The following is a 57,671-nucleotide window of genomic DNA, read 5'->3' on the forward strand; positions in this document are numbered from 1 at the left end:
TTTTACTTTGTAAAAGAAAAATGAGTAATCAAGATTCCGTCGAATCTTGATTACTCATTAATGTTAGTCTGTTTCATTACCATTGGCATTGGCCTTAGGGGCTATCATCACTCCAACAGATGCGGTGGCAGTATCCTCAATTACCAGTAAAGTTTTAGTTCCAGAGGATGCAATGAATACACTAGAAAATGAATCGTTATTTAACGATGCTTCTGGTATCGTAGCTTTTAATTTAGCAATTGCCGCATTGGTAACTGGGAAATTTTCAGTTACTGATGGAATAAATAACTTCTTATACGTATTCATTGGTGGAATCCTTTTAGGATTAGTTTTGGGATACATTATTGTCGCTATCAGGATCATGTTGATCAATATGCGTGTTGATACGCCTTCTGTGATTGTTCCTTATACGTTATTAACACCATTTATTGTTTATTTATTGGCTGAAATGATCGGAGTATCAGGGATTTTGGCAGTTGTTGCCACAGGACTTATTCATGGGATGCAACAGGATCGTTTACGTTTGACGACTTCAAGATTGCAGATCGTCATGGGGACTACATGGTCGATCATAGCCAGTATATTGAACGGGATCGTTTTTGTATTATTAGGTGCATCACTTCCAGAGGTTATTATTCATTTAAATGAACGTGATACAGGTTCGATCGGCATTTTAGTAGGATTAGGAATCTTTTTGTATGTAATTATGACTGTGATGAGATTCTTGTGGACACAATTGGGCTTTGCTGAGATCAGAGCTTGGAGTTCGCGTGATAAGATTTTGAACAGTGCTATCATGGCATTAAGTGGTGTTCATGGTACCATTACTTTAGCAATGGCTTTCTCATTGCCACTTACATTGTCAGGGCACGCTTTTACCTATCGAAACGATATTATTTTCGTTGCTGCAGTGGTTATTCTGACTAGTTTGATCGTACCAACTTTGGTATTGCCGTTCTTATTACCTAAAAAAGTACCTAATATTACTGAGAATGAACTGTCAAAGGCTAAGTCCGAAATGGTTCGCAGCGCTGTTCAAATGATTCAAAGAGATTTTAATGATTCTCCTGAATGTGGTGAGGTCATTCGTACTCTAGAAGGACAGCGTACTTATGCAGGACGTTGGAATCTTGATCGTGAAAAACTCGATGAGATATTCCATAAAACCTTTGACATTGAACGATCAATATTAGATAAAATGTTAGCCGATGGCGAAGTAACTGATCAGGAATATGGCATGTATATGCGTGTCGCTGAGCATATGCTGGTTCATAATCAGAAGCGATATGGCAAGAAAGCTATTTTGATGCTTAAATTTGTTTTCGTGGCAAAATTATCATTGAGTAAAAAGGCGCGCAAACGTCGTGGTGATCTTAGAAAAATTAGACGTGATTATCGAAAACAAAACCATACGAGAGAACAAGCTATAATGCAGAATCGCCAGATGTGGGGCCGTATCAAAGAAATAGAAGTAGAACCGTATAAGGAAGTAAGTTCTTATTTAAGCCTGCAAATGACAGATGATAATGAAGTAGAAACTGGTATCGTTCGTCGTGCGTATGACCAAACACATCGTCGTTTATCCGGTACTAGAGATATGGAAAATTCTCAAAATGAGTTATTGATCCAGGCTTTTCAACATGAGCATAATTTTATTCAAGCACAAGTTGCTTCAAATAAGTACAGTCGTGAAGTTGGTAATGAACTGTATCAGCAAATTTCCACTGACCAATTGGTTTGTTTCCAAACCTTCACCGAATAGTAAAGAGGGCGGTGAAATTAATGGATGATAAGAAAAAGAAGTTATTCGATGCAGCGCATGTTTTATTTTTGGAACGGGGATTTAAAGATACCGGAATCTCAGATATTTCAGGATTGGCCGATGTGGCGGTAGGGTCATTTTATTTGTATTTCCAATCTAAAGAAGATGTCTTTTCCCAAGTTTATAATCGTGAAAATGAAGAGATCAAACGATTGATTTTGGAAAAGGTAAGTTTAGATGATGATCCCGTTAAATTAATTCATGAAGTAATCAATCGAATTTTTAAATTATCTACTAATAACGCAATCTTAAAAGACTGGTTTTTAAATCAAAAAAATATTTCTTCCCAAAACGAGATGGCCGTTCAGGATAGCTTGATTTATTCGATATTGAGTAAATTGATCGATCGCTGGGTTCTTCAAGATAAAATAAATTCTGATATGACTAAAGTTAGAATTATCGGATTATTTGATGCCTTGATAGTAATCAACTCTCATAAAAAAGAAATTGAGACTGAAGATTTTGATCAGGTTTTGGATGATATGATTACCGGAGTGTTGAGAGTTGTATTAAAATAGCTTTTGCGAGGATATTGGTCTGGAACGTCCCAAGTCACAGAATCGTAGATGCCATACAACGGCATTTTACTGCTAGCCAGCATCCTCACTCAGACTTGTTTGATTTCGAAAATAATAGTTAATAAAGAATTTAAAAGTTTATACATAAATGATTATCAAATAGGAGCTATATCACATTTCATTTTGCAATGTGATATAGCTCCTATTTTTGTGTAGATACATTTATAAATCCCTAATATTGAGTTGTAGGTTACATTACTCATAAACGAAAGCAAAATTAATATTTAGACTCTTGTGTAACTCGACTATTAACGAATACTCCCATTTTTCCTAGAAGTAAACCGACAAAGAAACCAAGTAACGTCGGTGTGATCCAACCAAGTCCTAGACTAGCAAATGGTACATATTGATGATAGACACCTATTAAATATTTTACAAAAGTTAAATTAGTGACAACTGCAGGTGATGAATTTAACATATCAAGTACTGCGGGTACAACTGTGAAAGCAATAGTCATTTTATAAACAACGCCAGCATATGGTTTGGCATGGACTGTCAATGAAACTAAGATCAAGGCAAGTGATAGTGGATAAAGTAACATTAATACTGGTAATGACCAAGTGATAATCGTATCTAGTCCAGCGTTAGCAACAACAAATGATACAAAACATGTAACACGTAACCAAGCTAAATAGCTGACTTTAGGGAATAGTTTATGAAAATCTTGTGCAAACGATGCAACAAGTCCCATAGCGGTTGTGAAGACACCTAGAGTAACTAATACACCAAGTAGTGCGGCACCAAAGTTGCCAAAGTATAAATTAACGATAGATGATAATGCGTCACCACCATTAGCTGATAACTTCATTTTATTTAAACTGAAAGCACCTAATAAAACTAAACCAAAATAGATTAAAACTTCGAGTACGATGCTTAAGGTACCAGCTTTGGCAGTAACTTTTGATAATTCCTTATCACGATAACCCAGACTTCGTACAGCATGAACAAAAGTTACACTTAAAGCTAATAAAGCAACAGCATCAACTGTGTTGTAGCCTTCTAACATCCCACTGACGGTAGCTGTAGTTTGGTAGGCTGTGGTAGGCATGTGATTCAATCCGCCCATGGGATTTAAGAATGCGACTAAGAATACAACTGCTAATAATACCAAGAAAATAGTATTTAAATATTTACCGACATATTTCAATAGACGGCTTTGATGCAGTGTTAATAGATAAGCAACTCCAAAGAATAACGCTGTGAAAACTAACATACTGAAACGGTCAAATTGTGCAGGTACAAATGGTTTGATTGCCATCTCGTAAGCAGTAGCGGCAGTACGTGGGGTTCCAAAAAATGGTCCAATGGTTAAATGAACTAGTACTAAAAATAGTGCAGCATAATGTCTTCCAACTGGTTTAGCTAAGTCATATAAGCCGTCACTTTTAGTAACGACAACAGCCAAGATAGCTAATAAGGGAAAAAGTGAACCTGAAACAGCAAAGCCAATTGCGGCAGAAAACCAATTGTTGCCGGCCATTTGTCCTAAGTGGACTGGAAAAATTAAATTACCTGATCCAAAAAACATTCCAAAAATAAGAGAACTAACTACCAATAATTGAAAGAACTTATTCTTTTTTGATTTCTTTTCTTCTAAATCGTTTTGCATAACAAACCCTCCTAATGTTATAAAGCCTAATCTGCGTAATGCCACTAATATCAGAATCCAAAACAACCACCTCTTTAAAATTTATAAGAAAAAAAGAGCCCTTCTCCAACTAAGGAAAAGGGCTCAAGTAGAACGGTACCACCTTTTTTGAGTAGTAAAAAAACTACTCACTTTAAATAACGGACAAACTTATCCGCTAGCCAGATATTGGTGGCAACCACGATGATCTACATTATCGACATCGAACTCAGAAATGATTTTCAAAATTCTCTTAACGGTCACTTCACACTAACCATGACTCACTGGGCGTAGTTGAGATTTCTACTTTTTTCTTCAACGTTTATTTTTGTTTATGGCTCATATTATATTCACAAGAAAATTAGATTTCAAGAGTTTTACTTAATTTATTTCTAATTTATTTTCTTGGAATCTCCTTGAAGATTTGCTTCTTCTACTTTATAATGATTTCAATTTCGTAAAATATCTAAAAAAATATTTTTTTAAAGTTGCTGATATCAAGGGATTCGGTAACGCTTGCAAAAAATGACTGCTCCAGAAGGTTGTAATCATCACAATTTAATGTTAGGGTGTTTTTACAAAATTAATTTTTTTCTAATCAACGGAGGGAACAATATTATGACAGAAACAAAGAAAGTAGTTTTAGCTTATTCAGGAGGTTTAGATACATCAGTTGCTATTCCTTGGCTTAAGAACAAAGGATACGATGTTATTGCTTGCTGTATTAATGTAGGAGAGGGTAAAGACCCCGAATTTATTAAGAATAAAGCGATTCAGGTGGGTGCGATTGATGCTTTCTCAATCGACGCCCTAGATGAATTTGCCGATGAATATGCTTTGGTAGCATTACAAGGACATACTCTATATGAAGGAACATATCCTTTGCTCTCCGCTCTATCCCGACCTCTGATTAGTAAAAAATTAGTAGAAATTGCACATCAAGAAGGTGCTGACACTATTGCTCACGGTTGTACCGGTAAGGGTAACGACCAAGTTCGTTTTGAACTAGCAATCCACGCCTTAGCTCCAGAACTAGATGTTCTTGGACCAGTTCGTGACTGGCATTGGTCACGTGAAGAAGAAATTGATTACGCTAAGAAAAATAATATTCCTATTCCTATAAATTTGGACTCACCATACTCAATTGACGCAAATATTTGGGGTCGTGCTAACGAATGTGGAGTTCTTGAGGATCCATGGGCAGAAGCTCCAGAAGATGCTTTTGGCATCACAACACCAATTGCTGAAACTCCAGATACACCAACAAGCATTCAAATCACCTTTGAAAAAGGTGTTCCAGTTGCCTTAGATGGTATAGAAATGAAATTTGCTGACATTATCAAAGAAATCAATAAAGTCGGTGGTGAAAACGGTGTCGGAAGAATCGATCATATTGAAAATAGATTAGTTGGTATCAAGTCTCGTGAAGTGTACGAAGCACCTGCAGCTATGATTTTGATCAAGGCTCATAAAGAACTTGAAGATTTAACTCTAGAACGTGACTTAGGTCATTTCAAACCAGTTATCGAAAAAGAATTGAGCGAGATCATCTACAACGGTCTTTGGTTCTCACCATTGATGAAAACACTCCTTGCATTCTTAGATGAGAGTCAAAAGTATGTCAACGGTGTTATCAAATTACAACTATTCAAAGGTAATATCTGGATCCAAGGACGTAAGTCAGAGAATTCACTATATGACCTTGATCTTGCTACATATACATCATCGGATTCATTTGACCAAAAAGCTGCTGAAGGATTCATCAAGTTATGGGGACTTCCAACAGAAGTAGCCGCACAAGTAGCTGCAAAAAATGCTGATAAGAATAAAGATGAGGTAAAATAATGGGTACTAAAAAACTCTGGGGTGGACGTTTCCAGGCTCAAGCTGAATCTTGGGTCGATGAATTTGGTGCTTCCATTGGATTCGATCAGCTAATGGCTGATGAGGATCTTGAGGGTTCTTTAGCACACGTTAAAATGCTTAAGAAAACGAAGATTTTAAACGAATCCGATAGTGATCAAATTATCGCTGGACTTGAAAACCTTCAAAAGGAATTGCATGAAGGAAAGCTTAACTTTACAGTTGAAAATGAAGATATTCATATGAATCTTGAAAGTATTTTGACTGATGAAATTGGACCAGTTGCTGGAAAACTTCACACCGGCCGATCACGTAATGATCAAGTTGCAACTGATTTTCACTTATACGTAAAGAACCGTTTACCTAAAATTATTGAAGAAATTCAAACAATTCAGGGTAGTTTAGTTGATTTAGCAGATAAAAATGTTGAAACAGTTATGCCTGGATATACACATTTACAACATGCCCAGCCAATTTCTTATGGCCACTATTTGATGGCCTATTATTCAATGTTTAAACGTGATGTGGAGCGTTTTGAATTCAATATGAAACATGCAGATATTTCACCATTGGGTGCTGCTGCTTTGGCAGGTACTACTTTTCCCATTGATCGTCAATTTACAGCTGATGAATTAGGATTTAGCAGTATTTATACTAATTCCTTAGATGCTGTATCTGACCGTGATTTTGCTCTGGAATTTTTAAGTAATGCTTCGATCTTGATGATGCATTTGTCACGCTTTTGTGAAGAGATCAGTATGTGGGTCAGTTATGAATTTAAATATCTTGAGTTGAGTGATCAGTATACAACTGGAAGTTCAATCATGCCTCAGAAGAAAAATCCTGATATGGCCGAACTTATCCGTGGTAAGAGTGGGCGTGTATATGGTCATCTTTTAGGATTGCTTTCAACAATGAAATCATTGCCACTCGCATATAATAAAGATCTACAAGAAGACAAAGAAGGTACTTTTGATACTGTCAAAACTCTTTTGCCGGCCTTGAAAGTCTTTAATGGAATGATATCTACTATGAAGGTCAATAAAGATAAAATGTATCATGCAACTATTAATGATTTTTCTAACGCAACAGAATTGGCCGATTATTTAGCTACCAAGGGTATCCCTTTTAGAGAAGCTCATGGAATAGTTGGCCAATTGGTTCTTAAAGGTCTTGAAGAGCATCGAAACTTGCAAGACATTACGATGGATGAATTCAAGAAAATTTCTCCATTGATCGAAGAAGATGTCTATCCGGTCCTGCAGCCGGAAATTGCTGTAGCAAGAAGAAATTCATATGGCGGAACAGGTTTTGAACAAGTAAAGAAACAAATTCAACAGGCCAAACTAGAGTTGGCAGAAAAATAAAAGAGAGTTGACAAAATGTGTTCAACTTTCGGGCACTAAGACAAATAGACACCGTAATCCGGTTTTGGATTACAGTGCCTATTTTTTTAAATTAATTTATTATTCACAAGTGTATTAACTGAATCTAAAATAATTTCTTCATTGTCTGAAATCGGTGACCAATTCAAAACCTTTTTGGCTTTTTCGTTACTTATATTGCGATTAGTTTCCAGTAATAATTTTCCTTCTTTAGCAGTTTGATTAAAGTGTGATCCAAGTTTTACTACCCAGTCTGGAAGAATTTTCAATGATATCTTTTCAGCCAATTCAGGACGATTTTTAGCGACTAGAGAGGCAATTTCAGGTAATGAAATTTTTCCGTCATCCGATGCGATGAAACGCTGCTTATTTGCTTTTGGTTCAGTCATTGCTCGAATGTGTAATTCTGCAACGTCACGAACGTCCACCACATTTAAATAAATATTTGGCACTCGTTTCATACTGCCATCGATAACATTTTTAATAATATCGAAACTACCTGATACGTGTGAATCTAATGATGGTCCTAACATGGCAACAGGATTAATAGTAGTAAATTCAAGTTTGTTTTCTGGTGAATTGATTATTTTCCAGGCACTTTGTTCGGCAATTAACTTTGACTTTTCATATAGTGATATACCAGACTGGTCAATCTTGGTCCAATCGGTTTCAGTCGTTGGAATAGATGAGGGCTTGCGACTGAAACCGATAGCTCCAAAGTTACCAGTCATAACAACACGTTTTACATTCATTTTCTGTGCCATTTTTATAATTCTAGTTATACCTGTGACGGCTGGTCTAATCGCATCAATTTCATTTTTAGGAATATCAAAAAATACTGGGGATGCGACACTCAACACATAGTCTACCCCCGTCATGGCCTTATCCCAGCCGTCATCACTTGCTAAATCCGCTTCGTAAAACTTAAGTTTATCAAAATTTGAAATTCCATTCTGTTTCAATGTATTTATGACATGTTCCTTTTTCTTGAGAGATCTAACCGTTGTCCTGACTTGATAATTGTTTTTCATTAGTTTTAGAAGAATATGCATCCCTAAAAAACCGGTACCACCCGTAACCAAAACAGTTTTTGTCATTTTATTTCCTCCATTGCTTAATTCATTTTTAATCATTATTATGATAATAAACCCTAAACTATGGTTTAGTGCAAACGCTAGGAGAGAAAATGTTAAAAACATATTCAATTAAAGAAGTAGCCCAAAAATTCGATCTTTCTATTTCTACAATCAGATATTATGACAAAAGAGGATTGTTGCCTTTTGTTGCTAAGAATAAATCCGGATATCGCGTGTTTACTGAGACGGATTTGAATTTGATCAAAACAGTAGTATGTTTAAAAAATACTGGCATGGCAATCAAGAATATTCAAAAATATATTCAATTGGTAATGCAAGGGCCAGATTCGATTGAACAACGTAAACAACTGTTAGAATTACACAAACAACAAGTTATTCAAAAGCAAAAACTGTTGTCTGAAAATCTCCAAGAGATTAATTTCAAAATAAATAAATATAATTCCAAAAATGCCAAAGAGGTGATAAAAACAGAATTAGCATATGTCTTGGCAGAAAAAAAAGAATTAAAATTATAAATAAACTAAAATTAGTTGTAGATACTGATAAATCATGATTATTTTTGTTGACATCTGTAAACACAAAGAATAATATGTATTTAAGGATTACAAATGTAAACGAAGAAATGAGGAAAGTATTATGACAAAATTATTAGTTTTAATTGTTGGTTTAGCAATTATCGGATTTATAGTTTGGTGGTTTTTCGGAAAGCATGAAGTTGCTGAGGTATCAGCTGAAGTTTCTAATAACAATCAAAGTATTGATGTTGAGGTGAACGGTGGGTATTCGCCTGAAACAGTTGTCTTAAAAAAGGGTGTACCGGCTACACTTAATTTCACTAGAAAAGATAAATCCAGTTGTTTAGATCGTGTGGTTTTCTCTGATTTTGGTATTAATAAAGCTTTACCAATAAATGAAGAAGAAAAAATTGAGATCGATACAAGTAAGGCTGGAGAATATCAATGGGCCTGTGGGATGGACATGTTTCATGGCAAATTGATCATCAAATAGTGGGGGGATCATAAAATGTCAATTACAAAACGTTTTTGGATATCATTAATATTTTCACTGCCAATGTTGGCTAATATGATTTTGATGCCATTTGGTTGGATGTTACCAGGCGGAAATTGGACACAATTAATTCTAACGACTGTTATCATGATTATTTCTGCTAGACCATTTTGGCAGAGTGCCTGGGCTTCATTTACGAAGCATCATTCCAATATGGATACCCTCGTTGCTATAGGTACTGTTACAGCATATGTATACAGTATTTATGCTATGGCTACCAGTCAGGCCGTCTTTTTTGAAAGTGCAGCCTTTGTAACCACTTTTGTTCTGTTGGGACAGGTTTTTGAGGAAAAAATGAGAAATAATGCCTCAAATGCTGTTGAAAAATTAGTTGATCTTCAGGCTAAAGATGCTGAAGTTATGCGTGATGGGAAGCTTGTTAATATTCCTTTATCAGAAGTTATCGTTGGAGATATTGTCAGAGTAAAACCTGGTCAAAAAGTTGCTGTTGACGGTGTAATTACAGAGGGAACATCAACTATTGATGAATCAATGGTTACGGGTGAAAGCATGCCAGTTTCTAAAAAATCTGGAGATAAGGTTATTGGTTCAACAATCAATAGTAACGGAACTTTTATGTTTAGAGCTGAAAAAGTCGGTGATGACACGATGCTTTCGCAGATCGTTGAACTTGTAAAGAAGGCTCAAAATAGTCATGCTCCAATTCAAAATCTAACCGATAAGGTTTCAGATATTTTCGTTCCAACAGTTTTGATCATAGCCATCTTTACGTTTATTTTTTGGTACGTTTTCTTAGGTGCAAGTGTTGCTAGTTCATTAATCTTTGCTGTAGCTGTAGTTGTTATTGCTTGCCCATGTGCTTTAGGATTGGCTACTCCAACTGCTTTAATGGTTGGAACTGGTCGTTCTGCCAAGATGGGTATTTTGATCAAGAACGGTGAAGTACTCGAAGCGGTTAATGATGTTAAGACAGTTGTCTTTGATAAAACAGGTACAATCACAGTTGGTAAACCTGAAGTTACTGATGTTGTTGGTGATAAAAGAACTGTTCTTAGTGTTGCTACAGGATTGGAACAATCTTCAGAACATCCCTTGGCTTCAGCCATTGTGAAGAGAGCCGAAAATGAAGCAATTTCTATTCCTAAGGTTAGCCAATTCAAGGCCATCGAGGGTAAAGGAGTTTCAGCATTAATAAATGATAAAAAGTCATTTGTTGGTAATGATAAGTTACTTGAGGATGTTCAAATTGACGCGAAGTTAAAACAACAAGTAATTGATCTACAAGAAGAGGCTAAGACAGTCGTGTTTGTTGGAGTTGAGAATAAGGTCATTGGTTTAATTGCTATCCAAGATGCGCCTAAGGAAACTTCTAAGGAAGCTATTGAAGATCTTAAGGCACGTGGATTGAAGACCGTTATGTTAACTGGTGATAATCAGCGTGTAGCTGAGGCAATTGCATCACAAGTTGGTATTGACTCGGTTATTGCTGACGTATTGCCAAGTGATAAAGCAGACCATGTTAAGGCTTTACAACAAGATGGAAAAGTTGCCTTTGTCGGTGATGGTATCAATGATGCTCCGGCATTAACGGTTGCTGATGTTGGAATAGCAATGGGGTCAGGTACCGATATTGCAATTGAATCTGGAGGAATCGTATTAGTTAAAAACGATTTAAGAGATGTCGATCGCGCGTTAGCCCTGAGCAAGAAAACATTTAATCGGATCAAGTTGAATTTATTTTGGGCTTTTGTTTATAATATTTTGGGTATTCCAGTCGCTGCAGGTATTTTTTACGGTATTGGTCTAACTCTAAGTCCAGAATTAGCTGGTTTAGCAATGGCATTCAGTTCATTGTCCGTTGTAACTAGTTCAATGCTCTTAAATAAAGCTAAAATTACTAGTAAAGCTAAATTTGCATGATTTTAAAGAAAAATACGATATCTATATACAAGTTGTAAATGTATATAGATATCGTATTTTTTGTGTTAAATGAAATTAAAGATGTTAATCTAAATCATAGTTACATAAATGTTTAATCAGATAATTTATTAAATAAAAAGGAAATTTTTATTTATATTGAATAATTTACTCAAGCTGAACTATTATAGAAACTAAGAGGGGATAGTGGATGACATGAGATTTCAACAATTAAAACGTAACTCAAATGCTGTTTTAAGGAAAAAATTGTATAAATCGGGTAAAAATTGGGTAATTAAATCCAGTTTGGGCTTTGCCGGAGGATTAATACTCTTCGGGGCAACTCAAGTCGTTAGTGTATCGGCTGATACCACTTCTGACCAACAGATAACAACTCAAAATGCAGATACCAGTGGTGATACTTCACAGACAGGGAAAGTTGATACTACTTCTGATACGAATAATAATCAGCAGATCACAGGCAAAGATTCAAATAACGGTATGATAAATAATAATCAGTCGAATAGTACTACTGGGATTAATAATCAATCAAACAATAACGTTCCACAGCCCGTTGTACAATATAATGCACAACCGGGGACTCCTGTTGCACATAGCGCGCAAGCTCCAGTTTCAGCACCAGTTCAACAGTCTACTAGTCAATTACAACAGTCCACCAGTGCAGCTACAGATCCATCCACCATACCAGTAGATGCACAACAATTAGGAACTAGTTATTTCTATACTGACGACAATAAGGTTATGCATATTACTGCTGGTGAATTTACACAAGATGAATACGATGCACTTGAAGCAAAACAACTTGCAGTGAATTCAAATGGGTCAACGATTTTTAAAGATCCAGGTAGTGGAAGGGCGTTTAATACAATTTCCTTTGACGGAAAAGTTATAGCACACGGTAGCATTAACCATTTCTTCCAAGGCTCACAGGCTACATCAATTGAGAATATTGAAAATTTTGATACATCAGATGTGACCGACTTCAGTAATTTTTTGAATGGTAGTCAAATTCAGTCTTTTGATCTTGATAAATTGGATACTAGTAAAGCTATATATATGAACAATATGTTTTCAAACTGTAATAATTTGACATCTTTAAATACGAAAAATAGTGATGGTACAATATTTGATACGTCAAATGTTACAGATTTTTCGTCTATGTTTTATGGTGATCCTAAATTAAGTTCTTTAGATGTCTCTGGACTAAATACGCAAAATGGTGTTAATTTTTCAGCGATGTTTGGAAATGATTCAACTCTAAAAAAATTGGACGTATCTAGTTTTGACACGAGAAAAGCTACTACTATGCAGCTTATGTTTGGATGGCTTAATAACAGCAATAACGGTCTTGCAGATATCATTGGCCTAGAAAATTTTGATACATCAAATGTTACTGATATGAGCTACATGTTTAGCGGTGATGATTTTAATACTGAGGGATTAAAATCATTTAATACTTCAAAAGTACAAAATATGAGTAATATGTTTCTTAGATCAAATTTAAAAGGGAAACTTGATTTATCAAACTTTGTAGGTGACAGTCTAACTTCGATGCAATCTATGTTTATGAATGCGTCCGGACTAACTGAAATCGATCTAAGCAACTTAAACACTCCCAAATTAATAGATGTTCATACAATAAATCCTAATGGAAGTTTTTCTGATACTAATGCACTTATAAGATCATTTAATGGCTGTAAAAATCTAGTAAAGGTTGATCTTTCAAAATTTAATAGTAATAACGTTAAAGATTATTCTTCTCTTTTTAACAATTGTCCTAAGTTAACAACCATCATTTGGCCAAATGAATCAACCGATTCAGCTACTATATTTAATAGTATGTTCAGTAACGATTCTAGTTTAACTTCAGATAGTTTGAAGTTTTTGGATCAATTTAATGTATCTAAAGTGACCGATTTTAATTCTATGTTTTCTGGTTGTAGTGGTATAACAACCCTTGATTCCATAAAGTCATGGAATCCTACTTCAGCTTCAATTTTGACAGAGATGTTTGAGAATGATGCATCACTAACTTCGTTAGATTTATCTAATTGGAATGTTAACAGCGCCATTAACTTTAGTGATATGCTTTCGAGATGTTCCTCATTAGTTAGCCTGAAGTTACCAGTATTTAACGAACCAAAAAATTCTTCTATAAATATGGAAGAAATGATTGCTTATGATGATAAATTAGGCACATTGGACTTTTCGAAATTTAATATTCCAAGTAGTGCAAATAAATATAAAATGCTTTATGGAACTAATCATTTGGTTAAATTAGTTCTCAATAAGGGAAATAATCTAGACAATACTAGACTAGGGCTTTCTGATGAGTATTTTGGATGGAATAACGTTGGTACAGGTACTGATGATAATCCTCAAAGTAATTTAGGCATTCATAATGGAACCGATATGATGACAACCTATAGTAATAATAATGGACCTTCTGACACTTGGGTTGTCGAGGAACGTAAACTTATTAATTATCAGGTTAAGTACGTTGATTACGATACAGGCAAAGATATTGATACATCATATGATTTGAGCAGTCAGATAGGTGAGGGACTGCCTTTGAATATTGAAACTCTGGGTGAACGTGGCATATCGGTAATAGGATACGATTCAGGCACTTATTATTACGGAGACGATGATACAGAATACTCTTATAATAATGATTTGTCGGTTACAGTTCCAATGTATGGTACACCTGAAGCTAATAATCTTGTGTATACAGTAAAGGTTAAAAAATCAAATATTACGATTAAAATTAGTGATGTTGCAAACCCAATAATTTTACCAGTAGGAGATCCTACTCCAATTTCGGCCAATAAAGATTTCGAAAGTTTGAATAGTACAAAACAGTTGGATCCTGACAAAACAATGATCGATCTTAGTTTGGATGAATTAAATGGTTCTGAAACTGAGATATTTAAAGCGATTAATGGTGAGGATTTCTCTGGACCGTTTCCAGCTACAGTAAAAGACTTGGTTACTCAAATTCTTTTAGTTGATAACGTATTGGCAAATGGATTAGTGGTGTATCCAGATTCAATAACCATTGATCCCGTATACATCACTAACTCTGATCCAAATAATGGCAATAATTCTGGTGGAACTACAAACGACCGGGTTGTTACAACCATCAATCAAACGAGTGCTACTTTTGCTGACAGGCCAGTGGTTCAATTATATGATTTTGATGGAAAAGCCATTGAAGGTAGGACACTTGGAATTAATACTGATTGGGAAAATGATCAGAAAATGACCTTAGATGGTCAGACTTATTATCGAGTATCAACAGACGAGTGGGTCAAAGATAGCGATGTATACATTTATGTTGGGTATTTATCAAAAGTAAGGACTTATAAAGAAAATAGGGTTCAATTGAAAAATGCTCATTTGGATGATGCTAGAGTGCTTGATCCATCAACTGATTGGAAAACGGATCGCTATGCGATTTTGAATGGTCAAAAATATTATCGCATTTCGACCAATGAATTTGTGTCAGCAGATGGGGTTTATGAATATCAAGACTCTGACAAAGTTATTCATTCAAAGCGTGCCACTCCGATTTATGATGAACGTGATAATAACGTTACACGTAAGTTGAAGTCTAATATGGATTACAAGACTGATAAAAAAGTCAAAATGAATAAAGAAACATATTATCGAGTATCAACCAATGAATTTGTTAAAGAGTCAGATGTTAATTAGATTTTGACGACTCCATTTTTATAATAGTAACTATTAAAATATCCTCTATTTTTACAGATTAGATAAAAATTCTGTATAAATAGAGGATATTTATTTTGTTGGTGGGAAATTTTAGATTTAGATAAAGTTCGTCAATATTTGTAATGTACTTTAAATTTTTCACTTTTTTTTGTTTAATGATTTAAATTTGAAGTAGTATAGGAATTAAGAGGGGATGGCAGATGATATGAGATTTCAACAATTAAAATGTAATCAAAATATTATTTTAAGAAAAAGGTTATATAAGTCCGGTAAAAATTGGATGATTAAATCTAGTCTGAGTTTTGCTGGTGGATTGATCCTTTTTGGAGCAACTCAAGTCTTAACTGTGTCGGCCGATACAGTTCCTAGTGTTCAAACTACGCAAGATGTAGACAGTAGTGGTTCCAATCAATCAAATACTGCTCAATCAAATACGAACACAATTGGAAATTCTAGTAATAATAAGTATTCTACAAATAGTGAGCAAAAAAATACTGTGACTGTTAATAATCAGTCTAATAATAATTTAACCAATAATAATATGAATGATTCTGAATCGCAGAGGACTGTACAATATAGTGCACAACCTTCAGAACCAGTAGCCCAAGCTAATGCGCAGGATCCAACACAGAGAAATCAAGTGCAACAAACATCCAACGCGACTGCTACGACTACAGATCCGTCTACTATTCCAACTGGAGCACAAAAATTAGGCAGTTGCTATTACTACGTTGATGACAATGAAGTTATGCACTTTACTGCTGGTGAATTTACACAGGCTCAATATGATGCAATCCCCAAAGATGACAATGGCCCTGTTTTTAAGGGGATAAATTATAAACCATACAATAAAGTTTCCTTTGATGGTAAGGTCATAGCACATGGTAGCATTGCAAAATTTTTCCAATTTACACAGATAACTTCTATTGATAATTTGGATAACTTTGATACTTCAGACGTAACTGATTTTAGTGATTTTTTAAATTCCAGTAAAATACAATCATTTGATTTAGGAAAAATTGATACTAGTAAGGCTACCTCAATGTCTAATATGTTCGCAAGTTGTAGTGATTTGACGAGCATAAATACTAGAAAGAGCGATGGTACGATATTTGATACTTCTAAGGTAACCAATTTCTCGGGTATGTTTGCTAATGATAATTCTTTAAAGTCCTTAGATATTTCTGGATTAGACACCCAAAATGCTGTTGATCTTGAAAGAATGTTTATGGGGGACGCAAATATTAAATATCTAGATGTTTCTAGTTTTGATACCTCCAAAGATACTAATATGGATTCCATGTTTGAGTGGCTCGGTCAAGCAGTAGATGGTATTGTAAATATCAATGGATTAGAAAAATTCAATACGTCTAACGTAACCGATATGTCCTTTATGTTTGCAGGGGTTAATTTTAATGCGGCGGAATTAAAGGGATTTAATACGTCAAAAGTAAAAAGTATGAATAGTATGTTTTGGAAATCTACTTTACAAGGCAAATTAGATTTGTCTAATTTTACAGGAGATAGCTTGGTATCTATGTCAGAAATGTTCTTGGATGCAAAGGGACTAACAGAAATTGATTTGAGTAACCTGAATACTCCAAATTTAATCGACAGTCAGGGTCTGGACGAGGAATTGTCGCTCTGGGGAGCCTTTGAAGGCTGCGAAAATTTAGTTAAAGTTGATCTTTCAAAGTTTAATAGTAAAAACGTCAATAATTATATGAACCTTTTTAAAGACTGTTCAAAGTTGACCACAATCATTTGGCCAAATGAATCAACAGATTCAGCTACCAAGTTTAATAGTATGTTCAGTAACGATTCTAGTTTAACTTCAGATAGTTTGGAGTTTTTGAATCAATTTAATGCATCTAAAGTGACCGACTTTAGTTCTATGTTTTATGGTTGTAGTGCTATAACAAATCTTCATTCCATAGAATCATGGAATGTTAATTCAGCTTCAAATTTAGCGCAAATGTTTGATGAAGATAAATCACTAACGGATTTAGATTTATCCAGCTGGAATCTTAATAATGCAAATGATTTCAGTTGGCTATTTGATGCTTGTATCTCTTTATCCAGTTTGAAATTGCCAGAATTTGATGATCCTAAAGATTCTAATAATTTTAATATGTCTAATATGTTTACCGGTGACGATAAATTGAATTTACTAGATTTTTCAAAATTCAATGTTCCAATTGGCACCGATAAAGAAAATATGCTTACCGGAGTTAAGCATTTATATAAATTAATTCTCAATAATAAAGTAAATTTGGATGATTCCAATCTAAGTTATTATGATATTTATAAGGGTTGGTATAATGTCGGTAATGGTACTGACGAAGATCCTGAAGGAAATCTGATATTACATGATGGTAACGAGATGATGAAAACATATAGTAATGACAATGGACCTGATGAAACATGGGTTATTGCCGAACGTAAATTTGTTAATTATCAAGTTAAATATGTTGATTATGATACCGGTAAAGTTTTGGATAAGTCTTATAATATCAGCGATGAAACTCGTGAAGGATGGCCCTTAACAATTCAGACTTTAAAGGAACGTAATATTTCTGTGCCAGGTTATGATATGGATACATATTATTATGGACCTGATGATACGGCATATTCTTATGATAATGGAGAAGATCTAACGGTTATAATTCCTATGTACGGAACCGACGCTGCCAATAATCTGATATATACGGTAAAAGTCAAAGCATCTAACCTTATTATTAAAGTTAGTGATATTGTAAATCCAATAATTTTGCCAGTAGGAGATCCTAATCCAGTTTCAGCCAATAAGAATTTCGAAAGTTTGAATAGCACAAAACAGTTAAATCCTGACAAAACAAAGATCGATCTTAATATGGGTGTTAATAATGGTGATGTCAATAGTTCTGAAACTACGCTATTTAAAATGATTTATGGTAAAGATTTCTCTGGACCGTTTCCAGCTACAGTAAAAGACTTGGTTACTCAAATTCTTTCGGCCGCCAATGTATTGAGAAATGGAATAGTTATACGTGCATGTTCATTAACCATTGATCCCGTATACATTACTAACCCTGATCCAAATAATGGCAATAATTCTGGTGGGACTACAAACGACCGGGTTGTTACAGCCATCAATCAAACAAGTGCTACTTTTGCTGACAGACCAGCAGTTCAATTATATGATTTTGATGGAAAAGCCATTGAAGGTAGGATGCTTGGAATTAATACTGATTGGAAAAATGATCAGAAAATGACCTTAGATGGTCAGACTTATTATCGAGTATCAACAGACGAATGGGTCAAAGATAATGATGTATACATTTATGTTGGGTATTTAGCAAAAGTAAGGACTTATAAAGAAAATAAAGTTCAATTGAAAAATGCTCATTTGGATGATGCCAGAGTACTTGATCCATCAACTGATTGGAAAACGGATCGCTATGCGATTTTGAATGGACAAAACTATTACCGTGTCTCAACTAATGAGTTTGTACCTTTTGATAAAGTTTATGAATATCAAGACTCTGACAAAGTTATACATTCAAAGCGTGCCACTCCGATTTATGATGAACGTGGAAATGATGTTCTAAATACTTTGATTCCAAATTCGGATTATAAAACTGATAAGTCCGTTAATATAAATAAAGAAACATATTATCGAGTATCGACTGATGAATTTGTTAAAAAATCAGATATTATTTAAATTATTCATATGTGATTTATAGAAAATAAGAAAGTTGGACAAAACATGGTTAACTTTCGACCATAAAGACAAATAGACACCGTAATCCGATTTTGGATCACAGTGTCTATTTGATTTCAAATTTATAATGATTCAACAGCTTTCCAAGTCCAAGTGCTGGTGTAGGTTCCAGCAATAGTTGAATGATTATTTTTAAAATCTAGTTGAATATTATTTTTAATAGTATCTGTTAAATTTGTAGTTGTAAGCCATTCTTCACTGCTTGCAGCCTGAGTTTCACCAATTAATAATTCCTTTGCTTCAATAGGTTGGTTGTTCCAATAAAATTTGTGATCTAAGGTTCTTTCTGATTCAAGATCATGAGTAAAATTATCAACTGAAAGGATTACTTTCAGAGGGGACTGATTTTTTGATCTGAAATCATGAACTTGTAAAGAACCACTAATATCTGGTTTTATTTTTCGTGTGCTTTTATCAGAGGTCGATTCAGTACCAAAGTCGATTGAATGTGGTGCTATTAATTGATAGGAACCTTCTTGATGTTGAAAGAAGAATGTATCACTGTCGCTATTATTATCGTAATCAGTAATAGTCAAAACGACTTTATGTAAGTTTAAATCATTGAATTTATTGATCGATAATGCTGGTAACTCCCAGAAATAAATAGTTCCAGGAGACTTATTTTCGAAATCTTGAAATAAGATTTCTTCATTTTCATCATCCACTTTGTAAGTAACGCTTTTAATTTTTTGACTATCCTTATCAGACCAGGTTCCAGTTAAGGATAAATTATTTGTTGTAGGATTGAAAGGATTTGTTTTAGATGATTCAGGACTCAAAATATCTATCGTTGGAACAATTGATGGTGGGGCAGTAATGTTAATAACGGTTTGAGCAACTTCGGATAGATTTCCGTCGCTATCTTTAACCCAGACCCGTAAATAATGTAATCCATCCGTCAAATCGGCAATAGAAATACTATCAGACCATTCTTGAGGTTTACCATTTTTTGAACTTTGTTCTGATTGACTTAGTTTTTTAATGAGTTTTCCTTGGTGAGTGTCATCAGTATCGATATTATAGTAAAGTTCAGCTCTTGTACTATCGAAATCATACCAAGTTCCAGTAACCCGATAATTTTGAGCACCATTTTGAATAATATCAGGCATAACTTCGGTTCCTTTTTGATCAAGTTCAATTGCTGGAGCAAATTTTGCTCCGATGATATCTATTTGTGATGCATAATGCATTATAACTGATTTTTCGACATCTAGTGTTTGAACCTTAGTGTGCATTGCAAAACCTGAATCCCAAGCACGTTCATTTTCACGAACGCCACCAAGTCTAGAGCCAGCATTAAGATTTAAACCGGCATCCCCGAGGTCATTCATGTCAGAAAAACTATTTTTTAAACCTTTAGGAACATCGGGTGAAATATAAGTTCCATGTGATACATCACCCTCTCCAACATACCATGGGAATCTTGAACCTCCTCCTAGTCCAAGCAAACCATTACTGTAACCTTTATGCTGGTCATGTGCCTTAGAAATTGATCGCCCGGCCCAGCTTGAAGGACCATTAGGTAAATTGGTGAATAAGTTATATCTGGATACGGTTATTCCAGATTGTAAATAAACACCACGATTATTTCCCAATGCTCTAATAGGAACAAAGTCACCAGCTTTCTTTCCATTATCATCTCTGATCTCTGCGAAATCCTTTGTTAAAGTAAAGTCTTTGAAAGCAAATCCCATAAATCTTGAGATCGGTTTAGAACCAGTATTTTTATAATTTATTTCTGTAATAACACGACCATTTTTTTCAAATCGTTGAACGATCTTTACTTCAACTTCATATAATGTGTGATTGCGTTTTACCTGTTGAAAGAAGACCATTCGCTGCTCTTCAAAACCGGTTTTAGGATCAATTCGATAGAAAAACATTGGAGCCTCAACCATACTGTATTTTTTTTCTAATACTCCAGGCCCAGCCACAGATGGACGATTTAGTCGATCAGAGGGAACCTCTAAATCATAAATATCAGTGGTAACGAAATCACCTTTTGCTCCAAATGAACCATCTAGAGAGTGTGCGTCACCGTATGTATTTCCATAAATATGATTACCTGCTTCAGTGGGACCATTATTAATGTCGCCACCTCTTGGAACAGTGATTACTAAAGAATTTGGTGCCGTTAAACTATCGACACGTCCGATAGCATGACTATTGTGGGTATCCTTAGCAAAGGCAGCTTTTATTTTCATGCCAGTTGAAGCAAAAGTATAGTCCCCAAAATATAAAAATGGAACAGCAGAAGTACCATCAGCGTGTTTCAATACAGGTCCCTTACCAACTCTTAAACTATCACTACGGATCCAAGTAAGTTCTTCTGCATCCGGACCATCTGTCTCTAAATCCTCTTTTGATATGTTTTCAGATTCGTTGACCATTGTCTCATCGTCATTTTCTATTTCGATTGGAGTTTCGTCAGCAGGTTCAAAAATTTCATTTTTGGGATCAACCATATCACTTAGATTTGTTTCAGTAATTTTGTCATTGGCTACGGTAGTAGTTGCGTAACCAGTATATCCTTCAAAAAGTAAAAAAAATATTCCCATTGTTAATGCTAGGAATAAACTAAAAATCGCCATTTTAATCATAAAGAAATGTTTACCTCTCAAAATTCAATATCATGATATATTATCACGATAAATGGTCTAAAAAAATTCGATATTTGAAAGGATACCTTGTTATTTTTGAGGGCTGAAATATCAAAATATAAATTTGAATTATTATTTGAAACGCCTGTAGACAGGGGTTGAATGGGATTGACAAAGTATATAGTAGGTCTATCATTATAAATAATATTTTTTTGATGATAAATAAAAGGAGTGCGAATCATGTTTAATGTATTTGTGAGAAGGGCTTTAAGTAGCGATCTATCTAAAATTGTAAAAGTAATTAATGACGCAAAAAAGTTGATTAAGGGCAGCGGTAGTCCTCAATGGCAAGATGGGCAACCAAGTAAGTCTGTATTAGAAGAGGATCTGAAATTAGGCCGGGGATACGTCTTAGTTGTAAACGGTGAAGTGGTAGGATATACAGCTTTAATGCAATCAAATGATCCCCACTATGATGTCATTCAAGAGGGTTCTTGGGTCAATACGACTGACAAGTATGCTACTCTACATCGTGTTTCAATTGCCGATGGATATCGTGGCAAACATTTGAGTGATTTTATGATCTCTAATTTATTTACGATTGGTTATGGACTGGGCTTTAGAAATTTCCGAATTGACACTCATGAAATGAATAAAGGGATGCAACATATTTCTTTGAAATTTGGATTTGAGTATCGTGGAATTATTTATGTTGGATCTAAGGAAGATGATCGTAGACTAGCTTATGAATTAAATATGTAGTTTTTTATAGTACTAGCTAAATAGACCAAGTAATTCCTAGAAAGGATTACTTGGTCTATTTATTTTTAGTGAGTGTGTTTTATCGGAAGTTCAATTACAAATTCACTGCCTTGAGGTAAATTATCACGAACAAATATCTTTCCGTGATGTTCATTCATGATTTGTTGGGCAATAGCTAAACCTAAACCATGTCCACCACTGTTACGATTTCTCGATTTATCAACTCGATAGAAGCGACCAAATATTTTCTTCTTGTCAGAGTCTTTAATTCCGACGCCTGTATCCGAGATAACAATTTGATATTTAGATCCTTCTAAATTGTCATAAATTCTGATGGTTCCATTTTCAGGTGTGTATTTGGTAGCATTATCTAGCAGAATAATTAGAACTTGTTTAATTTTATCTCGATCGACATTTAGAGTCACTTTATGCCTGATATTCTCTTGAAAAACTTTTGACTGGGAGTTGATTATATCTTTGAAGGGCATGATGGGGTCTTTGATAAAGAAATCAGGCTGAGTTAATGTAAAGTCAAATTTAGTCGTAGCTTGGTCCGCTCTAGCCAAAATCAATAAATTATTTGTGAGTGAGTTCAAGCGACTTACTTCATCTAGTGAGACGGAAATTGATTCCGCCTCATCTAAAACAGTACTTTTGGGGCGTGTTAGCATGTATTCCAGTTTTCCCTGAATAATTGTCAACGGGGTTCTTAATTCATGAGCAGCATCATTTACGAATTCACTCTGTTGCTTCCACGATTTTATGATTGGAAACATCGTGATCCTCGTCAATACATATGAAAGAATCAATGCTATTATCCAAAAAATGAAGAAAGTCATAATCAGAATTTTTTGGAAGTTTTCCATGGATTGAATCTGTGTGTCAATATTTTGCATTATCAAAACATAATGACCCGCGTACATTGGATTGTTGTTATTTTTTGAGACTTTGATCAAGTAGGCTCTAAAACTCATTTTTTTAACGGTCAAAGTTTGTTTGCTATTGATATTTTTTTTATTCAATTTAATTTGTTTGAGAACCGAATATCGATTTCCTAAGCTTGATTTATTTAATAATTTACCCTTTGCGTCAAAAACTAAAATAGACGTCTGAAAAGGGGCCCTTGGTTCTGGTTGTTTATTTGATTGTTCATTATTGGGCCCGTGTGGATCGACAATACCGGTATTTTGATGCATATCAGGTTGCTTTTGAATTGTAGTGACCTGATTTTTGATGTCTTGATCGATACTTCGATATGTTGCATTTTGAAAACGATTGAAAATTATTATTCCTAAAGTCAAAAATAAAACGGCGAAAGTTGCCATGATAGAAAAAAATAGTTTTAGCTGTTGTCGACGTGTGATCTTATTCTGCTTAGTTTTATTATTCATCCTGACAAATATACCCTACATTTCTAATGGTTTTTATAAAATAATCGTTTTTAGACGGGCGTAATTTTTTACGTAAATTGCTCATATAAACCTCTACTACGGTGATAGAAGTATCGGAATCAAATCCCCAGATACGTTCAAAAATTTGATCCTTAGTCAAAATTATATTTTTATTTTGTAAAAGATAAACTAATAAGTCGTATTCCTTACCATTTAAAGAAATTGAATCATCTGCGATCGAAACGTCATGATTATTTAAATTTATTTCTATATTATGTAATTTCAAAATCGATTCATCAGCAGAGATCCCACTACGTTTTAAGAGCGCTTTGACACGGGCCTGTAATTCTTCACGATGAAACGGCTTAGTCAAATAATCGTCTGCGCCCAAATTAAACCCATGGACTTTGTCATCTAGTTCAGTTTTGGCAGTTAAAATCAGAACAGGTGTATTTATCTGTTCATTTCTAATATTTTTCAAAATGTCATAACCGTTCATCCCTGGCAGCATTAAATCAAGAATTATTAAATCATGTACGTCTTCTGTTGCGGCAAATTTTCCACTAAGTCCATCATTTTCAATATCTACCTGTGCGAAGTCCGACAGGAAAGTAGCTACGTTATTTGCTAAATTCTCATCATCTTCTACAACAAGAATCTTTATATTATTTTGCATAATTAACTCCTTTGATCAATGTTTCCATTATAAATCAATTAATCCAATTTAAGCTTAATTTAAGTTAGTTTGGATAATCTAGATTCGTCATAAAGAAAGGATGTTAAACAAATGAAAGATAAGTTGATGAAGTCAAGGACAATAATATTTTCACTCCTTATTTATTCAATCATTTGTTTCTTAATTAATATTACTTTTTAGGAATTGGAGATTGATAAATGATGGAACAAAAGGAACCAATGCGTTCAACTAGGAACAAAAAGACAAATTTTTTAACCAGATTAAAAAGTATTAAGTACGATTATTGGTTGATTGCCATTTTGATTTTGGCCGCATTTTTATATGCATGGAATATTTGGGAAGCAGGAGAGGCTAATGACTTTTACACTGCTGCCATAGTAAGTATGACCAAGAGTTTCAAAAATTTTTGGTTTGCTAGTTTTGATCCTGCCGGATTTATAACGGTCGATAAGCCTCCAGTTGCCCTATGGTTCATGACCATAAGTGCCAAAATATTTGGTGTCCATGGTTGGAGCGTTGTACTACCTTCAATTCTATTTGGAATTGGATCAGTCTACCTTATATATAGCCTGGTTCATAAAAGATTTGGACGAGTACCCGCAAGATTGGCCGCGTTATTTATGACTTTAACACCGATAGTAGTAGCCGATTCAAGAACTAATAACATGGATGCTACCTTAGTATTTTTCTTGTTATTATCGGTATATTTCACTCAAAAGGCCGTTCTAAAAAATCAACAAAGATATCTCTGGATTGGTTTTGCCTTAATGGGAATCGCATTTAATGTCAAAATGTTACAAGCTTTTATGATTTTGCCAGCATTATATTTGTATTATTGGTTAGCTACAAATATAAGTTGGAAAAAGAAATTACTTCATTTATCCATTGCCACAGTATTTTTGGCCATATTTACTTTGATTTGGCCATTATCTGTTGATATGACGAATTCAGCAAATCGTCCTTATGAGGGGGGATCTGAGACTAATTCGGCCTTAGAACTTGCCTTTGGATATAACGGGACACAAAGATTATTAGGACAAACAACTGGTACTGGCGGGGCTTTCCCTGGTATGGGTTCAAGCTCTTCCAAGAAGAGTAAATCCATGACTCCTCCAACCGGCAAGAAATCATCCAAAAATGCACCAACTCCTCCTAATGGCAGTAAAAAAGGAACTGCGCCAACTAATGATGGTGGACAACCTGGTGGAAACAATGCCAAAGGTGGTGGAGCTGGTACTGGTGGAGCAGGTGGAGGTGCCTTCAATATAGGTACCGCTGGTCCATTACGTCTATTCCAAAAAGAATTGGGCCCGCAGATCAGTTGGCTATTGATAATTGCTCTATTAGGATTGATCTCGAGTTACTTCTATTATCGTGGATCTAAGATGAAACGCTGGTATTCATTGACACCGCAAAGAAAAGAACTTTGGCTCTGGGCTGGTTGGTTAGTTCCGGTCTTTGGATTCTTCTCAGTTGCCAGTTTCTTCCATCCTTATTACACTATTATGTTGGCCCCAGCCATTTCTGTTTTAGCTGGTGTTGGTATATTCACTATGATCAAGCAATGGAAAGAAAAATCTGAATGGTCGATGCTTCTACCGGTTTCCATTTTGGGAACGTCAGCATTGCAAGCCTGGTATGTATTTGATGATTATAAAGTACTTGCATGGGTATTGTTAGCTTTAGGTATTCTGATTTCTATCCCATTATTCGTTCTACCATGGGTCTCAACTAGACTTAAATCCAAACGATCTTTTGCTATTGCCGGTGTTATTTTAGTAATGTTAGCACCAACATTTTGGTCATTAACACCAACTATTGCTGGTTCAAGTGATGGAATCCCAAGTGCTGGTCCATCATTGTTAAGTTCAGCCGGTATGGGTGGTGGTGTAGGTAGCGGATCAGTTGATAATACCTTGTTGAAATATCTTGAGAAACATCAGGGTAATTCTGAGTATTTATTTGCTACTGATGATTCTAGTACAGCCGCACCATACATTGTTGAAACTGGTAAGGCCGTTATGGCCATGGGTGGTTTCAATGGTACAGATAAAGCAATTACTTTGAAACAATTCAAGAAATTAGTTAAAGAAGGAAAGCTTAAGTATTACTATGCTGCAGGTAAAACTGGTAGTGGCAATTCTGCGATAGTTAGTTGGATCAAAAAGCATGCTAAAAAAGTCACTTTAAAGAGTAGTACTGAATCAGCCGTTTCTTCTGTAACAACAAGTACTAAGACAGACAGTTCTAGCGCACCAAGTGCGCCAAGTGGTGCACAAGCTGGTGGCACACCTCCTTCAGGCTCTGGTACCGCTCCAGAAGGAATGAAAAAGCCAAGTGGATCTATGAAGAATATGAAAAAGCCTTCTAAAAAACCATCTGGTACAGGAAATGCACCTGGTGGTACGTCAGAAGGAATGTCGGGTGGTCCTGGCGGTCAAACCGGAACGCTTTATGATCTATCAAGCATTTACGATTAGAAAGGGACGATTATCATGGATCAATTAATTTCTATTATTTTACCTGTCTTCAATGAAGAAGCAGGAATTCAAACTACAATCGATACTTTATTAAATTACGTTGAACAGCAAAAAGAACGTTATGAGTTGATTTTTGTTGATGATGGATCAAAGGATCGTTCAATTCAAATTATTGAAAAATCAATGAACCAATACGAAAATATCAAGTTGGTTAAGTTTTCGAGAAACTTCGGCCATCAATTAGCCATTACAGCCGGTCTACAGTATGCAACGGGCGATGCCGTGGTAGTGATGGATGCAGATCTACAAGATCCTCCTGAAGTTATTCCTAAAATGATTCAGAAATGGCATGAAGGTTATGACATTGTTTACGGAAAAAGAATGCAAAGAGATGGCGAAACAATTTTTAAAAAAGTTACCGCATCGGCATTTTATCGAATCTTTAAAAAAATGGCTACTATTGATATGCCACTAGATACAGGCGATTTTCGATTAATGAATCGAAGAGCAGTCAATCAATTACGTAAACTTCATGAACAGGATCCCTTTGTACGTGGACAGGTAACTTGGATCGGTTTTAAGCAGACTAGTGTTATGTATCATCGTCAGGAACGAATGGCTGGTGAAACTAAATATCCACTTTCTAAAATGATCAAATTGGCTGTTGATGGAATCACATCATTTTCAATGAAGCCCTTACAATTAGCTAATATTTTTTCAGTCGTACCGATCGTTAGCGGAATCTTTAGCTTAGGATATTTATTAATAAGTGGCACTTATAGTCTGGCCTCAGTAGGGGTTACAATTCTGTTGTTTACCTTAGGATTATTATTACTATCAGTTGGCATACTCGGCAGTTATCTTGGTCGAGTTTTAGATCAAGTTAACAATCGTCCGAGATTTATTGTCAGTGAAACTGAAGGTTTTCAAGAACGAAACATACATCATTTGCATGCCAGACAGTCACAGAATTAGATAAAAAAGGGATAGAGATGTTAAAAACTTTGTTAATGATTTCGGCGTTGTTCATATCTCTAGGATTGTTAATGCTACCAAATGATAGTGATTCAAAAGATAAAAAAAGGAGGTGAAATCTGGTTTTCCTAATTAACTTAGTAAAATTTCAAAAAGTAAGGATAAGATACTTTTTAAAATTTGAGCAATATGGTACAGTAATGGTAAATTTGATAGGAGTTGCAACTTTTGTCAAATTGAATATGAACTATCCCATTCATTTAAAGAAGCTGACGAACACCCAGTCGTCAGCTTCTTTTTTTTATTTTAATGTAAATCACCGTTATAAATCGAGTTCTTAACGATAACATAGTCAACTTTACGTAGTGACATTAGATCTTTACCACCAGCGTAAGAGATAGAGGACTGAAGATCTTGTTGCATTTCTTTTAGAGTTTCCATTATTGGACCTTTAGCGGGTAACAACATTCTCTTACCTTCAACATTTCTATATTCGCCTTTTTGGTACTCTGAGGCAGATCCAAAGTATTCCTTATATGTTTTCCCATTTTGAACGTATACAGAACCGGGGGACTCCTCATGACCAGCTAACATTGAACCGATCATCACCATGTCAGCTCCAAAACGTATCGACTTGGTGATATCTCCGTCAGTTCTAATTCCACCATCGGCAATAATTGGTTTAGTTGCGGCTTTAGCACAAAGTCTAATAGCAGCCAATTGCCAACCACCAGTACCAAATCCTGTTTTTAATTTAGTGATGCAAGCTTTACCAGGTCCAATACCTACTTTAGTTGCGTCAGCACCAGCGTGTTCCAGTTCGCGAACGGCCTCAGCAGTACCAACATTACCAGCAATCAGAAATGAATCAGGTAGTTTTTCTTTGATGTATTTGATCATGTTAACAACACGGTCACTGTGTCCGTGAGCAATATCTATCGTGATATAATCTGGGACTATTTTTTGCGCTACTAATGAGTCGATAAAATCAAATTCTTCTTGTTTGATTCCAACACTGATTGAAGTATAGAGATTTTTTTCTTCCATATCTCTAATAAATTCAATACGTTTTTCAGGTTCAAAGCGGTGCATTACGTAAAAATAATTATTGCTTGCTAATAGTTCAGCAAGATTTTCATCAATAACAGTTTGCATATTAGCTGGAACAACTGGTATTTTGAAAGTTTTTGGCCCAAATTTGATACTCGTGTCGCATTCTGAACGACTATCAACGATACACTTATTCGGAACTAATTGAATATCTTCATAATCAAATACTTGCATTTGCTTAATCACTCCGTAATAACGAACAATAATTATTTTTATTTTTAGTTTCGTTCGTATATTTATAATTTAACTGGTAATTGCTACATTGTCAAATAAATTGGTTAAAAAAGATTGTTCAGGTTACTGAATCTTTAGTACAATTTATGAGTGAGATTAAATTAGTTTTAAAAATTGTAATGATATATTTGACAGTCCAATGTCAAATTGGTATTATCGTTCTATTATTAAAAAACACCATGATAATGGCGCTGGTTAATAACTCGCTAAAAACTGGTATATACAAATAGGAGTGGTAAAAGTGCATAAGTATTCTGCTGAAGATATTAAAAAATTAGTTGTTGATGAGAATGTAGAATTTCTATGTTTGATGTTTACAGACATCAACGGCATCATTAAGAACGTGGAAGTTCCTGTTTCTCAAATCGATAAAGTACTTGCTAATAAGATCACTTTTGATGGTTCATCAATTGATGGTTTTACAAGAATTGAAGAGAGTGACATGTTATTACATCCAGATCTTTCCACATGGTTGATTTTCCCATGGGGCTCAGAGCATGGAAGAGTTGCTAGATTAATTTGTGATATTTACACAACTGATGGTGAGCCATTTGCCGGTGACCCACGAGTTAATTTACAACGTATTGTAAAGAAAATGAAGGCTATGGGTTATACTAATTTCAATATTGGACCAGAGCCAGAATTCTTCTTATTCAATACAGATGATAAAGGTAATCCAACTCTTCATCTAAACGATGATGGCAGTTACTTTGATTTTTCACCAGTTGACCTTGGCGAGAATTGCCGTCGTGATATTGTTTTGGAATTAGAAAAAATGGGTTTTGAAGTTGAAGCCAGTCACCATGAAGTGGCACCTGGACAACAAGAAATTGACTTTAAATATGAAGATGCGCTTTCAGCCGCTGATAGTATTCAAATGTTCAAATTAGTCGTTAAGACGATTGCCAAACAACATGGTCTATATGCAACGTTTATGCCAAAACCACTACAAGGGATCAATGGTTCCGGAATGCACATTAATATGTCATTATTTGATGGTGATACGAATATCTTTGATGATAAAGACGACAAATTATCACCTGTTGCCAAACAATTCATGAGTGGGATATTAAAGCATGCTCGTGCTTTAACTGCTGTTAATAATCCAACAATCAACTCATACAAGAGATTGGTTCCAGGATTTGAAGCACCGACTTATATTGCTTGGTCAGGTAAGAACAGATCACCTTTGATTCGTGTACCAGCTGCTAAGGGTAAGTCAAAACGTGTTGAGATGAGAAGTGTGGATCCAACAACAAATCCATATTTAGCAATTGCTGCAATTCTTGACGCTGGACTTGATGGAATTAATAGCGGTTATGAACTAGCACCAGAAGTTAAAGAGAATATTTATGAAATGACAGAAGACGAACGTGCCGCAGAGGGTATTATTGATCTTCCTTCAACACTACATAATTCATTGAAAGCATTACGTAAAGATGAGTACGTCCAAGCATCTCTAGGTAAAGGATTAACAAATAGTTTCTTTGCCGCTAAGAATGCCGAATGGGCACAATATCAACAAACAGTTTCTCAATGGGAACGTGATACATACATGGAATTGTATTAGTTAATAGTAAAAGACTGCAAACTTAAGTTTGCAGTCTTTTTTAAAACAAAAACACGATAATCCCCAGACGGGTTATCGTGTTTATTTGTGTAGTATTAGATTGTAACAGTCTTATCTGCCCAGTCGATCATGTTTACACAGTCAACCATTGTTGAAATTGGACATTCAGTTGTATCTTCACGATGTCTGCTTTCGATACAAGTTCCGCAGGCTAAGATGACTCCACCGTTATCCAGGTATTCATGCATTTTTTCACTAACATTGTGTTTTTCATCATGAATGTCCTCAACTTCAACGCCTTCACCCATCAAGAAAATCTTAACTTCATTTCCCAGTTCAAGTGATTTAATGGCTAGTCTAAAACCATTCCAAGCCTTTTCGTGCTCTTTAGTTTCTAAAATTATACCTAATTTCATATTGCCCTCCAAATATGTTAACGTTTTCACTTTCTATAATAGATTAATATTATCTTATGGTCAAATTTATATTTTCGCTGCAAATGCAACAAAGTGAGTATATAATAAAAACACTTTTAAAAGAGAGTGATGAGATGACAGAGATACTGCAATCTATAGGAATAATTGCTCGTTCGTTAGATTTCGTAACAATATTGAGTTTAGGAATCCACACTTGACGAAAGGTCAATATTTGTATGTTATTCGAATAGCGGATAACCCAGAAATGATTTTAGAAAATTTGGCCAATGTTATTAAGGTGGATAAAACTACAACAGCACGTTCATTTCAGAGACTTGAGCAAAGAAAACTCTTTGAATTGTTATCCAAAGTGGAGGGAAAAATAAAATATTAATATGGTAAAAATAGTTGAATGCAAAGTATCAGATATTGAACAATTGAGTGAAATTAGTGTCTCAACATTTTCAGAAACATTTTCTAAAGATAATTCAAAAGAGAATATGAAAGATTTTTTGGAGAATTCGTATAACGTTGAAGTTCTGAGGAAAGAATTTACTGATGTTAATTCTAGATTTTATTTTTTAGTTAACGATGATATCAAAATCGGTTATCTAAAAATTAAATTAGAAGCAGATATGATTAAACAAAATAACATTTTGGAGATTGAACGAATCTATTTGTTAAAGAAATATCAGGATCATGGATTTGGTGGTTCACTAATGAATTATGCACAGGATACAGCGAGGGCACTTAATAGAGATGGAATTTGCCTTGGAGTGTGGGAAAATAATTTCAAGGCCCAAAGATTCTATAAGAAACAAGGATTCAAAAAAATAGGTGCCCATGATTTCAATTTAGGAAATTCAAGGCAGACGGATTATATCTTGTTAAAAAGATTGAAAGATAATTTTTATTAGGGAAATCTAATTAGTTAACATTTATGATCGTGATTAAAAATGAGTTGTTTCCCGCTTGATCACTCAAGTGGAAACAACTCATTTTTTTACTGAGAATTTATTAAATGTTTAGTAATGAATTTTGTTTTAATATTCGAGGATATAAAAAGCCATCTTGAGGTCTTTAAAGATCACATTTATTACTTAATAGACAATGTAATTCTTGATATAATTTAACTAACAAATATATTCCACCAGTTGCGATTGTTATTAGAACCAACCAATGCGAAAGTTTAGTTGGTTTATGTGCCTCGATAGTTGTTTGAGTATGTTTAGTATTTATTACTTTTTTCATAACTTTTCTCCTAATTGTTTAACTCAACTATACTACCCAATAGGGTAAAAAAATATATCATGATACAATTAAATTTATGAAAAGAATGAGGATGATGTTGATATGGAACAATTAAATAATAAAACGATTGATAAGCTTTTAAAGCACGTGTCAGTGCGTTCTTTCACAGATGAACCATTATCAGATGATGTTGTAAAACGGCTTGTAAGGGCAGCTCAGGCTGCTTCAACAGCAAGCTTTCAACAATCATATTCAATAATTGATGTAGTTGATCATAAATTACGTGAAAAAGTTACTAAAGCATCAAGGAACCAACTCTTTATGAATCAAGGTGGGAGACTGTTTATCTTTTGTGCTGATTTGAACAGAAATGATAGGATGGCTCAAAATTTGGGACTTGATGTAACACAAACGATTGAGGGATCTGACGCTACACTTGCTGGTACGATCGATGCTACTTTGGCGGCACAAAATATGGTTATTTCTGCAGAATCCATGGACCTAGGCGTCTGTTTTATTGGTGGAGTTCGCGATAACATTGCTGAGGTATCAGAATTGTTGAATATTCCAGAACATGTATTTCCTGTTTATGGGTTGGTTATTGGGCATCCCAAAGGCCAACTTAATAAAATCAAACCTAGACTACCTTTTGAGGCAGTTTATCATCAAAATAAATATTTAGATAAAATGGATATTGTTAAGAAATACGATGAACGGACAAGTGATTATTATAACGATCGCTATGGTCATGAAACAGATCGTAGTTGGTCCAGGACTGCTGTTAATAGTTTAATTAAATTACCTAGATTTTTTATTAGGAAATATCTTAATAATCAAAATTTAAGTAAACATTAAAAAATCCATCTACAATTTGTAGATGGATTTTTGGTTGTTATCATTTGAATGTTAGTAATAGAATTATAGTTATTATTTTTAATAAAGATTCATGTTTTAAAATAAAAAAATCACTAATCGTTTTTGACTAACGATAATTAAACCCTCACGGTGCATTTATATATTTTTTTGATGACGTTCATGACGTCGGCGTGACTCACTTTTATGAAATACAGTGAAATTCATTGAATATTAAATCCCGTTAAATCAAAGTTTTAAAGCTTAATGAAACGATTTAAACCCCATATAAGCGAACTACGAGAATCGAACTCGCGACACCAGCTTGGGAAGCTAGCATTTTACCATTAAACTAAGTTCGCATTTGCTACAACTACTAATTATACAACAAAATATTACAGAATAATAAAGTTTTCATAATTTTATCAAGAAAGTTTGTAATATAAATTGATTTTTATTCCTGATTACAATAGAATCAAACATGATGAATGATTTTAAAGAGCATCGAGGAGAATAATATGAAAAAAACATTAGTTACATTGATGGCTGCCATCACTTTGATGGGTGGCTTCACAACTGTTGCTACTGGTTGTTCCAACACAAGTACAACTCAAAAGAAGGATGTCCACTCGGCTAAGAAGATTACTAAGTCAGAGATCAAAGGACATGACTATGTTGGTGTAAGTAAGGACAACAAGGCCGAGTACATTACTTTCTTCACTGGTAAGGACAAGAAGGATGTTAAGTATTTCCGTGTCAACAAAGATGGCTCAAAGAAGACAATCACATATTTCCAAAAGTCTAAGTTAGTTATGAACAAGGACAACAAGAAGAAATTCAAGATCAAGGGATTTAGAATTATTGCTGAACCTGACTTCTCATGGAACTTTACTAAGGTTGGTAAGACAACAATTAAAACTCCAGATGGTCAAAAATGGAAGCTATACGAAGGTAGTCACAAGAGTGTTGTAAAACACGTTGAAAAGAGTGCTAAATAAGTAAATTAACCTAGCAGATTTTATGAAAATAGAATCTGCTTTTTTTGTGCAAATATGTACCCTGAATTTTCTGATGAAGTTATACTATAGTCAAAAAGTAGAAAGGAAAATATAAATATTATGATTTTATATAAATCGATTAAAAAATTACATGACTATATTAAAAATAATATTTATGATGATGTGCAAGAGGACTATCGTCATATCAAAATTAGGACTAAGGATGATGATCCTAGGGATGACTACCAAATGGGATATGATCAAGCAGTAATAGATTTTAGAAGAAACCACAGATTTCATAATTATCCTGGAAGTATTGTTAAACTAACTAATAAGGTCTCTAAAAATAAAATGTCAGAAATATCTGAATTTATCAACGGATATCAAGCAGGTAAGGTTCATATTATTGATGAATCATCTCGATAGTTCAAATGAACAAAAAGTGAAATGTATTTTATTTGGCTACACCTCTGTAAATTAATAAATTGATTATTAATCAGTTAGCGCTTACAATGAAAATATCTTAATGAAACTGAGGGGAATTGCGATGTTTAAATTACAAACTGGATTAGGATCGTTAATTGGCACTATCGGTGGAAATATTTTGAGTGAAATTTTTATTTGGCGTGATAAAGCCTTGAAGAAGTAGGTTTATGGAACATTCTTAGTTTAGAATGTTCTTTTTTTGTATAGATTTATTAAAATCTTTGCGTTATCATTACAGGCAGATTTTAACTTTATGAAATTAATTTTAATTTTAGGAGGATTCATCATGGCTTATCAAGGACAAGAATCATCAGTATTTCAAGGCAGAAGCTTTTTAAAGGAAAAAGATTTCACACCAAAGGAATTAGAATATTTAATTAATTTAGGGTTACATTTGAAGGCTTTAAAGAAGCAGAATATTCCACATCATTACTTAGAGGGTAAGAATATTGCTTTGCTTTTTGAAAAGACTTCAACAAGAACACGTTCATCATTTACTACAGCTGCAGTTGATATGGGTGCCCATCCGGAATTCTTAGGATCACATGATATTCAACTAGGTAAAAAAGAAACTGTTGAAGATACCGCTAAGGTTCTTGGTAGCATGTATGATGCTATAGAATTTAGAGGTTTTAAACAAAAGACCGTTGAAGATTTGGCTAAATTCTCTGGTGTTCCAGTTTGGAATGGCTTAACTGATGACTGGCATCCAACACAGATGATTGCTGATTATATGACTGTTAAAGAAAACTTTGGCAAGATCAAGGGTATTACATTAACCTTTGTCGGTGATGGTCGTAACAACATGGCTAACAGTTTCCTAGTTGCCAGCGCTATGTTAGGTGTCAACATCCATATCCTTGCACCTAAAGAATTATTCCCTGAACAATCGGTTATTGACACCGCTAAAGGTTTCGCTAAAGATTCAGGTAGTGAAATTCTAATTACAGATGATATTGATAAAGGTGTTAAAGGTTCAAATGTTATCTACACTGATGTTTGGGTATCGATGGGTGAAGAAGATAAGTGGGATGAAAGACTTAAATTACTCACACCATATCAAGTAAATATGGAAATGCTGAAGAAGGCACAAATGCCTGATGATCAATTGATCTTTATGCACTGTTTGCCAGCCTATCATGACACTTTGACAACTACTACCCATGATGTTTATGAGAAATATGGCCTAACTGAAATGGAGGTTACTGACGAAGTCTTCAGAAGTAAATATGCTCGTCAGTTTGAAGAAGCTGAGAATAGAATGCATTCTATCAAAGCTATTATGGCGGCAACATTAGGTCACATGTTCATTCCAGAAGTCTAAAATTAAATTGTAATTAATTTTTCTTTGTGCTAATATACTTATGCAAAAGAAGGATTAATTAATCGAATGATTCTAAGCGAGATCAGATGTTGGTGAGAGCTGGTCGTCTCAAAGATTAAGTCGCACCTTTTATAAACAATTAAATACTATTTTTGAGTGGATATTTATCAATTAGAGTGGTACCGCGGGAATTCTCGTCTCTTTCAAATTTTTTATTTGGAAGAGGCGTTTTTTATTTTGAGGAGGACTATATGAATTCAAAGACACAAGTAGTAGAAGCCTTGGCCAAGGTTTTACCAGCAGAGATCACTGCTGAACAAATTACAAAATTAATTGAAAAGCCTAAGACATCAGATTTGGGTGATTATGCTTTTCCAACATTTATTTTAGCTAAAACAATGCACAAAGCACCTAAAATGATTGCTGAAGAATTAGTTGAACAAATGGATCAAGATGGATTTGAAAAAATCGTTAATACTGGTGCATATATCAACTTCTTCTTAGATAAGGCTGTATTTTCAGATACAGTTTTAAAAGAAGTTTTAAAAGAACAAGATAATTATGGTAATCAAAATGAAGGTAATGGTGGCAATGTACCAATTGATATGTCATCACCTAATATTGCTAAACCAATGTCTATGGGACATTTACGTTCAACTGTAATTGGTAATTCAATTGCTAAAATCATTTCTAAATTGGGTTATCAACCAATCAAGATCAACCATTTGGGCGATTGGGGAACACAATTTGGTAAATTGATTGTTGGATATAAGATGTGGGGTTCAAAAGAAGAAGTTGAAGAAGATCCTATTAACAATCTTTTGAAATATTATGTTCGTTTCCATACGGAAGCAGAGGAAAAACCAGAACTTGATGATGAGGCCCGTGCCTGGTTCAAAAAGATGGAAGATGGCGATGAAGAGGCCCTTGCTCTTTGGAAATGGTTCAGAAGTTTATCACTGAGTGAATTTCAAAAGATCTATACACGTTTGGGAGTAGAATTCGATTCATTTAACGGTGAAGCATTTTATAACGACAAGATGGACGCAGTTATTGATACTCTCGAAGAAAAGAACTTGCTTCAAGAGAGCCAAGGTGCTGAAATTGTTGATCTATCAGACTTGGATCTTTCACCTGCTTTGATCAAGAAGACTGATGGTGCAACCCTTTACATTACTCGTGATCTTGCAGCCGCAATTTATCGTAAGAATACTTACAATTTTGTGAAATCACTATACGTAGTTGGTAGTGAACAATCTGAACACTTTAAGAAGTTAAAGGCTGTTTTGAAGATGATGGGATATGATTGGTCTGATGATATTCATCATATTGAATTTGGTTTGATCACAAACGGTGGTAAGAAGCTTTCAACTCGTAAGGGTCGTGTTATCTTACTTGAAAATGTTTTAAATGATGCTGTTGATCTGGCTAAGAAGCAAATTGAAGAAAAGAACCCCGATTTGAAGAATAAAGATCAAGTTGCTGAAGCTGTTGGTGTTGGCGCCGTTGTGTTCCATGATTTGAAGAATGAAAGACGTGACAGTTTTGACTTTAACCTTGAAGAAGTCGTTCGTTTTGAAGGTGAAACTGGCCCTTACGTTCAATATACAAATGCTAGAGCATTGAGCATTTTGAGAAAAGCCGGCGACGTTAACTTTGACGGTGATTTATCACTTGATGACGAACAAGCCTGGGATACTTTAAAATTGATTCAAGAATTCCCTGAAGTTCTTTCACGTGCTGGACGTATCTATGAACCATCTGTACTTGCAAAATATGCTTTGAAACTTGCTAAGAGTTTTAATCAATATTATGCACATAGTAAGATTTTGACAGAGGACGCTGGACTTGTTGCTAGACTTTCACTTGTTAAATCAGTGACAACTGTTTTGCAAATCTCCTTAGGCCTTCTTGGTGTTAAGGCTCCAGAGGAAATGTAGTAGAAAATTATGAATCGAAAACTTTTTTTTGAGTTATCTGAGATCAAGACGACAGTACTAGATGTGGCCTGGTTTATTCTTGCCGTAAGTTATTCATATTTTAGTATTGGAACGTTTGATTTTATCAATGGTATTTTAGGATTTATCGCTGTATTTTTTATTCACATAATTATTAATTTTCATAATAACTATATGGATTTTAGAAATTCTAAGAGCGAGAATTATCGAAAGAAAATTAGTACCATTGGTGTGAATCGTGAATTATTGGTAATAGTCAAAAAATGGATGTACGGTTTGACCATTTTTCCATTATTGATTGGTGCATTTCTGGTTTATCGAACTAATTGGTGGACACTTTTAATCGGGATTATTTGTGTAATCGTTGGTTTAGCATATTCAGCAGGGCCCAAACCATTGAATTCAACTATGTTTGGATCGGCAGTGGTGGCTATTGCCATTTCCATTTTAATTCCAGTTGTCTACGTCTATCTTGGGACTGTAAGCAGTGGAAGACTGACTTCTAGTGTGATCGTTAATACAATCATAGTTTGCTTGCCAAATATGTTTGCAATGTTTTCAGCACAATTGTGCAATGATACTTGCGATTTAGAAGCTGATAAGAAAAATGGTCGCAAGACATTAGTTTCCAAAATTGGTAAAACTAATGCTTTGAGTTTGTTCAAGGCCAGTTGGTGGCTAGCATTTTTGTTGATACCGATATTGGCAGTTTTACAAGTGGTACCTTACATTACAATGATAGTAGTACTACTTTACCCAAATATTTGGGATAATTATCATCCTTATTTGAAGGACCAAGTTAAGAAAAAAACTTATCCTTTAGTTATGAAAGCTGTTGTAAAATTGGTCAATGTATATATCTTCTTAGTTGCTGTCGGGGCAATTATTAAGCTGATCAGAACAATTCTATAATAGTAAAAAGAGATCACTCCTAAGATTTCTTTCTAAAAATACCGTTATCTGAAATCACAGATAACGGTATTTTTATATTTATTCGCAAAGCGTTTGTTTTAATTCGGATTGGTCTATATTTGCTAAACCCCAATCACAGATTGCATCGACTACAGGAATAAGTGATTCTCCTTTAGTAGTCAGATTATATTCAATATGTAACGGTTGTTCATGAAAGTCGTGCCGATTCACTAATCCATCATTGATCATTTGTTGAATCTGTTCGGATAATATTTTATGGGTAATTGGATTTAAATTACGTTGCAGGGCGTTAAAGCGAGTATGTTGGTCGGAATTTAATTCATAAAGGATACGTATTTTCCACTTTCCTCGGATCAATTGCATTGTAGCGTCGAACTCATTTGCGTACATTTTTTTAACTCCTGACATCCCGGTAACTAAAAAGTGCGTACTAGGAAAATAATTATCTCAGTTTATAATATTAATTTGTAGTCGTCAAACAGACTTAGTTATAAATATGGAGAATATATAAATGAAAAATTTAATTGTAATTACAGGTGCTAGTTCAGGTTTCGGTGCTGAAATGGCCAAAATATTCAATGCCGATGGTTATCCACTATTATTGCTTGGACGTCGTATTGAAAAAATTGAAGCACTTAATCTTGACGGAGAAGTTATGATCAGACATGCTGATGTAACTGATCAAGGTGAGTTATCAAAAGCAATCAAAGAAGCAGAGAAAGCTTATGGCCCAGTTGATCTTTTGATCAATAATGCCGGATTGATGTTACTTGGTAATATTTGGAAGCAGTCAGCAACAGAATGGCAGACGATGCTAGATACGAATGTTTTAGGCGTTTTAAATGGGATGCAGTTAGTTCTTCCTGGAATGAAAGAACGTCATCATGGAACAATTATCAACGTATCATCTATTGCTGGATTTAAAGCCTTTCAAAATCATGCGGCCTACGTTGCCAGCAAATTCGGTGTTCATGGTTTGAGTGAAACAGTCAGACAAGAAGTTTCTGGTGAAAATGTTCGAGTAATGATAGTTGCACCGGGCGCTGCTGAAACGGAGCTTTTGACGCATGTTACTGACAATAGTGCCTTGAGTGAATATGAAGACTGGAAGCAATCTATGGGTGGTATCACACTTGATCCTAAGCATGTCGCGGAAACCGTGAAATTCATGTACGATATGCCTCAAGAAGTAAATATCCGTGAAGTTGATATCGCTGCTACACGACAAGACAGCTAATATATTGTTATTTATAATATATGATGGTTAAATGTGAGCGACAGATATAACGAGCCACTCGGGAGTAATGATCATGAAAAAAGCTGCGGGAATTTTATCAATATTCTTGTTGTTATTTTTGGCTGGATGTTCAACAGTCAAATCACCTGAAGAATCAAATACTAAAGAACAGGCTGTGAATTATCAGAGTTTACCAAAACGTGAAAAGCGGGATATATATTTTAAGTTTCATAAGTCTAAATCTAAAAGTGATTATGCAGTGAGCATGACTGTAAAAAATAATTCTAAAAAAGATGTTAGATTTTATTTAACCAAATTTATGATCATGAATTCTTATGATTCAGATCTTGAAATAAGCTCTGGTCTACACAAAGTTATTGTCGTAGAACCAAACAGTAAAGTAACTGTTAATAACTTATTCGATCATATTTCACATATGATCTTTGACGATTCAAGTGGGTATTATTACCTAGATAACAATCATTTATTAGCAAATGTAAGATAATAAATAAAGGGACTTTCCAAATTTTTGGAGGGTCCCTTTATTAATGCCAAAATAAACGATTAATTATATTTATATATATATAGAGTAGACACTATTATTGTTACGATGGTTATAGGATAATTTTGTTTGAATTAAGATTATAGCAACCAATAGAGGAGCTCAAGAAATGAATGATTTAAAATTATTACTACAACAATTACAAGCAATAGCTCAATCGGGACAACATTATACTAAAGACGTTTTTGATCACGAAAGATATGATCAGTTAGAAAATGTTGCAAAGAAGTTAACTGCCGAATTGACAGATGCCACTCCCAAGCAGATGGATATTTTTTTTGATTCCGACAATGGATATGTGACACCAAAAGTTGATGTACGAGCTGTTACTTTTAATCATGAAAACAAAATATTATTGGTTCACGAAAAGATGGAAGATACATGGTCAATCCCAGGTGGGTGGGCCGACATTGGTTATTCTCCTAGCCAAATTGCTATTAAGGAAACTCATGAGGAAGCTAATATTCATGTGACCCCCAAACGTTTAATTGCGGTAAGAGATATTCAAATACATGATTATGAAGAACGTGATTTGAATTATGTTTACAAACACTTTATCGAATGCATACCTGATAATGATCAATTAAATGATGTAAATAATTCTGAAACAAGTGATGCAGAGTACTTCAATTTGGAGGATGCCTTAAAATTAAAATTATCATTACATCGCAATTTACCGGAAGATATTGAAATGGCATTCAATTGCCATGGTAATGAAAATTGGCAAACGATTTTTGATTAATTTAATTTAAAAACCTTTTCATTAAATAAATCCGTAAATATTTTGGATCTATTAATGGAGTCGAGGGCTAAATCAGATTTGTTTTCTTTCGTCATAATTTTAGCAAGTAAGTAATATAAATTGGCCAGCATATAATGGGAATTATTTTTAGTAGCAAAATCGATGCCTTGATTGATCCAGTTAAGGGCATCGATATTTTTTTCTAATAAAATATTTGAGTATGCTGCCAAATAAAAAATGACGATTTGATTAGCTTCAAAATTAGCTACTTGAAATTTTTCAAAAGACTTAGTTAGATATTCCAAATATTTAGTATTATTTTTTCTTTTTGCATAAAGAACTGCCATCGAAATACGAATTAACCTATCTAGTGTCGTTAATACGATTGGATGAGGATGTACTGAAATTGCTAGTTTTAAATTAGATTCAAAGCTATCCAAATTCTTATCGGCTTGTAGATAGGAAATACTTAGGTAGTAATAGTAGGCTTGAGTTTGCTGGTCAGTATTTATCTTTGCAACAGTTTCATCAGCCAATAGGAATTTTTTTAGTTCGGTATATTTATGATTGTTGCATAAATCATCAACTTTTTTATTAAAACTATTTATGGAACTGATTTGGTAGTTGTCGTTAAGACTTAATAATTCCATATCAATTTTTAGCCTTTTGCATAATAAGATTAAAATTTGTGAATTGGGGATGTACTTGCCTTTTTCAATGGAAGATAGCATTGGTTGTGAACAAATATTTTCACAGGTACTTTTTTGTGATAAATGTAATGCCATTCTTTGTTCTTTTAGAGTTTCGCCTAAGTTATTCATATGATTTCCTATGTAAAATGAATTTTGATACAAGTATATCGGGATCCTAATTTAACTTCAATGAATATAAGAACTCTTATTATCCAAAAAAAATGATACTTGCTATATTTTTCTTAAATTAAAGGAGAAATAATAATGCAAGCAATCATTCAAGATTCATATAATGGAATCGACGATTTAAAGATAAGGGAAGTTACAGATCCTAAATTAAGCCCTTTATCTGTACTAATAGAAACTAAATTTACACCAGTTTTGCCATATGATTGGCGAACTGAGACAGGGGAATTACAAAATATTCGTCCAGTAAAATTGCCAATGGTTATTGGCTATGGATTTAGCGGAGTTGTAAAAAATGTCGGTAGTTTACGAAATAATAATTTAATTGGACAAAAAGTCATTGGGGCTTCAATATCAGGATCAAATAGTACGTTAGTTGATTCAAGAATACCACCCTTATTATTTAAAGTTCCCGAAAATGTTGATCTGGACGTGGCTGTAACCATTATTGGTGGTGCTGATACCGCACTTGGAACAATGAATAAGTTACACCTTAATGAAAATGACACGGTTCTTATAATAGGTGCTTCAGGAGGGATTGGAACTTATATGATTCAGTTATTGAAACTTCAGAATGCAACTGTGGTAGCAATTGGTCATAAGTCAAATGTTGAATTCTTGAAATCTGTCGGAGCTGATGAAGTTATTGACTATACAACTGAAATTGAAAAACAGCTATCAATTTGTTCAAATATTACTAAAGTGATCGATACAGCCGGCAACATAGACTTACTAAAAATGATTTCTAAGCTATTTCCAACTATAAAAATAGTTTCGATAGCAACTGACAGATTCGGACAATTTATCCAACCTAATATTTTGCCCAATGATTATGTGCAACTATTAAGTATGCTTAGTGACAAGTCTTTGCGGGCGTATATTCAAGAAAAATTTTATTATCAGGATGTTAAAGAAGCTCAATATAAATCAAAAAACTCACATTCTCAAGGAAGGATTCTTTTGAGCTATTAGAAGGTGATAATATGACAATATTAGAAATTGAACATTTAATAATATTATTTTTTAGTTCTTACATAGTTATTCAAGTGTTACGGATCAGTTTGATATTGGGATTATTTCTATTCTTAAAGAAAAAATTTACTAAGTGTTAAATTTGATTTTTTAATTGTTTTAAACAAACTCGGATAGTTTCTTAATGCCAATGCTAAATTAATGGTTGGAACAAGTGGTATACGTATTGGAATATTTGAAGATGATTTGGAAAATAGTTATGTTTCTGTTGGTACAGGAATTTCAATGATTCATGAAATTCAATAAACCCCTTGAGTTGGAGAGATCCAACCAAGGGGTTTTATTATGCAAAAATATTCAATTGAAACAAAATTACAGACAACCATTGCACATAGATTAGAAATTTATCAAGAGGTGACTATTTTTTGAGTCCATTAGTAAGTGCGTTAATAATAGTTTTTGTCATAATATCAATGGAATATTTATTTTTTGTATTTTCAAATGAATCATATTTCTTATGTGTAGCCCACCAGAATACTAAATCTACTATCATCATTGAATCATATTCTGGATTATCTACTTTTTGAATACTAGGGTTATTTTGTAAATATATGCTGATGTTTTTATATAAGTTCATTCTGTATTTTGCATATAACTTAATTAAATTGGTATCTATTGTTGGATTCTTTTCGAGAATTAAAAAGTATCGACCATATATCTTAAAAATATCGAAAAGATCAGTAATTAATTGTTCAAGAGAATAGTTACTGTTGGCATTTAAAAGATTAGAATGCAGGGTTTTAGTGTAAAGTTCATATGTTGTTTTATTTTTTTTGACCAAAAAAGACGATGAAATTTCCTTTAGAGGAAATTCATGTGATTTGGTTAAGTTATCTTTATCTAAAGTTGAAATAAATATAAAGTCCAATAGGGCTTTTTTGCTTTCGAATAAATCATACATTGCTCCAACTGAAATACCAGAAAACTTAGCAATGTCTTTCATTTTGGTTTCTGGGTATCCAGAATTTATAAATAACGTGCATGAATTTTCGAAGATTTTACTTAGTCGATTATCAACGGTCATTTTATGAACCTCACTTTCATATCTAAAATAAATCTTTTTTCTTGAATATTCATCTGTTTGGTTCTATTGTACTAATAAATCATCAAATGAACGAATGGTTCGTTTTTAAAAGGAAGGGTTTATTATGAATAATTACTTGATAATCTACTGTCATCCTTGTAAAAAGAGCTTCAATCATGCAGAATTATTATTGATAGAGCAGTATTTGAGAAATAATAAAGTAAAATATGACTTGATTGATTTATATGCTGACGAGTTTGATCCAGTTTACTCGAAGCAAGAATTTAATGTTCTGGAAAGTGATCCCTTAGTTCAAAATTATCAGCAAAAAATAGAAAATGCCGATAATCTTATTTTTATTTTTCCCATTTGGTGGAATGATTTACCAGCTATGTTAAAGGGTTTTATTGACAAAGTTATGGGAAGCAAACGTTTAGTTGAGAATGCTTATAATAGTGATAACTTAGATTTCATTAATTCTGCCTATATTTATACAACATCGAGTATGTCCACATGGCGTGTCCGTCATAGTAGTGCAGTTAATAAAGTTTTTGTAAAGTTAACTTTAAAACAGCTTGGTATTCGCCGATGCCATTGGCACAATTTGGATAAAATAGATAGTCGGATTCAAGATAGTAAAGAAAAATATTTGATGAAATTTGATAACTTCATGAAATTACCAAAAAAGAAGGTCATTAAATGAATTATCCAGAATTTGAAAAATAGTTTGAAATAGATTCAGGATTCTCAAATTATAGCGCTAGCTAATGCTTGTTTTTACTTATCAATTTCTGCAAGCAAATTAGTTGTTGGACATTTTGCAAATTTAACGGCATTGAAGGCTGATGGATACAATGGTGCAACTGACACTTTAGCATATTTAATTATTATTCTAGGATTAATGTTTGCAAGTCTTCCAGCTGATCATTTCCATAAATTCGGTTATCCCAAAAATGACGGTTGAAGAATCAACAAAATTAAGAAATGCAATTCAAAGCGATCTGCGTGATAAATACGGAATTTTTGAGTTGGATCTACAATTCGTGACCAACTAAATTGTTTTATTGTGATCAATGAGGGGGAGAAAGTCATTGTCTACATGTTTAAGTGCTTTAAATTCAATGATAGAATCAATAGTAAAGATTGATTTATATAAACTTGTTAATATTAGTAGTTTATTTTTGTAAAATTTATAAGTTGAGGTTATTATACTTTTATGACTATCGAAGAACAAAGTAAAGATGAAATTTTATCAGAAATATTTAAAGCTCTCTCTGAACCTAATAGGCTTAAGATGATCCGTACACTAAATGAGTCAGATAAAGAGATAACTTGTGGAGAAATGAGTGAGATTCTAAAGCTGAGTCTATCAACTGTGTCATATCACGCTAAGACTTTAAGAGAAATGGGGCTCACTAATACTAGAAAGGAAGCCCAAACCAAATATCTTTCGGTAAATCGTCAAACATTTAAGAAATATCTACCAGGTTTTTTAGATTCATTGTAATTTTTTTATCTTATTACTTCGATAGTTATAAAACTAATGAATAACTCAAGGTATCTAAAATATGAATAAAAAGATATTATTGGCATCTATTTTCATTTCAACTTTTATGACATCTGTGGAAACAACAGTTGTTACTACTGCACTGCCTACAATTATTGGCGATTTACATGGGTTATCAATGCAAAGTTGGGTATTTGCCATTTACTTGTTAACTACGGCGATTACCACACCTATTTATGGAAAATTAAGTGACAATATTGGAAGGAGGCCGGTATTCTTAATTGGTCTGATTATATTTACAGTAGGTTCATTTTTGTGTGGATTTGCCACAAATATGTATTTATTAATTGTATACAGAGCTATACAAGGTATTGGAGCTGGTGCAATCAGGCCAATAACATTTACTATTATTGCAGATATGTTTAGCTTCCAAGAGCGTTCTAAAATTATGGCCTTAAATAATACTGCTTGGGGTGTTTCAGCGTTAGCTGGTCCTTTGTTAGGTGGATTTATTGTTGATAAATTGAATTGGCATTGGGTTTTCTTTATCAATGTTCCATTAGGAATAATTGTATTTTTGTTAATTCTATTCAGATTTGAAGAGAGCTTTGATAAAAAGTATAAATTAGATATTGATTATTCAGGGATTGGTTTATTAACGATCGTGTTGATGTCGTTGTTACTGAGTTTGCAGTCATTAGGGAATGTAAATTCTAATTACTTATTAGTAAGCGGTGGCTTTATAGTATTTTTTATTGCCATATTTTTCCTTATCAAGGTTGAAAAAAAATCTATTTTCCCACTCATACCACTTGATATGTTTAAATCACGGACATTTACTATTCAAATTTTAACAGCCTTATTTATGAGTGGAATACAAATTGGATTTCAAATATATTTTCCTATGTGGATGCAATCTATTTACCAAAGGCCATCCTCCATTGCAGGATTATCTATAACTCCCAGTCCAATAATGTGGTTAGTTGCTTCATTTTTTACAGGCATACTAATAAGAAAATTTGCTCCAAAGTTTATTACGATATCTATTGTTATTGTACAGATGTTGTTTTATTTGATCCTAGTATTTAACAGCACTCAAATGTCGATTATTTGGTTCTATATTATTGCCGGAATAACAGGTTCAGGCTTAGGTATAATTATTACTATGAATACAGTTATTGCTCAAGAACTAGTTGATGAAGAGAATGTTGGTACAGCTTCTTCAATGGTTACATTGGGTATTACATTAGGCCAGACAATTATGACTGGAATTTTCGGACTTATTTTCAATATTTCGATCAATCATAATTCAAAATTATTTCCGCAAGTGAGTTTGACACATTTAAATAATTCTATTTCATCAACGACTCATGGAAGAATGAATGACATATCAGCCATCAATCAGATCTTGCTAAGTTCATTTCATAATATTTATGCGGCAGTCTTATTGATTTTTGTTATCTTGATTGTTTTGAATTTGTGGGATAAAAGGAATACACCTATAAGTAAATAAAAGTCCACACATATTGTGGAGGTAATTATATGTGACCATGTTTAATATATGGTCGCTATTTTTTTTGTCATCGTCTAAGTCCTTAAATTCCTCTTTTAATTAAATTCCACATTTCCTCAAATCTGCGTTCATAACCTGGTTCGTTCCAAGTATTTTTAAAATTAGGAAGCGTAAAAATTGAGAAGGCCGCCAGGATCAGTTCTAATTTTTCAAAGGTAGGATCATTGTAATCCATAATTAGATCCATTTCCCGATAGGCATTAATAAGCACGTTATGAAGGGCAACGGGATTGTTGTCAATATATTCAGTGTTCAAGTCAAACATCTGAGGATTTGTGTTGAATGTTGTTTTTTTTGCATTAACAAAGGCCCAGAGCCAGTCGTGTAATTTTTCTTCTTTTGGTAAAGAACTTGATATATGGATTCTATTAATAATTTTACATTTGAACCATGATTCCGCAACTGCCTCCCAGAGAGCCTGTTTATTGCGAAAGTGTTTGTATAGTGCTGCATGTGAAAGTCCTAATTCTTTAGCAATTTGATCTAAAGTAACTTCAGAACTTCCAGTTGTCATGATTAATTCTTCTGCAGTAGTAATTATTTTATCTCGTGTATTTGCCATGATTATTTTTAATAGAACTCCTTTTATAATTTTATTTATTCTAACACAAAATGAAAATTAGTGACTTTATTTGACTTTTGTAACTGCGCGATATAAGCTGTCAATGGTTACAAAATATAAATAAAGTTACTTAATGTTATTTAGAGGAGAACTTTAAAATGAAAGCAGCTCAATTATTAAAGTATGATAAGAATTTTAAATTGGAAGTACGTGATATACCAACTCCAAAACCAAGTGACAATGAGGTGTTAGTAAAAGTTAAGGTTGCCGCAGTTAATCCTCTAGAGTTGCTGATTGGTACTGGTAGCGTAAAACTAATTCAAGATTATGAAAAGCCAGCAACTATGGGAAATGAGTTATCAGGTATAGTTGAGTCTGTGGGTAAGAATGTGTCTAATTTTGAAGTGGGCGATGAAATTTATTCCCGTTTACCTTTGAATAAAATTGGTGCATTTGCGGAGTATGTCACAATTGACCGTCGAGCAATTGCTCTTAAACCTAAAAATTTAGATTTCGTTGAAAGTGCCGCAGTTCCATTAACTGGCTTGACTGCCTATCAAGGATTGACCGAAGAATTACAAGTACAATCTGGGAAAAGTATAATGATCCCTGGTGGTTCTGGATCATTTGGACAGATGGCAATTCCTTTAGCAAAACAAATGGGATTGAATATTTTTGTCAGTGGAAATGCTCGTTCAAAAGAGTCCTCCATTAGAATGGGAGTCGATAAGTACTTTGACTATCGAAAAGAAAACTACTGGGAACATTTGAAATCAGTTGATTATGTAATTGATACAATTGGGAAAAAAGAAATCGATCACGAATTACAAATTTTAAAACCGGGTGGGAAAATATTATCGTTGATAATGGGACCTAATCACCGTTTTGCTAAAAATCATGATGTATCATTTTTGAAGACAATACTGTTTTCAATTGCCGGTAAAGGAATTGATAAAAAGGCTAAACAAATTGGTGCAGAATATCATTTTATTTTTGTTAGAAGTAGTGGGGATCAATTAAAAAAAATAACTAAAATAGTTGAAGATAATGATATTAAACCTGCGATTGATCCGACCGAATTTAAATTAGATGATATTAATGAAGCCCTTGATTTAGTCGCAAATGGTCACACTAAGGGGAAAGGTGTAATTAAATTTTAAACTAAATATGAAATAAAAATCGTCGAAGAAATTTTCTTCGGCGATTTTTCATTTTAAGTATTTGAATAGTTCTCTTGTATATATTTTCTTTCTCTTATTTTTAGCAATTTTCCATAAATTTGAGGCAACAATCAACTTATTACCAATATTTTTATTCTTAGGATCAAGGCAGAAATCTTTTACAAATTGATTCCATTGATAACTGACATTATCTTTGTCTGTATTCACTTTTATTTTATTATCATGTATATCGATCAAGGTTTGGATCGTAATACTACTATCGTTTTTTGATTTGGCGTCCCTGATGATCACTGCCATTTCTTTAGAAAATTTGAATGTAGCCATATGATAATGGGTAGACATGAAATCTCGAAGCTCTTGATTTAATTTAACGCCGTCAATTATTTTGGTTGAATATGTAATTTTAGAATCGAGAGTTCTGTCGTGATATTCACCAGATTCATCTTGCTTCGTGTACATTAAATATTTAATTATACGATGATTTAAATCATTTTTAGTACCGCTTGTGTTCAAACTTAAATGGCTACAAATTTTTTGTAAATCAGTTTTATAAAAGTATTTTTCAGTGAATGATTCGACATTAGTTTGATGATTTTGAATGGATTTAATTGAATCTTCCAATTTTTTATCAGTCATTTTTGAACACTTAGCTCCTTATATTTACCAGTTGCTTGAATTGTTGAGATGCTGTTTTCGATGATGATCTATAACGGTGGCAATTATTGTTAACAACGACAAGTACGTTTTGGTGGTAATTTATTTTGATATGGATAATCATAACTATTCTTGATTTGCAAAGACGAAATAAATTGTAGTTAATATTGGCTTTATTAATTATATTTGTATAAAATTTGTTTAAACAAAATTTAGATAAAGACGTGAATGGATATGAATAAATTAATTAAGAAAAACTATTTCGTTCTGTTACTATTCGTTTTGATCAGTGTAGTATTGGTGGCCCTGATAGATTGGCATGTAGGATATATTTTTGCTACTGGTGATTATCACTATCATCTTGATCGAATTGAAACTTTGGCAAGTTCCATTGAACATTTTGATTTTTGGCCTAAAGTTGATGGTCATTTTATTGGTGGATATGGTTATGCTTCCAGTCTTTTTTATCCAGATGTATTTTTATATTTGCCAGCTCTTTTGAGGGTAGTTGGAGTTAGTCCAGTAGTTACTTATTTATTTACTCTAGTTTTGATAAATTTTGCAACACTGTGGATCGGATATATTGCTGGCAAAAGATTGTCATTCTCAACTCAACGAGCACTATTATTCACATTAATATATGCCTTGAATCCATATCGTTTGCAGACGCTGTATAGCCGACAAGATCTGGGTGAACTACTAGGTATGATCTTTTTTCCACTCGTTTTATCAGAGTTGATAAACTTTAAAAATGGGTATTTTAGACAGTGGTATGTTTTAGCAATTGCTATGATCGGCATTGGTTTTTCACATACGATCTCACTCTTTATGATGATTATTTTTGCAGTGTTGTATGTTCTATTGAATATTAAATCTTTTTGGAATAAGAAAAAAATCATTGCTCTAATTAAAGCGGCCGGATTGACTATTAGTGCAACTGCCATGATCTATTTGCCAATACTGGAACAGATGCGAGGTCAAAAATATGCTTTGACAACAGATCCTTTGATCAATATCACCAATCAAGTTTTTCCTATCAAAAACTTGGTCGGCAATTCATTGATAAATTCAGTATTCCATGGCGATTCGGTAAATATTGGAACGGTGATCTTTGTAAGTTTATTAGTTTATTCAATTTATAATTTTATTAATCGTAAGAATGTAGATTTAACTGTTATTGCATTAATTATGTTCTTTTCCTGTACGAATATCTTTCCTTGGAAATTTCTGAGCCACTCAATTTTTGCGATAATTCAATTCCCATGGCGTTTCTTCTCAATTATTTCGTTAATTGTGGCATATCTGTTGGTCAATGATGATTTGCACTTGTTCGATCGAAAATACTTTTCTTATGCACTTATTGGCATGATTGCTTTATTAACTTTGGGCTTGTCACAACAGACTGTGGCAGAATCTAAGGATCGATTGGATAGTTATTCTGACTTTAACACCATTGACAGCTATTACATTGGTGCGGGACACGAATATTTGCCTAGTCAAGTCGACTATTACAATATAAGACATCATAAAGATAGAACCATCGACTATAAGCGGGCAGATATTTCAATTCAGAATGCTATTATAAATCGGCAGTATATTGCCTTTAACTTTGATACACATGGAAAGTCTGCCAATATTCAATTGCCATTGATTTATTATAAAGGCTATCAAAGTGAAATCTATGGATCAGGAAATTCAACTGTGCCAAGAATATCAACTTCTGGACTTGTCGAAATTAAATTGACGGGTTCTGGCATGGTAAAAGTTCAGTATGAACATACTTTGATACAGAAGATCGGTTTGTTCATCTCTGGAGTAACAGCCTTACTGGTATTGTTTAAATTCTTGGTCAAGAGAAGACATGAGTACATTTCAGTTGGTGATACCGTACCCGTATTTGTAGTACCAAGTGAATATGATTATATATTTGTTTATAAAATTGTTGAAGGATTGGAGGGTATTGAAACTGAATAATGGGCAACAATTGAAATACGACCAGTAAAGAAAATATCTTTTTTATTTAAAAACACTTAACTATTAGTTAAGTGTTTTTTTGTCTAATTTCATGAAGTCGGGTATATCAACTTGAACGGTTTTAGTCTGATCGGTAAAAGGAATCTGGTAAATCAATTTATAAGCGAATAATTTAAGATTACCATTTTGTGATTTTGCATTATATAGTGGATCGTTGACAATAGGCCAATCATTATTTGATAGGTGGACTCTTAATTGATGAGTTCTACCGGTGTATAATTTTAAATTCAATAAGGCGTGCTTAGAATTTTTGCTAATTACATGATATTGGGTTTTAGCGTCTTGTCCATCTTTTCTGATCATTCGTTTTCTTTTATCATTAGGATAAAGCCCAATCGGTTGATCAATCACACCAAAATTTTTGATTGGTGAATTTAGATCAACAATGGCTAAATATTCTCGTTGCAAAGTTTTGCTGCTTAGTTGACGGTTAAAAATCGGCACAAGATAGGGCGTTTTGGAGATCAAGACTAAACCGGAGGTTTCCTGATCGATTCGATGGACCATGTAGGGATGTTTGTCTTGTTTATTCAAATAACTTTCAGCGTCATTAAATAAGGTGTCGTCCTCACTATCTAGGTTGGGATGGGTTTTTTGACCGGCAATTTTATTGACTATAAGTAAATCATCGTTTTCATAGGCAACATTTAGTTTTCCATTTCCTGGCAGGTAGTGTTGGATTGTCCTCGGATCGAAGTCGAAATTCATTGTTACTGAATCGTTATTTTTAACGATAGTATTGAAGGATTGATAGTGTCCATTTATTAGAATATTTTGTTCGATGCGTAAAAAGTGTTGCCATTTTTTGGGGACAAGCCATTTTTGAAGTAATTCACGAACTGATAATTTTTCTGATCCTACTTGTCTATATGTGACTTTTTTTTGATACATTTGTTTACCTCTGGTTAAGATTTTAATTGTAATTCAAAAAGTACGCAATTATATGATAAAATTTGTTGTTACAGAGGTATGTAAGATGAATAAGAATAATAGGTTTTGGGGATGGCTAAAACCAAAATTAGCCATTGTTTGGGCCTTCATAAGAAAATATTGGAAAAGATTTCAAATCATTCGTTGGCTGATTTTACTTTTTTTAACTTTGATATTAGTTCTAAGTACGGTTTGGACATTTAAAGCTAAAACAGCTGATGTTGAGAATTTGAAATCTTCCTTGCAAACAAAAACAACGGTAGTAGATAAAGACGGGCATGATGCTGGAGAATTATATTCTAGCAAGGGGACCTATGTTAGTTTAAAGAAAATTTCTCCAAATATTCAAAATGCAGTTATTTCTACCGAAGATAGAACTTTTTGGACCAATCCAGGTTTCAGTGTCAAAGGTTATGCCAGAGCTGCATTAGGATATTTGATCCATCATGGCATTACAGGCGGTGGTAGTACTTTGACACAGCAACTTGCTAAAAACGCACTGTTGACTCAGAAACAAACGCTGTCGCGTAAGGGTGAAGAGTTGTTCTTGTCAATTGAGATCAATCGAGTATATTCAAAGAAGAACATTTTGACGATGTACTTGAATAATACTTACTTTGGTAATGGTGTCTGGGGTGTCCAAGATGCTTCTGAAAAGTATTTTGGGAAAAGTGCTAGTGAATTAAATGCTGGTGATGCAGCAGTGTTGGCTGCAACTTTAAAGGGATCCAATATGTATAACCCAATTAATAATTACAATAATTCCAAATCAAGGCGTAATCTGATCTTAGATTTAATGGTTCAGAATAATAAATTATCTGAATCGCAGGCTAAGTATTATCAGAGCCAGCCAATAACTTTGATTGATAATTATAATGATGCAAATTCATATAAGTATCCGTATTTCTTTGATGCGGTGATTGCTGAAGCGGTTAATAAATATGGTCTCAAAGAGGACGATATTTTAAATAAGGGTTACAAGATTTATACGACGCTTGATCCAGATATCCAAAAATCAATGGAGAATTCTTTTGATAATAGTAGTCTTTTCCCGGCTAATGCCAATGATGGTACGACTGTTCAAGGGGCATCCATTGCGGTTAATCCTAAGAATGGTGGGGTTTTAGCAGTCGTTGGTGGTCGTGGTGACCACACATTTAGAGGGTTCAATAGAGCAACACAGATGAAACGTCAACCTGGGTCGACTATTAAACCGTTGGCCGTTTATACACCAGCGTTAGAGAATGGTTATAGTTATGATTCTGAATTGCCTGACCAGGTAACTAGTTTTGGTAAAAATAAATATACGCCTACTAATGCTGATGGGTTATATCAAGATAAGATGCCAATGTATCAAGCTTTGGCACAGAGTGAAAATGTTCCTGCCGTGGCATTGTTAGATAAAATTGGTGTCAAAAAGGGTGTCAATTCTGTTGAGAATTTTGGAATCAACGTACATAAAAATGATCAGAATTTGGCCTTAGCACTTGGCGGCCTGGAAACGGGTGTATCACCAATGCAAATGGCTAGGGCTTATACTGCTTTTGCTAATGAAGGTAAATTGTCAGAAACACATTTTATTACCAAAATTGTTGATTCAACAGGAACTGTAGTTGTTGATAATACCGACACTTCTAATAAGCAAATTATTAGTAAGGACACGGCTAAAGAAATGACCAGTATGATGCTCGGAGTTTATAACGAAGGTACTGGTAAGACTGCCAGACCTTCTGGTTACAAGATAGCCGGTAAGACTGGTAGTACTGAAGTCCCAAATTCGTATGGTTATCCAGGTACTAAAGATCAATGGATGATCGGTTATACTCCAGATATTGTTGTTGCTAGTTGGATCGGATTTGATAATACTGATAAAAATCACTTCTTGTATGGATATAGTGAAACTGGTTTATCTTCATTATTCAAGAATGAAATGAGTAATATTTTGCCTGATACGGATAATACGTCGTTCAATGTTAAAGATGCAGCGAATATTGCTAATGAAGATAGTGGCGGCAGTAATAATTCAGCAAATTCGTTCCAAGATAGCGTAAATACCATTAAAGATAAGGCTTCACAATGGTATAATGATGTTAAAAGTTTTTTTGGTCAGTAGGAGGACAACATGGTTAATATTTATGATAGTGCCAATCAATTAGAAGAGGATTTAAGACAGACACCTGAGGTTGCCGACTTAAAACTTGCTTTTGAAGCTGTTAAAGCTAATGATTTGGCTTTCAAGTTATTTGATAAGGTTCAAAACAAACAATATGAACTACAACAAAAACAAGCAACAGGTCAAGAGATTACTAATGAGGATATTGAAGGAATGCGTCAATTAACTGACCAACTTCAAAATTACAAAGAAATTAATAACTTGATGGAAAAAGAACAAAAGATGAATTCAATGATGGAAGAATTGAATAAAATCATTTCAAAACCAATTGCTGAAATTTATCAAGGCGAAAAATAATTATATTTATCAAAAAAGTCCGGTATTTGCTAAGCAAATATCGGGCTTTTGTACTATAAAGGGAGTTTTTTTATGAAATTTATACATGCGGCCGATCTGCATATAGATACGCCATTCGCAGGTGTTAATGGTTTCTCCAGTGAATTGCAAGAGAACCTCAAAAAGTCTACATATACCGCTGCCAAAAAGGTATTTCAAACAGCAATCGATAAAAAAGTAGATTTCATTATTTTGGCGGGCGATATTTTTGATGATACTGACAGATCACTTGAGGCACAATCATTTTTAAAGGATCAATTTGAAACGATGAATAAATATGGAATCAAAGTTTATTTGGTTTACGGTAATCATGACTATTATCGAAATGATTATTCAATTATAAAATTTCCAAATAATGTGACCGTATTTGGTTCTGATGTTACAACGGCCTCATTAGAAATTGACAATATGAAAGTTGGGATAACTGGTTTCAGTTATTATCAACAGCATGTGAGCGCTGATATGGTTTCTCAATACCCTAGTCGTGGTAAATTTGATTATCAGATAGGCATTTTGCATGCTGGAGTGATGGATAATAACTATGCTCCGTTTAAAGTGACGGATTTGTTATCAAAAGGTTATGATTATTGGGCATTAGGTCATATTCATAAGCGAGAGATCCTGAATAAAATACCATATGTAATTTATCCCGGTGATACACAGGGACGCAATCAAAATGATTTAGGTGAAAAAGGATTTTATTTAGTCACGGTCAAAGATCGAATTACTACTGCACAATTTATTCCTAGTTCCGTTTATATTTGGCGCAAGGAAGTAATCGATGCTGAAGATGACGATACATTAGATAGTCTGATCTCAAAAATTTCAAATATTTTAGTAAATCAAAATACGATGACGACCTTAACGATAAATAATGCTCAAAAATTATCTGACGAAGTTGTTAAATCTATTGATCGTGGCGAAATTTTACATCATTTTAGAAATAATAAATCAGCAATTCTCTACAAAATTTATCCAAAATACAATAAAGATAATAATTTATCCGAAATAGACCAGAAATATTGGGATGATAGTAAGACCGAAGTCTTTGATCTGGATGGCATTAAGGATATGGACAGTCGTCTCTACAATAATGAAGTTATTCGAGAACATATTAACCAAACGGATTTTCTAAAAAATATGAAGGAACTCGTTGAAAATACGATAAACAAGAAATATAACGGAGAGTAATCGTGAAATTAACTAAGATTAAAATATATGGATTTGGCAAATGGATCGATCAGGAGTTTTCGATAAATGCTGATTATCAAGTGGTCTTTGGTCCAAATGAGGCTGGCAAAACAACCTTGCTAATGTTTATAAAAAGTATTTTATTTGGATTTGCGACTAATCGAGGGGAAAATAAATATCAGCAGTATAAGCCTAAGAAGGGTACACAATATGGTGGCGAATTAGAGTTTTCTGATGGTGACTCAATCTGGACCGTAGTTAGAGTCGATGGTAAATCTGGTGGAGATTTAACTTTGTTAAGAGATAATCAACAAGTACCTAATAGTTTGATGTCAAAAATCACCGGAGGGTTCAGCAAAGAAGAGTACGAAAGGACTCACGTTTTAAATGACGAAAGTATTTTTTCTATCTATAGATTGACGGCAGAACAATTAGAAACCGAAATAATGTCTGTTGGGGCCGTTGGCAGTAAAGAATGGCTGGCAGTAGCAGATGACATGGAAAACGACAGTGATCAACTGTATAAGAGTCGAGGTAGAAAACAGCCCTTAGTTCAAGCACTGGATCAGAATCAAAAATTGCTGAAACAAAAATCTCAATTCGATAATCAGCAGATGGCCTTTAAGGATACTAAGGAACAATTAAAGGCTCTACAAATTTCCGCCTCAGAAAATCATCTTCAATATCAAAGAGCAATTGAAGAGCAAAACTCGTTGTTCGGGTTATTGAAGAAATGGCCAAAATATCAAGAGTATAAACAAATGGCTCAAAAAAATATTAATGAGTATAACCAAATTACGACTGATGATTGGGAAGAGAGCTTACGATTAAACCAAGAATTAATTACGTTAAATAACAGTCAACAGGCGGCATCTTTGACCGATCATGAACAGTCACAATTGGATTTCTATCGAAATAATAGGTTCGAGCTGGATGATATCAAGAAACATAAAAATGACTTGCAACAACTCCAATTTAAAATTGGTGATATAAATCGATCTCTAAATAATAATGATAATCAGATTGATCAATTGTTTTCACAAAATCCACAGATGGATGAAAATATGCAACCATTAAAACCAGATGAGATGCTGAAGTTAAATGATGCTTCAAAATCGGGTCTGAATACTCCCTTATTAGCCGTTTCTGCGGTAGCTTTAGTAATGGTATTTTTCATGTCA

48 protein-coding genes, 1 tRNA gene and 1 other annotated feature (1 of these 50 running past the window's edge) are annotated in these 57,671 nt (G+C 33.9%); of the genes, 34 read left to right on the forward strand and 15 right to left on the reverse strand.

Features of this window, described 5'->3' with window-relative positions; translation table 11 throughout:
- Window positions 1-82: 82 nt before the first annotated feature.
- Window positions 83-1,762, forward strand: coding sequence for a cation:proton antiporter (locus tag EKM64_RS08335; protein WP_263852835.1), 1,680 nt, complete (start codon window positions 83-85; stop codon window positions 1,760-1,762).
- A 20-nt stretch (window positions 1,763-1,782) separates the two neighbouring features.
- Complete coding sequence (locus EKM64_RS08340; protein WP_125677540.1) at window positions 1,783-2,340, forward strand: TetR/AcrR family transcriptional regulator; 558 nt, start codon at window positions 1,783-1,785, stop codon at window positions 2,338-2,340.
- Between the two features lie 277 nt (window positions 2,341-2,617).
- Here the strand turns inward: EKM64_RS08340 and brnQ are convergent, their stop codons facing one another.
- Entirely contained in the window at window positions 2,618-4,009 is a 1,392-nt protein-coding gene (gene brnQ, locus EKM64_RS08345; protein ID WP_125677542.1) for a branched-chain amino acid transport system II carrier protein, read from the reverse strand.
- A 114-nt stretch (window positions 4,010-4,123) separates the two neighbouring features.
- Window positions 4,124-4,355: a binding site (T-box leader), on the reverse strand.
- Window positions 4,356-4,645: 290 nt separating this feature from the next.
- Here brnQ and EKM64_RS08350 point away from each other — a divergent pair.
- Together EKM64_RS08350 and argH are read left to right on the forward strand one after the other, a co-directional pair.
- Window positions 4,646-5,872, forward strand: coding sequence for an argininosuccinate synthase (locus tag EKM64_RS08350; protein ID WP_125677544.1), 1,227 nt, complete (start codon window positions 4,646-4,648; stop codon window positions 5,870-5,872).
- The gene (gene argH, locus EKM64_RS08355) at window positions 5,872-7,257 is read left to right on the forward strand and encodes an argininosuccinate lyase (protein ID WP_125677546.1); all 1,386 of its coding nucleotides are present in this window, start codon (window positions 5,872-5,874) and stop codon (window positions 7,255-7,257) included. Before EKM64_RS08350 ends, argH begins: the two co-directional genes overlap by 1 nt.
- Before the next feature lie 86 nt (window positions 7,258-7,343).
- On the opposite strand, the gene EKM64_RS08360 is transcribed toward argH, so the two are convergent.
- Window positions 7,344-8,372 carry an NAD-dependent epimerase/dehydratase family protein gene (locus EKM64_RS08360; RefSeq protein WP_125677548.1) on the reverse strand — a complete coding sequence of 343 codons (1,029 nt, stop codon included), beginning with the start codon at window positions 8,370-8,372 and terminating at the stop codon, window positions 7,344-7,346.
- An 89-nt stretch (window positions 8,373-8,461) separates the two neighbouring features.
- Between EKM64_RS08360 and EKM64_RS08365 the strand changes: the two genes are divergently transcribed.
- From EKM64_RS08365 to EKM64_RS08385, 5 genes are all read left to right on the forward strand, one after another.
- Entirely contained in the window at window positions 8,462-8,887 is a 426-nt protein-coding gene (locus tag EKM64_RS08365) for a MerR family transcriptional regulator (protein ID WP_125677550.1), read from the forward strand.
- A 121-nt stretch (window positions 8,888-9,008) separates the two neighbouring features.
- Window positions 9,009-9,380, forward strand: coding sequence for a cupredoxin domain-containing protein (locus EKM64_RS08370; RefSeq protein WP_191988525.1), 372 nt, complete (start codon window positions 9,009-9,011; stop codon window positions 9,378-9,380).
- Between the two features lie 15 nt (window positions 9,381-9,395).
- On the forward strand, window positions 9,396-11,321 hold the full coding sequence (locus EKM64_RS08375) for a copper-translocating P-type ATPase (RefSeq protein ID WP_125677554.1): 1,926 nt from the start codon (window positions 9,396-9,398) through the stop codon (window positions 11,319-11,321).
- 213 nt (window positions 11,322-11,534) lie between these two features.
- A complete protein-coding gene (locus EKM64_RS08380) occupies window positions 11,535-15,053 on the forward strand; it encodes a BspA family leucine-rich repeat surface protein (RefSeq protein WP_125677556.1) in 3,519 nt (1,172 codons plus the stop codon).
- 226 nt (window positions 15,054-15,279) lie between these two features.
- Entirely contained in the window at window positions 15,280-18,777 is a 3,498-nt protein-coding gene (locus tag EKM64_RS08385) for a BspA family leucine-rich repeat surface protein (RefSeq protein WP_164505343.1), read from the forward strand.
- A 122-nt stretch (window positions 18,778-18,899) separates the two neighbouring features.
- On the opposite strand, the gene EKM64_RS08390 is transcribed toward EKM64_RS08385, so the two are convergent.
- Entirely contained in the window at window positions 18,900-21,437 is a 2,538-nt protein-coding gene (locus EKM64_RS08390; RefSeq protein ID WP_125677560.1) for a hypothetical protein, read from the reverse strand.
- A gap of 240 nt (window positions 21,438-21,677) precedes the next feature.
- Here EKM64_RS08390 and EKM64_RS08395 point away from each other — a divergent pair, with 240 nt between their 5' ends.
- A complete protein-coding gene (locus tag EKM64_RS08395; protein WP_125677562.1) occupies window positions 21,678-22,199 on the forward strand; it encodes a GNAT family N-acetyltransferase in 522 nt (173 codons plus the stop codon).
- Between the two features lie 65 nt (window positions 22,200-22,264).
- Here EKM64_RS08395 and EKM64_RS08400 read toward each other — a convergent pair whose 3' ends face one another.
- Together EKM64_RS08400 and EKM64_RS08405 are read right to left on the reverse strand one after the other, a co-directional pair.
- On the reverse strand, window positions 22,265-23,590 hold the full coding sequence (locus EKM64_RS08400) for a sensor histidine kinase (RefSeq protein ID WP_125677564.1): 1,326 nt from the start codon (window positions 23,588-23,590) through the stop codon (window positions 22,265-22,267).
- On the reverse strand, window positions 23,583-24,266 hold the full coding sequence (locus tag EKM64_RS08405) for a response regulator transcription factor (RefSeq protein WP_125677566.1): 684 nt from the start codon (window positions 24,264-24,266) through the stop codon (window positions 23,583-23,585). The genes EKM64_RS08400 and EKM64_RS08405 overlap by 8 nt, the downstream gene beginning before the upstream one ends.
- A gap of 221 nt (window positions 24,267-24,487) precedes the next feature.
- Here EKM64_RS08405 and EKM64_RS08410 point away from each other — a divergent pair, with 221 nt between their 5' ends.
- Window positions 24,488-26,767, forward strand: a complete 2,280-nt coding sequence (locus EKM64_RS08410; protein WP_125677630.1) for a glycosyltransferase family 39 protein — start codon at window positions 24,488-24,490, stop codon at window positions 26,765-26,767.
- A 15-nt stretch (window positions 26,768-26,782) separates the two neighbouring features.
- Entirely contained in the window at window positions 26,783-27,742 is a 960-nt protein-coding gene (locus EKM64_RS08415; protein WP_125677568.1) for a glycosyltransferase family 2 protein, read from the forward strand.
- Between the two features lie 306 nt (window positions 27,743-28,048).
- On the opposite strand, the gene EKM64_RS08420 is transcribed toward EKM64_RS08415, so the two are convergent.
- Window positions 28,049-29,026, reverse strand: a complete 978-nt coding sequence (locus tag EKM64_RS08420; protein ID WP_125677570.1) for a GMP reductase — start codon at window positions 29,024-29,026, stop codon at window positions 28,049-28,051.
- Window positions 29,027-29,327: 301 nt separating this feature from the next.
- Here EKM64_RS08420 and glnA point away from each other — a divergent pair, with 301 nt between their 5' ends.
- Window positions 29,328-30,656, forward strand: a complete 1,329-nt coding sequence (glnA, locus tag EKM64_RS08425) for a type I glutamate--ammonia ligase (RefSeq protein ID WP_125677572.1) — start codon at window positions 29,328-29,330, stop codon at window positions 30,654-30,656.
- A 95-nt stretch (window positions 30,657-30,751) separates the two neighbouring features.
- Here glnA and EKM64_RS08430 read toward each other — a convergent pair whose 3' ends face one another.
- Entirely contained in the window at window positions 30,752-31,072 is a 321-nt protein-coding gene (locus tag EKM64_RS08430; RefSeq protein ID WP_125677574.1) for a DsrE family protein, read from the reverse strand.
- Window positions 31,073-31,467: 395 nt separating this feature from the next.
- Here EKM64_RS08430 and EKM64_RS08435 point away from each other — a divergent pair, with 395 nt between their 5' ends.
- Window positions 31,468-31,989 (forward strand): GNAT family N-acetyltransferase, encoded by a 522-nt coding sequence (locus EKM64_RS08435; RefSeq protein ID WP_125677576.1) that lies wholly within the window; start codon window positions 31,468-31,470, stop codon window positions 31,987-31,989.
- A 163-nt stretch (window positions 31,990-32,152) separates the two neighbouring features.
- Here EKM64_RS08435 and EKM64_RS11430 read toward each other — a convergent pair whose 3' ends face one another.
- Window positions 32,153-32,323, reverse strand: coding sequence for a hypothetical protein (locus EKM64_RS11430; RefSeq protein ID WP_164505345.1), 171 nt, complete (start codon window positions 32,321-32,323; stop codon window positions 32,153-32,155).
- Window positions 32,324-32,425: 102 nt separating this feature from the next.
- Between EKM64_RS11430 and EKM64_RS08440 the strand changes: the two genes are divergently transcribed.
- Window positions 32,426-33,178: an NADPH-dependent oxidoreductase gene (locus EKM64_RS08440; protein ID WP_125677578.1), complete on the forward strand. Its 753-nt coding sequence runs from the start codon at window positions 32,426-32,428 to the stop codon at window positions 33,176-33,178.
- Between the two features lie 288 nt (window positions 33,179-33,466).
- Here the strand turns inward: EKM64_RS08440 and EKM64_RS08445 are convergent.
- Window positions 33,467-33,537: transfer RNA gene (locus EKM64_RS08445), tRNA-Gly, on the reverse strand.
- 156 nt (window positions 33,538-33,693) lie between these two features.
- Here EKM64_RS08445 and EKM64_RS08450 point away from each other — a divergent pair.
- The 5 genes from EKM64_RS08450 to EKM64_RS08470 all read left to right on the forward strand — a co-directional run bounded on the left by EKM64_RS08450 (window position 33,694) and on the right by EKM64_RS08470 (window position 38,853).
- Window positions 33,694-34,173 carry a hypothetical protein gene (locus EKM64_RS08450; protein ID WP_125677580.1) on the forward strand — a complete coding sequence of 160 codons (480 nt, stop codon included), beginning with the start codon at window positions 33,694-33,696 and terminating at the stop codon, window positions 34,171-34,173.
- Window positions 34,174-34,293: 120 nt separating this feature from the next.
- Window positions 34,294-34,599, forward strand: a complete 306-nt coding sequence (locus EKM64_RS08455; protein ID WP_125677582.1) for a hypothetical protein — start codon at window positions 34,294-34,296, stop codon at window positions 34,597-34,599.
- Between the two features lie 346 nt (window positions 34,600-34,945).
- Window positions 34,946-35,983 carry an ornithine carbamoyltransferase gene (gene argF, locus EKM64_RS08460; RefSeq protein ID WP_125677584.1) on the forward strand — a complete coding sequence of 346 codons (1,038 nt, stop codon included), beginning with the start codon at window positions 34,946-34,948 and terminating at the stop codon, window positions 35,981-35,983.
- A 251-nt stretch (window positions 35,984-36,234) separates the two neighbouring features.
- A complete protein-coding gene (gene argS / locus EKM64_RS08465; protein ID WP_125677586.1) occupies window positions 36,235-37,923 on the forward strand; it encodes an arginine--tRNA ligase in 1,689 nt (562 codons plus the stop codon).
- A 9-nt stretch (window positions 37,924-37,932) separates the two neighbouring features.
- The gene (locus EKM64_RS08470; RefSeq protein WP_125677588.1) at window positions 37,933-38,853 is read left to right on the forward strand and encodes a prenyltransferase; all 921 of its coding nucleotides are present in this window, start codon (window positions 37,933-37,935) and stop codon (window positions 38,851-38,853) included.
- Between the two features lie 78 nt (window positions 38,854-38,931).
- Here EKM64_RS08470 and EKM64_RS08475 read toward each other — a convergent pair whose 3' ends face one another.
- Window positions 38,932-39,264, reverse strand: coding sequence for a winged helix-turn-helix transcriptional regulator (locus tag EKM64_RS08475; RefSeq protein ID WP_225420986.1), 333 nt, complete (start codon window positions 39,262-39,264; stop codon window positions 38,932-38,934).
- A gap of 121 nt (window positions 39,265-39,385) precedes the next feature.
- Here EKM64_RS08475 and EKM64_RS08480 point away from each other — a divergent pair, with 121 nt between their 5' ends.
- The 3 genes from EKM64_RS08480 (at window position 39,386) to EKM64_RS08490 (ending at window position 41,415) form a co-directional block, all read left to right on the forward strand.
- Window positions 39,386-40,111 (forward strand): SDR family oxidoreductase, encoded by a 726-nt coding sequence (locus EKM64_RS08480; protein WP_125677592.1) that lies wholly within the window; start codon window positions 39,386-39,388, stop codon window positions 40,109-40,111.
- Between the two features lie 73 nt (window positions 40,112-40,184).
- Window positions 40,185-40,616, forward strand: a complete 432-nt coding sequence (locus EKM64_RS08485; RefSeq protein ID WP_125677594.1) for a hypothetical protein — start codon at window positions 40,185-40,187, stop codon at window positions 40,614-40,616.
- Between the two features lie 166 nt (window positions 40,617-40,782).
- The gene (locus tag EKM64_RS08490) at window positions 40,783-41,415 is read left to right on the forward strand and encodes an NUDIX hydrolase N-terminal domain-containing protein (RefSeq protein WP_125677596.1); all 633 of its coding nucleotides are present in this window, start codon (window positions 40,783-40,785) and stop codon (window positions 41,413-41,415) included.
- Here the strand turns inward: EKM64_RS08490 and EKM64_RS08495 are convergent.
- Entirely contained in the window at window positions 41,412-42,236 is an 825-nt protein-coding gene (locus EKM64_RS08495; protein ID WP_125677598.1) for a helix-turn-helix domain-containing protein, read from the reverse strand. The two genes, EKM64_RS08490 and EKM64_RS08495, sit on opposite strands and share 4 nt — an antisense overlap.
- Window positions 42,237-42,371: 135 nt before the next feature.
- Here EKM64_RS08495 and EKM64_RS08500 point away from each other — a divergent pair, with 135 nt between their 5' ends.
- On the forward strand, window positions 42,372-43,265 hold the full coding sequence (locus tag EKM64_RS08500; protein WP_125677600.1) for an NADP-dependent oxidoreductase: 894 nt from the start codon (window positions 42,372-42,374) through the stop codon (window positions 43,263-43,265).
- Between the two features lie 418 nt (window positions 43,266-43,683).
- Here EKM64_RS08500 and EKM64_RS08505 read toward each other — a convergent pair whose 3' ends face one another.
- Window positions 43,684-44,349, reverse strand: coding sequence for a TetR/AcrR family transcriptional regulator (locus tag EKM64_RS08505; protein ID WP_125677602.1), 666 nt, complete (start codon window positions 44,347-44,349; stop codon window positions 43,684-43,686).
- A gap of 124 nt (window positions 44,350-44,473) precedes the next feature.
- Here EKM64_RS08505 and EKM64_RS08510 point away from each other — a divergent pair, with 124 nt between their 5' ends.
- The 4 genes from EKM64_RS08510 to EKM64_RS08525 all read left to right on the forward strand — a co-directional run bounded on the left by EKM64_RS08510 (window position 44,474) and on the right by EKM64_RS08525 (window position 47,369).
- Window positions 44,474-45,052, forward strand: a complete 579-nt coding sequence (locus EKM64_RS08510) for an NAD(P)H-dependent oxidoreductase (protein ID WP_125677604.1) — start codon at window positions 44,474-44,476, stop codon at window positions 45,050-45,052.
- 51 nt (window positions 45,053-45,103) lie between these two features.
- The gene (locus EKM64_RS08515; protein ID WP_225420989.1) at window positions 45,104-45,313 is read left to right on the forward strand and encodes a cation transporter; all 210 of its coding nucleotides are present in this window, start codon (window positions 45,104-45,106) and stop codon (window positions 45,311-45,313) included.
- Between the two features lie 252 nt (window positions 45,314-45,565).
- Window positions 45,566-45,856: an ArsR/SmtB family transcription factor gene (locus tag EKM64_RS08520; protein WP_125677606.1), complete on the forward strand. Its 291-nt coding sequence runs from the start codon at window positions 45,566-45,568 to the stop codon at window positions 45,854-45,856.
- 61 nt (window positions 45,857-45,917) lie between these two features.
- Window positions 45,918-47,369, forward strand: coding sequence for an MFS transporter (locus tag EKM64_RS08525; protein ID WP_125677608.1), 1,452 nt, complete (start codon window positions 45,918-45,920; stop codon window positions 47,367-47,369).
- An 82-nt stretch (window positions 47,370-47,451) separates the two neighbouring features.
- On the opposite strand, the gene EKM64_RS08530 is transcribed toward EKM64_RS08525, so the two are convergent.
- On the reverse strand, window positions 47,452-47,991 hold the full coding sequence (locus EKM64_RS08530; protein WP_191988526.1) for a TetR/AcrR family transcriptional regulator: 540 nt from the start codon (window positions 47,989-47,991) through the stop codon (window positions 47,452-47,454).
- A 158-nt stretch (window positions 47,992-48,149) separates the two neighbouring features.
- Here EKM64_RS08530 and EKM64_RS08535 point away from each other — a divergent pair, with 158 nt between their 5' ends.
- A complete protein-coding gene (locus tag EKM64_RS08535; protein ID WP_125677612.1) occupies window positions 48,150-49,151 on the forward strand; it encodes an NADP-dependent oxidoreductase in 1,002 nt (333 codons plus the stop codon).
- Between the two features lie 48 nt (window positions 49,152-49,199).
- On the opposite strand, the gene EKM64_RS08540 is transcribed toward EKM64_RS08535, so the two are convergent.
- Window positions 49,200-49,808: an SAP domain-containing protein gene (locus EKM64_RS08540; RefSeq protein ID WP_125677614.1), complete on the reverse strand. Its 609-nt coding sequence runs from the start codon at window positions 49,806-49,808 to the stop codon at window positions 49,200-49,202.
- Window positions 49,809-50,060: 252 nt separating this feature from the next.
- Between EKM64_RS08540 and EKM64_RS08545 the strand changes: the two genes are divergently transcribed.
- A complete protein-coding gene (locus EKM64_RS08545; RefSeq protein WP_125677616.1) occupies window positions 50,061-51,800 on the forward strand; it encodes a hypothetical protein in 1,740 nt (579 codons plus the stop codon).
- Window positions 51,801-51,863: 63 nt separating this feature from the next.
- Here the strand turns inward: EKM64_RS08545 and EKM64_RS08550 are convergent, their stop codons facing one another.
- The gene (locus EKM64_RS08550) at window positions 51,864-52,751 is read right to left on the reverse strand and encodes an RluA family pseudouridine synthase (protein WP_125677618.1); all 888 of its coding nucleotides are present in this window, start codon (window positions 52,749-52,751) and stop codon (window positions 51,864-51,866) included.
- A gap of 85 nt (window positions 52,752-52,836) precedes the next feature.
- Here EKM64_RS08550 and EKM64_RS08555 point away from each other — a divergent pair, with 85 nt between their 5' ends.
- The 4 genes from EKM64_RS08555 to EKM64_RS08570 all read left to right on the forward strand — a co-directional run.
- The gene (locus EKM64_RS08555) at window positions 52,837-54,903 is read left to right on the forward strand and encodes a PBP1A family penicillin-binding protein (protein WP_125677620.1); all 2,067 of its coding nucleotides are present in this window, start codon (window positions 52,837-52,839) and stop codon (window positions 54,901-54,903) included.
- A gap of 9 nt (window positions 54,904-54,912) precedes the next feature.
- Window positions 54,913-55,260 carry a YlbF family regulator gene (locus EKM64_RS08560; protein WP_125677622.1) on the forward strand — a complete coding sequence of 116 codons (348 nt, stop codon included), beginning with the start codon at window positions 54,913-54,915 and terminating at the stop codon, window positions 55,258-55,260.
- Window positions 55,261-55,332: 72 nt separating this feature from the next.
- Window positions 55,333-56,490 carry a metallophosphoesterase family protein gene (locus EKM64_RS08565; RefSeq protein ID WP_125677624.1) on the forward strand — a complete coding sequence of 386 codons (1,158 nt, stop codon included), beginning with the start codon at window positions 55,333-55,335 and terminating at the stop codon, window positions 56,488-56,490.
- A 2-nt stretch (window positions 56,491-56,492) separates the two neighbouring features.
- Window positions 56,493-57,671 carry the 5' end (the start) of an ATP-binding protein gene (locus EKM64_RS08570; protein WP_164505346.1) on the forward strand. It continues 1,218 nt past the right edge of the window, so only the first 1,179 of its 2,397 coding nucleotides appear in the window; its start codon is at window positions 56,493-56,495; its stop codon lies off the right edge, out of view.

Origin of the sequence: Companilactobacillus keshanensis (genome assembly GCF_003946205.1) — a bacterium.
In the GTDB taxonomy this organism is placed as follows: Bacteria; Bacillota; Bacilli; order Lactobacillales; family Lactobacillaceae; genus Companilactobacillus; species Companilactobacillus keshanensis.

Bases quoted from the DNA above. Each gene is read 5' to 3' on its own strand.
- EKM64_RS08370 (WP_191988525.1), top strand. From the start codon at position 9,009: ATGACAAAATTATTAGTTTTAATTGTTGGTTTAGCAATTATCGGATTT.
- EKM64_RS08495 (WP_125677598.1), bottom strand. From the start codon at position 42,236: ATGAATAACTTAGGCGAAACTCTAAAAGAACAAAGAATGGCATTACAT.
- EKM64_RS08410 (WP_125677630.1), top strand. From the start codon at position 24,488: ATGGAACAAAAGGAACCAATGCGTTCAACTAGGAACAAAAAGACAAAT.
- argS (WP_125677586.1), top strand. From the start codon at position 36,235: ATGAATTCAAAGACACAAGTAGTAGAAGCCTTGGCCAAGGTTTTACCA.
- EKM64_RS08390 (WP_125677560.1), bottom strand. From the start codon at position 21,437: ATGATTAAAATGGCGATTTTTAGTTTATTCCTAGCATTAACAATGGGA.
- EKM64_RS08455 (WP_125677582.1), top strand. From the start codon at position 34,294: ATGATTTTATATAAATCGATTAAAAAATTACATGACTATATTAAAAAT.
- EKM64_RS08485 (WP_125677594.1), top strand. From the start codon at position 40,185: ATGAAAAAAGCTGCGGGAATTTTATCAATATTCTTGTTGTTATTTTTG.
- EKM64_RS08400 (WP_125677564.1), bottom strand. From the start codon at position 23,590: ATGAATAATAAAACTAAGCAGAATAAGATCACACGTCGACAACAGCTA.
- EKM64_RS08530 (WP_191988526.1), bottom strand. From the start codon at position 47,991: ATGGCAAATACACGAGATAAAATAATTACTACTGCAGAAGAATTAATC.
- EKM64_RS08535 (WP_125677612.1), top strand. From the start codon at position 48,150: ATGAAAGCAGCTCAATTATTAAAGTATGATAAGAATTTTAAATTGGAA.
- EKM64_RS08440 (WP_125677578.1), top strand. From the start codon at position 32,426: ATGGAACAATTAAATAATAAAACGATTGATAAGCTTTTAAAGCACGTG.
- EKM64_RS08520 (WP_125677606.1), top strand. From the start codon at position 45,566: ATGACTATCGAAGAACAAAGTAAAGATGAAATTTTATCAGAAATATTT.
- EKM64_RS08360 (WP_125677548.1), bottom strand. From the start codon at position 8,372: ATGACAAAAACTGTTTTGGTTACGGGTGGTACCGGTTTTTTAGGGATG.
- EKM64_RS08540 (WP_125677614.1), bottom strand. From the start codon at position 49,808: ATGACTGATAAAAAATTGGAAGATTCAATTAAATCCATTCAAAATCAT.
- EKM64_RS08365 (WP_125677550.1), top strand. From the start codon at position 8,462: ATGTTAAAAACATATTCAATTAAAGAAGTAGCCCAAAAATTCGATCTT.
- EKM64_RS08350 (WP_125677544.1), top strand. From the start codon at position 4,646: ATGACAGAAACAAAGAAAGTAGTTTTAGCTTATTCAGGAGGTTTAGAT.
- argF (WP_125677584.1), top strand. From the start codon at position 34,946: ATGGCTTATCAAGGACAAGAATCATCAGTATTTCAAGGCAGAAGCTTT.
- EKM64_RS08550 (WP_125677618.1), bottom strand. From the start codon at position 52,751: ATGTATCAAAAAAAAGTCACATATAGACAAGTAGGATCAGAAAAATTA.
- EKM64_RS08395 (WP_125677562.1), top strand. From the start codon at position 21,678: ATGTTTAATGTATTTGTGAGAAGGGCTTTAAGTAGCGATCTATCTAAA.
- EKM64_RS08470 (WP_125677588.1), top strand. From the start codon at position 37,933: ATGAATCGAAAACTTTTTTTTGAGTTATCTGAGATCAAGACGACAGTA.
- EKM64_RS08525 (WP_125677608.1), top strand. From the start codon at position 45,918: ATGAATAAAAAGATATTATTGGCATCTATTTTCATTTCAACTTTTATG.
- EKM64_RS08380 (WP_125677556.1), top strand. From the start codon at position 11,535: ATGAGATTTCAACAATTAAAACGTAACTCAAATGCTGTTTTAAGGAAA.
- EKM64_RS08450 (WP_125677580.1), top strand. From the start codon at position 33,694: ATGAAAAAAACATTAGTTACATTGATGGCTGCCATCACTTTGATGGGT.
- argH (WP_125677546.1), top strand. From the start codon at position 5,872: ATGGGTACTAAAAAACTCTGGGGTGGACGTTTCCAGGCTCAAGCTGAA.
- EKM64_RS08475 (WP_225420986.1), bottom strand. From the start codon at position 39,264: ATGTACGCAAATGAGTTCGACGCTACAATGCAATTGATCCGAGGAAAG.
- EKM64_RS08430 (WP_125677574.1), bottom strand. From the start codon at position 31,072: ATGAAATTAGGTATAATTTTAGAAACTAAAGAGCACGAAAAGGCTTGG.
- EKM64_RS11430 (WP_164505345.1), bottom strand. From the start codon at position 32,323: ATGAAAAAAGTAATAAATACTAAACATACTCAAACAACTATCGAGGCA.
- EKM64_RS08510 (WP_125677604.1), top strand. From the start codon at position 44,474: ATGAATAATTACTTGATAATCTACTGTCATCCTTGTAAAAAGAGCTTC.
- EKM64_RS08490 (WP_125677596.1), top strand. From the start codon at position 40,783: ATGAATGATTTAAAATTATTACTACAACAATTACAAGCAATAGCTCAA.
- EKM64_RS08375 (WP_125677554.1), top strand. From the start codon at position 9,396: ATGTCAATTACAAAACGTTTTTGGATATCATTAATATTTTCACTGCCA.
- EKM64_RS08420 (WP_125677570.1), bottom strand. From the start codon at position 29,026: ATGCAAGTATTTGATTATGAAGATATTCAATTAGTTCCGAATAAGTGT.
- EKM64_RS08560 (WP_125677622.1), top strand. From the start codon at position 54,913: ATGGTTAATATTTATGATAGTGCCAATCAATTAGAAGAGGATTTAAGA.
- EKM64_RS08555 (WP_125677620.1), top strand. From the start codon at position 52,837: ATGAATAAGAATAATAGGTTTTGGGGATGGCTAAAACCAAAATTAGCC.
- EKM64_RS08385 (WP_164505343.1), top strand. From the start codon at position 15,280: ATGAGATTTCAACAATTAAAATGTAATCAAAATATTATTTTAAGAAAA.
- EKM64_RS08405 (WP_125677566.1), bottom strand. From the start codon at position 24,266: ATGCAAAATAATATAAAGATTCTTGTTGTAGAAGATGATGAGAATTTA.
- EKM64_RS08480 (WP_125677592.1), top strand. From the start codon at position 39,386: ATGAAAAATTTAATTGTAATTACAGGTGCTAGTTCAGGTTTCGGTGCT.
- EKM64_RS08505 (WP_125677602.1), bottom strand. From the start codon at position 44,349: ATGACCGTTGATAATCGACTAAGTAAAATCTTCGAAAATTCATGCACG.
- EKM64_RS08340 (WP_125677540.1), top strand. From the start codon at position 1,783: ATGGATGATAAGAAAAAGAAGTTATTCGATGCAGCGCATGTTTTATTT.
- EKM64_RS08415 (WP_125677568.1), top strand. From the start codon at position 26,783: ATGGATCAATTAATTTCTATTATTTTACCTGTCTTCAATGAAGAAGCA.
- EKM64_RS08565 (WP_125677624.1), top strand. From the start codon at position 55,333: ATGAAATTTATACATGCGGCCGATCTGCATATAGATACGCCATTCGCA.
- EKM64_RS08500 (WP_125677600.1), top strand. From the start codon at position 42,372: ATGCAAGCAATCATTCAAGATTCATATAATGGAATCGACGATTTAAAG.
- brnQ (WP_125677542.1), bottom strand. From the start codon at position 4,009: ATGCAAAACGATTTAGAAGAAAAGAAATCAAAAAAGAATAAGTTCTTT.
- EKM64_RS08435 (WP_125677576.1), top strand. From the start codon at position 31,468: ATGGTAAAAATAGTTGAATGCAAAGTATCAGATATTGAACAATTGAGT.
- EKM64_RS08545 (WP_125677616.1), top strand. From the start codon at position 50,061: ATGAATAAATTAATTAAGAAAAACTATTTCGTTCTGTTACTATTCGTT.